Annotated in this window: 50 protein-coding genes and 1 tRNA gene; 15 read left to right on the top strand and 36 right to left on the bottom strand. The window is 53.5% G+C overall.

Annotated features, from left to right (window positions below; translation table 11 throughout):
• Positions 1–689 precede the first annotated feature (689 nt).
• Together FKG95_RS28505 and FKG95_RS28500 are read right to left on the bottom strand one after the other, a co-directional pair.
• Positions 690–836, bottom strand: coding sequence for an entericidin A/B family lipoprotein (locus FKG95_RS28505; RefSeq protein ID WP_142899871.1), 147 nt, complete (start codon positions 834–836; stop codon positions 690–692).
• Between the two features lie 125 nt (positions 837–961).
• Positions 962–1,420, bottom strand: a complete 459-nt coding sequence (locus tag FKG95_RS28500; protein ID WP_179954326.1) for a response regulator — start codon at positions 1,418–1,420, stop codon at positions 962–964.
• Between the two features lie 276 nt (positions 1,421–1,696).
• On the opposite strand from FKG95_RS28500, the gene FKG95_RS28495 reads away from it, so the two are divergent.
• On the top strand, positions 1,697–2,446 hold the full coding sequence (locus FKG95_RS28495; protein ID WP_218940402.1) for a Crp/Fnr family transcriptional regulator: 750 nt from the start codon (positions 1,697–1,699) through the stop codon (positions 2,444–2,446).
• Positions 2,447–2,542: 96 nt separating this feature from the next.
• On the opposite strand, the gene FKG95_RS28490 is transcribed toward FKG95_RS28495, so the two are convergent.
• From FKG95_RS28490 to FKG95_RS28480, 3 genes are read right to left on the bottom strand one after another with little or no spacing between them, the layout of a single operon-like run.
• Positions 2,543–4,177: a sensor histidine kinase gene (locus tag FKG95_RS28490; RefSeq protein ID WP_142899868.1), complete on the bottom strand. Its 1,635-nt coding sequence runs from the start codon at positions 4,175–4,177 to the stop codon at positions 2,543–2,545.
• A gap of 21 nt (positions 4,178–4,198) precedes the next feature.
• On the bottom strand, positions 4,199–4,765 hold the full coding sequence (locus FKG95_RS28485; protein ID WP_246116932.1) for a sigma-70 family RNA polymerase sigma factor: 567 nt from the start codon (positions 4,763–4,765) through the stop codon (positions 4,199–4,201).
• A complete protein-coding gene (locus FKG95_RS28480) occupies positions 4,762–4,971 on the bottom strand; it encodes a NepR family anti-sigma factor (RefSeq protein WP_142899867.1) in 210 nt (69 codons plus the stop codon). Before FKG95_RS28480 ends, FKG95_RS28485 begins: the two co-directional genes overlap by 4 nt.
• Before the next feature lie 232 nt (positions 4,972–5,203).
• Between FKG95_RS28480 and FKG95_RS28475 the strand changes: the two genes are divergently transcribed.
• The gene (locus tag FKG95_RS28475; protein WP_142899866.1) at positions 5,204–6,010 is read left to right on the top strand and encodes a response regulator; all 807 of its coding nucleotides are present in this window, start codon (positions 5,204–5,206) and stop codon (positions 6,008–6,010) included.
• A 130-nt stretch (positions 6,011–6,140) separates the two neighbouring features.
• Here the strand turns inward: FKG95_RS28475 and FKG95_RS28470 are convergent, their stop codons facing one another.
• Both FKG95_RS28470 and FKG95_RS28465 read right to left on the bottom strand, forming a co-directional pair.
• The gene (locus FKG95_RS28470; RefSeq protein WP_142899865.1) at positions 6,141–6,839 is read right to left on the bottom strand and encodes a PRC-barrel domain-containing protein; all 699 of its coding nucleotides are present in this window, start codon (positions 6,837–6,839) and stop codon (positions 6,141–6,143) included.
• A 50-nt stretch (positions 6,840–6,889) separates the two neighbouring features.
• On the bottom strand, positions 6,890–7,096 hold the full coding sequence (locus tag FKG95_RS28465) for a CsbD family protein (protein ID WP_142899864.1): 207 nt from the start codon (positions 7,094–7,096) through the stop codon (positions 6,890–6,892).
• A 439-nt stretch (positions 7,097–7,535) separates the two neighbouring features.
• On the opposite strand from FKG95_RS28465, the gene FKG95_RS28460 reads away from it, so the two are divergent.
• Together FKG95_RS28460 and FKG95_RS28455 are read left to right on the top strand one after the other, a co-directional pair.
• Entirely contained in the window at positions 7,536–8,894 is a 1,359-nt protein-coding gene (locus tag FKG95_RS28460) for a sensor histidine kinase (RefSeq protein ID WP_246116933.1), read from the top strand.
• Between the two features lie 168 nt (positions 8,895–9,062).
• Entirely contained in the window at positions 9,063–9,665 is a 603-nt protein-coding gene (locus FKG95_RS28455) for a chalcone isomerase family protein (RefSeq protein ID WP_142899862.1), read from the top strand.
• A gap of 10 nt (positions 9,666–9,675) precedes the next feature.
• Here the strand turns inward: FKG95_RS28455 and FKG95_RS28450 are convergent, their stop codons facing one another.
• The gene (locus tag FKG95_RS28450; protein ID WP_142899861.1) at positions 9,676–9,843 is read right to left on the bottom strand and encodes a DUF1328 domain-containing protein; all 168 of its coding nucleotides are present in this window, start codon (positions 9,841–9,843) and stop codon (positions 9,676–9,678) included.
• Between the two features lie 255 nt (positions 9,844–10,098).
• On the opposite strand from FKG95_RS28450, the gene FKG95_RS28445 reads away from it, so the two are divergent.
• Together FKG95_RS28445 and FKG95_RS28440 are read left to right on the top strand one after the other, a co-directional pair.
• Positions 10,099–10,935, top strand: a complete 837-nt coding sequence (locus FKG95_RS28445) for a formate/nitrite transporter family protein (RefSeq protein WP_142899860.1) — start codon at positions 10,099–10,101, stop codon at positions 10,933–10,935.
• 168 nt (positions 10,936–11,103) lie between these two features.
• Entirely contained in the window at positions 11,104–11,262 is a 159-nt protein-coding gene (locus FKG95_RS28440; protein ID WP_142899859.1) for a YqaE/Pmp3 family membrane protein, read from the top strand.
• A gap of 39 nt (positions 11,263–11,301) precedes the next feature.
• Here FKG95_RS28440 and FKG95_RS28435 read toward each other — a convergent pair whose 3' ends face one another.
• The 8 genes from FKG95_RS28435 to FKG95_RS28410 form a co-directional block, all read right to left on the bottom strand.
• Positions 11,302–12,570: a DUF2254 domain-containing protein gene (locus tag FKG95_RS28435; RefSeq protein WP_179954324.1), complete on the bottom strand. Its 1,269-nt coding sequence runs from the start codon at positions 12,568–12,570 to the stop codon at positions 11,302–11,304.
• 130 nt (positions 12,571–12,700) lie between these two features.
• The gene (locus tag FKG95_RS29840) at positions 12,701–12,865 is read right to left on the bottom strand and encodes a hypothetical protein (protein WP_179954323.1); all 165 of its coding nucleotides are present in this window, start codon (positions 12,863–12,865) and stop codon (positions 12,701–12,703) included.
• Positions 12,866–12,961: 96 nt separating this feature from the next.
• Positions 12,962–13,921 (bottom strand): OmpA family protein, encoded by a 960-nt coding sequence (locus FKG95_RS28430; protein WP_142899857.1) that lies wholly within the window; start codon positions 13,919–13,921, stop codon positions 12,962–12,964.
• 255 nt (positions 13,922–14,176) lie between these two features.
• Positions 14,177–14,626 (bottom strand): hypothetical protein, encoded by a 450-nt coding sequence (locus tag FKG95_RS28425; RefSeq protein ID WP_142899856.1) that lies wholly within the window; start codon positions 14,624–14,626, stop codon positions 14,177–14,179.
• A 241-nt stretch (positions 14,627–14,867) separates the two neighbouring features.
• Entirely contained in the window at positions 14,868–15,041 is a 174-nt protein-coding gene (locus tag FKG95_RS29835) for a hypothetical protein (protein WP_179954322.1), read from the bottom strand.
• A gap of 225 nt (positions 15,042–15,266) precedes the next feature.
• Complete coding sequence (locus FKG95_RS28420) at positions 15,267–16,145, bottom strand: YihY/virulence factor BrkB family protein (protein ID WP_179954321.1); 879 nt, start codon at positions 16,143–16,145, stop codon at positions 15,267–15,269.
• 97 nt (positions 16,146–16,242) lie between these two features.
• The gene (locus FKG95_RS28415) at positions 16,243–17,202 is read right to left on the bottom strand and encodes a DUF3618 domain-containing protein (RefSeq protein ID WP_142899854.1); all 960 of its coding nucleotides are present in this window, start codon (positions 17,200–17,202) and stop codon (positions 16,243–16,245) included.
• Positions 17,199–17,585, bottom strand: coding sequence for a phage holin family protein (locus FKG95_RS28410; protein ID WP_142899853.1), 387 nt, complete (start codon positions 17,583–17,585; stop codon positions 17,199–17,201). Before FKG95_RS28410 ends, FKG95_RS28415 begins: the two co-directional genes overlap by 4 nt.
• A gap of 110 nt (positions 17,586–17,695) precedes the next feature.
• Between FKG95_RS28410 and FKG95_RS29830 the strand changes: the two genes are divergently transcribed.
• Complete coding sequence (locus FKG95_RS29830) at positions 17,696–18,229, top strand: hypothetical protein (RefSeq protein WP_179954320.1); 534 nt, start codon at positions 17,696–17,698, stop codon at positions 18,227–18,229.
• Positions 18,230–18,353: 124 nt separating this feature from the next.
• Here the strand turns inward: FKG95_RS29830 and FKG95_RS28400 are convergent, their stop codons facing one another.
• A complete protein-coding gene (locus FKG95_RS28400; RefSeq protein WP_142899851.1) occupies positions 18,354–18,647 on the bottom strand; it encodes a ferritin family protein in 294 nt (97 codons plus the stop codon).
• A 471-nt stretch (positions 18,648–19,118) separates the two neighbouring features.
• On the opposite strand from FKG95_RS28400, the gene FKG95_RS28395 reads away from it, so the two are divergent.
• Both FKG95_RS28395 and FKG95_RS28390 read left to right on the top strand, forming a co-directional pair.
• The gene (locus tag FKG95_RS28395) at positions 19,119–20,006 is read left to right on the top strand and encodes a lipid kinase (protein WP_142899850.1); all 888 of its coding nucleotides are present in this window, start codon (positions 19,119–19,121) and stop codon (positions 20,004–20,006) included.
• A 48-nt stretch (positions 20,007–20,054) separates the two neighbouring features.
• Positions 20,055–20,468, top strand: a complete 414-nt coding sequence (locus tag FKG95_RS28390) for a DUF2383 domain-containing protein (RefSeq protein WP_179954319.1) — start codon at positions 20,055–20,057, stop codon at positions 20,466–20,468.
• A gap of 8 nt (positions 20,469–20,476) precedes the next feature.
• On the opposite strand, the gene FKG95_RS28385 is transcribed toward FKG95_RS28390, so the two are convergent.
• Positions 20,477–21,445 (bottom strand): ABC transporter transmembrane domain-containing protein, encoded by a 969-nt coding sequence (locus FKG95_RS28385; protein WP_142899848.1) that lies wholly within the window; start codon positions 21,443–21,445, stop codon positions 20,477–20,479.
• 231 nt (positions 21,446–21,676) lie between these two features.
• A complete protein-coding gene (locus tag FKG95_RS28380; RefSeq protein ID WP_142899847.1) occupies positions 21,677–21,874 on the bottom strand; it encodes a PLDc N-terminal domain-containing protein in 198 nt (65 codons plus the stop codon).
• 102 nt (positions 21,875–21,976) lie between these two features.
• Between FKG95_RS28380 and FKG95_RS28375 the strand changes: the two genes are divergently transcribed.
• The gene (locus tag FKG95_RS28375) at positions 21,977–22,939 is read left to right on the top strand and encodes a mechanosensitive ion channel family protein (protein ID WP_142899846.1); all 963 of its coding nucleotides are present in this window, start codon (positions 21,977–21,979) and stop codon (positions 22,937–22,939) included.
• Positions 22,940–23,085: 146 nt separating this feature from the next.
• Complete coding sequence (locus FKG95_RS28370) at positions 23,086–23,499, top strand: hypothetical protein (RefSeq protein ID WP_142899845.1); 414 nt, start codon at positions 23,086–23,088, stop codon at positions 23,497–23,499.
• 61 nt (positions 23,500–23,560) lie between these two features.
• Here FKG95_RS28370 and FKG95_RS28365 read toward each other — a convergent pair whose 3' ends face one another.
• From FKG95_RS28365 to FKG95_RS28355, 3 genes are all read right to left on the bottom strand, one after another.
• A complete protein-coding gene (locus tag FKG95_RS28365; RefSeq protein WP_142899844.1) occupies positions 23,561–26,125 on the bottom strand; it encodes an HWE histidine kinase domain-containing protein in 2,565 nt (854 codons plus the stop codon).
• Positions 26,125–26,727 carry a biliverdin-producing heme oxygenase gene (locus FKG95_RS28360; protein ID WP_142899843.1) on the bottom strand — a complete coding sequence of 201 codons (603 nt, stop codon included), beginning with the start codon at positions 26,725–26,727 and terminating at the stop codon, positions 26,125–26,127. Before FKG95_RS28360 ends, FKG95_RS28365 begins: the two co-directional genes overlap by 1 nt.
• Before the next feature lie 429 nt (positions 26,728–27,156).
• Positions 27,157–27,576, bottom strand: a complete 420-nt coding sequence (locus FKG95_RS28355; protein ID WP_142899842.1) for a hypothetical protein — start codon at positions 27,574–27,576, stop codon at positions 27,157–27,159.
• A 94-nt stretch (positions 27,577–27,670) separates the two neighbouring features.
• On the opposite strand from FKG95_RS28355, the gene FKG95_RS28350 reads away from it, so the two are divergent.
• Entirely contained in the window at positions 27,671–28,777 is a 1,107-nt protein-coding gene (locus tag FKG95_RS28350; RefSeq protein ID WP_218940401.1) for an AI-2E family transporter, read from the top strand.
• A 126-nt stretch (positions 28,778–28,903) separates the two neighbouring features.
• Here FKG95_RS28350 and FKG95_RS28345 read toward each other — a convergent pair whose 3' ends face one another.
• Positions 28,904–29,521 (bottom strand): hypothetical protein, encoded by a 618-nt coding sequence (locus FKG95_RS28345; protein ID WP_142899841.1) that lies wholly within the window; start codon positions 29,519–29,521, stop codon positions 28,904–28,906.
• 659 nt (positions 29,522–30,180) lie between these two features.
• Between FKG95_RS28345 and FKG95_RS28340 the strand changes: the two genes are divergently transcribed.
• Positions 30,181–30,858: a type 1 glutamine amidotransferase domain-containing protein gene (locus FKG95_RS28340; protein ID WP_142899840.1), complete on the top strand. Its 678-nt coding sequence runs from the start codon at positions 30,181–30,183 to the stop codon at positions 30,856–30,858.
• Between the two features lie 990 nt (positions 30,859–31,848).
• Here the strand turns inward: FKG95_RS28340 and FKG95_RS28335 are convergent.
• From FKG95_RS28335 to FKG95_RS28310, 6 genes are all read right to left on the bottom strand, one after another.
• Positions 31,849–33,378 carry an ATP-binding response regulator gene (locus FKG95_RS28335; RefSeq protein ID WP_142899839.1) on the bottom strand — a complete coding sequence of 510 codons (1,530 nt, stop codon included), beginning with the start codon at positions 33,376–33,378 and terminating at the stop codon, positions 31,849–31,851.
• A 136-nt stretch (positions 33,379–33,514) separates the two neighbouring features.
• Positions 33,515–35,029 (bottom strand): circadian clock protein KaiC, encoded by a 1,515-nt coding sequence (kaiC, locus tag FKG95_RS28330; protein ID WP_142899838.1) that lies wholly within the window; start codon positions 35,027–35,029, stop codon positions 33,515–33,517.
• Between the two features lie 7 nt (positions 35,030–35,036).
• A complete protein-coding gene (gene kaiB / locus FKG95_RS28325) occupies positions 35,037–35,354 on the bottom strand; it encodes a circadian clock protein KaiB (protein ID WP_142899837.1) in 318 nt (105 codons plus the stop codon).
• A gap of 8 nt (positions 35,355–35,362) precedes the next feature.
• Positions 35,363–36,229: a response regulator gene (locus FKG95_RS28320; RefSeq protein ID WP_142899836.1), complete on the bottom strand. Its 867-nt coding sequence runs from the start codon at positions 36,227–36,229 to the stop codon at positions 35,363–35,365.
• Positions 36,230–36,293: 64 nt separating this feature from the next.
• Positions 36,294–36,722, bottom strand: coding sequence for a response regulator (locus tag FKG95_RS28315; protein ID WP_142899835.1), 429 nt, complete (start codon positions 36,720–36,722; stop codon positions 36,294–36,296).
• Positions 36,723–36,748: 26 nt separating this feature from the next.
• Positions 36,749–39,109: an ATP-binding protein gene (locus FKG95_RS28310; protein ID WP_142899834.1), complete on the bottom strand. Its 2,361-nt coding sequence runs from the start codon at positions 39,107–39,109 to the stop codon at positions 36,749–36,751.
• 181 nt (positions 39,110–39,290) lie between these two features.
• On the opposite strand from FKG95_RS28310, the gene FKG95_RS28305 reads away from it, so the two are divergent.
• On the top strand, positions 39,291–40,712 hold the full coding sequence (locus tag FKG95_RS28305; RefSeq protein ID WP_179954318.1) for an ABC transporter substrate-binding protein: 1,422 nt from the start codon (positions 39,291–39,293) through the stop codon (positions 40,710–40,712).
• 65 nt (positions 40,713–40,777) lie between these two features.
• Here FKG95_RS28305 and FKG95_RS28300 read toward each other — a convergent pair whose 3' ends face one another.
• From FKG95_RS28300 to FKG95_RS28275, 6 genes are all read right to left on the bottom strand, one after another.
• Entirely contained in the window at positions 40,778–43,072 is a 2,295-nt protein-coding gene (locus tag FKG95_RS28300) for a two-component system response regulator (protein WP_179954317.1), read from the bottom strand.
• Positions 43,073–43,713: 641 nt separating this feature from the next.
• Positions 43,714–45,732: an ATP-binding protein gene (locus FKG95_RS28295; RefSeq protein WP_142899831.1), complete on the bottom strand. Its 2,019-nt coding sequence runs from the start codon at positions 45,730–45,732 to the stop codon at positions 43,714–43,716.
• Positions 45,733–46,146: 414 nt separating this feature from the next.
• Entirely contained in the window at positions 46,147–46,851 is a 705-nt protein-coding gene (locus FKG95_RS28290; RefSeq protein ID WP_179954316.1) for a PEP-CTERM/exosortase system-associated acyltransferase, read from the bottom strand.
• Positions 46,852–47,023: 172 nt separating this feature from the next.
• Positions 47,024–47,476 carry a helix-turn-helix domain-containing protein gene (locus FKG95_RS28285; RefSeq protein WP_142899829.1) on the bottom strand — a complete coding sequence of 151 codons (453 nt, stop codon included), beginning with the start codon at positions 47,474–47,476 and terminating at the stop codon, positions 47,024–47,026.
• Positions 47,477–48,350: 874 nt separating this feature from the next.
• Positions 48,351–48,629, bottom strand: coding sequence for a type II toxin-antitoxin system RelE/ParE family toxin (locus FKG95_RS28280; protein ID WP_142899828.1), 279 nt, complete (start codon positions 48,627–48,629; stop codon positions 48,351–48,353).
• 17 nt (positions 48,630–48,646) lie between these two features.
• Complete coding sequence (locus FKG95_RS28275; RefSeq protein ID WP_142899827.1) at positions 48,647–48,919, bottom strand: type II toxin-antitoxin system ParD family antitoxin; 273 nt, start codon at positions 48,917–48,919, stop codon at positions 48,647–48,649.
• Between FKG95_RS28275 and FKG95_RS30285 the strand changes: the two genes are divergently transcribed.
• Positions 48,815–49,195, top strand: a complete 381-nt coding sequence (locus tag FKG95_RS30285) for a hypothetical protein (protein WP_246116934.1) — start codon at positions 48,815–48,817, stop codon at positions 49,193–49,195. The two genes, FKG95_RS28275 and FKG95_RS30285, sit on opposite strands and share 105 nt — an antisense overlap.
• A 44-nt stretch (positions 49,196–49,239) precedes the next feature.
• Here the strand turns inward: FKG95_RS30285 and FKG95_RS28265 are convergent.
• A tRNA-Met gene (locus tag FKG95_RS28265) sits at positions 49,240–49,316 on the bottom strand.
• Positions 49,317–49,364: the final 48 nt, after the last annotated feature.

Raw genomic sequence — 49,364 nt, 5'->3', positions numbered from 1 at the left:
ATGAACTATGATTTGGGATACATAGACCTGGAGCAGAAAACTCTGCAAACCATCGACACACCGTTCGGCTCCAGTGTGTTACCCATGTCATAGGTACAAGCTGTTACCTATGTCTCCAGGTCGGACACTTTGGTGTTTGGTTGCGGGGGCACGCAACCAACTTTGTGCAGTCTTTTCGGCCATCGGACTATCACGTAAATAGCAAAATCGCTGCAGCTTTTTTCTCGATCGGTCGCACAGATTGCAATAGACCGCTGTCCCACCGCAGAGCTGCGGGCTTGGCATAGCGTGTCGCGGTTAGCCTGCCACTTTAAAACTGAGATTAAACAGCATGACGAAGCATTGAGTCCTCTCGCGCTGAGCAACTTCTCAAAGTGTCGGCAAACGGGAGGCAGTTGATGAAGAGAGTGGAAAACCACCGGACAGCCTATCGCTGAAACCTGCGGCTGCGTAGTACACCCATAAGATGAAACGCGTACGGCCGTGTCAGAAAAGTGCGATCTATTGCGATACTGGCCATCCCGCTTTAAACGAAAGCGCCACCGAACATCTGACATTGTTCAGCAGCGCTTTTTTTGTTGCGGGCATCATCGCCGACCGGGTTGCTCGAGCGGCAGATTTTCCCGTGCGCCTTTGGCCGACGGCGCGTTCCCGTAGGGATCTGACCGCGAGCCTAAACGCACTTTCGGCTAAAGTTTCTCTTTCGTGTCCTCAGCCGTCTCGCTGATCGCTTCGCCACCTGCTTCGACATCTTCACCAATGCCTTCGATGGTGTTACAGGCACTCAGGCCGAGTGCGACAACGACGGCAGCGCCAATGTGTTTGAGGTAGTCCATTTTCTCAGCTCCTATCATCTGTTTGTTCTCTTTTTCAGGAGATTGGCCCTGGGCAACCTCGCCGCACGCCGGGTGCAGCAAAGCTGAAGCGCGATGGCCTTTAACCTTGAAAGAACGCGTGTTCGCTAGGAGCAACGTGCAGATTGAACTTTGGTTCCAACTAAATTTGCAAATAAATTCGGTACCGTCAGCGAAACCTTGCGCGTATGGCCGCTCGCCGTGTCAAAGCTGTGGACAATGTCAGTGAGATCCCTTGAAGAGACAGGTTTCTCATAGACGGGGATGCTGCGCAAGCTGGCCGGGCGTAGAAAGTCGGTGTCGTATCCTGTTACGAAAACGACCGGAATGTCCCTTACAAGCAGTGCGTCAGCGAGTGCGAGGCTGTTTTCCGAGCCAAGTTTAACGTCCAGGACCACGCCATCGTAGTCGCAATGTAACAATGCATCCTGAGCCTCGCTTAGCTTTAACGCGATCGTTACGGCACTTGCACCGGCATCCTGCAAACGATCTTTAAAGTCGATCGCGATGATCACGGTGTCTTCTACCAGGAGCAACTCGGGACCGTCTGCCGCAGCACTCGTCATGGCGATCTCCGGACACCCGCCGGCTTTCGATTGCGCGACAGGCGGCGGAGGGACTGGTTCGTGATAGACGCTAGCCATCCTGCCCGCCTGTCAAGGAGGCGCGATAACAAAGCCCGCCGCAATCACGGGAACCAACACTGGACCACGACGTTGTCATTAGGGCACCTCATAGGATCCAGATTAACTCAAGCTTGCAACGTAGCGGTCCGGGGGTGTCGCTGAAATAAACTATGACATAGTCTCGATGAAAGTTTTCAGGACACAGAGGAGCGGCCCGTGCAACAAACCCGTAGCAATTTCAATGTTCGCTGCGTCACCTGTCCTTTGCGGAAACAACCCGCATTTCGTCCCATGGCGGACAAGGAAGTCGATTTCGTCTCGGGCTTCAAGGTTGGTGAAAAACTGTATCGGGCCGGAACGGATATCGTCGAGGAGGGCCTGGCCGATCATCATATCTACACGCTCTATAAAGGTTGGGCGTGCCGCTATCACATGATGGAAGACGGTCGGCGGCAAATTCTCTCGGTTTTACTTCCTGGAGACCTAATTGGCCTGCAATCGGCAATGTTCACCGAACCTGAGCACTCGGTGAGCGCGCTCACGAACGTGACACTCTGCGTGTTTGAGCGGAATCGCTTCTTCGAGCTCTATGAAAAACAACCTTCTCTGGGTTTTGATGTCACCTGGATCGCGGCGCACGAGGAAGCATTGGTCGATGATAATCTGCTGACCGTCGGCCGGCGTTCAGCCGCTGAACGCATCGCGTACCTGCTGGTCAGCCTTCACGACCGCCTGGAACCCCTAGGTCTTGTCGTGGATGACTCTTTTGATTTCCCGCTCACTCAGTATCACATCTCGGACGCTCTGGGGTTATCTCTCGTCCACACGAATAAAACGCTGAAGAAACTGATGCAGCGGCAGCTGATCGCAATCTCCGATCGCCGCGTCAGAATCGGGGATCAGCTACAGTTGCGGGAACTCGCGAAATATGAGGGAAACAAGCGCCGGCCGCGCCCGCTCATATAGCGGAGCAAACGAGAACACGCAGAGGAATGGCCGGACGCCGGTAAAACTCTTTAAATCGCTCCTTCGTGACCATCCGCAACAGCCGTCACGATAGGTTCATCCCTCAGCAACACACCCGTCATCTCTTACAAAATCGATCGCCCAACGGACCCGGCCGTCGGTATCACGACGGGTCAAGGTCGCATCCAGTTGTAACTCGAATGCCTTGCACAGCCGCTGATGAAGCTTCTCTTCGTCAGCGGATTTACTGTTGGCCTGAGGCACCGTTACCGTCAGTTCGCACGATTTATCCCCGCTCTCCCTCAAGACAATTTCCGAGTCCAGCAAAGGAGTCTGAGCGGGTGTTCGGAGTGCCGGGCTCAACATCTCAGTGAGCAGAAATGCGAGAGGGATTGCCTGGTCGAGCGAGATATCCAGCGGTTTTCCGGAATGGTCCTCGAAGTTCACGCAATCCACGGGGCGCCCAGCATGCCGGCAGATGTACCCACTCACCTCGTCAATCAGCGTGGCGACCGGGACAGACCCTATTTCACCGTTGGCATAAGACACGCGATAAGCTGTCGCCATCGCCTGGATGCGCTCTTCCGAGAACAAAAGAACGCTTTGTTGGGAAGGATTGAGCGATTTTTTCTGTAGTGCAAGAAGGCTGCCCATAACCTGGAAATTGTTTTTTACCCTGTGATGCAGCTCCCGAAGGAGATGAGACTGCTGGCGCACCGATTCTTCGAGGTCTGACGAGCGCTCGTGGATGGCGTCCGCCATTCTGTTAAAGGTCGTCGCAAACTCGGCAATCCCCAAGGGCATTTTGTCGACGTCTGCGACCCGGACCGAGAGGTCACCGTCGGCGTAAGACGCGGCGACCGTCCGCAATTTCGATATCCAGCGGACGACGAGCTTGTTTACGCCGATCCACGCGGTTCCGATCACAATCAACAGGGTGCCAAGCGACGTCGTCAGACTAGACCACAGCCGCCAGCGCTCGCTCCCGAAGACCTGCTCGCGCACCCCACCAACCAAGACACCGGCTCCCCCTGCAGTGATGGGCGCGAACGCATAGAGACGCTCACCATCGCCCTCCTCAAAACCGCTATCCACCTTGTTCCAGGCCGCTAGTGCTTGGTCAGATGCGGATATATTGCCGATAACGTCACCGTCTGCCGTAACCAAGGCAACCTCTAAGCCCCGGTTTGAGAACTCTGGGTCAACCAGAAGGTTGGGCAGGCGGTTTTTTACCCACCCGAATATGATGAGCGGGTCACTCGAGGCAGGCGTATACTCGATCGAAATAAGTGTTTCGTCGCGCCCGAACGTAAAGCTTCGCGATCCTTCTGACTCAAGATCGCGGGAAAACACCGCGGGCTGCGGGTTGGTGTTTGCAGTGGTCGCAATGCTGCGGGTCGAGCAGACAACCTCATTGCTCTGCCGCAGGATCGCGAGATCTTCAATATCGTTGTTGATCGCATGGGCGGTTTCGGCAAGCGCATGACAGGCGTTCTGAGCTCCAACCAGCGGACGGTTCACCAGGGCCTCGATGACCTCGGACGCTTTCTCGAGCCGCATACGCTCACGCTCTGATACCAGCGTTGCAATTTGCTCGATCGCGGTGGTCTTGAAGGCGCGCGTGTTGGAGTTGATTGTCAGAGAGGATATGACTGCGAAAACCGCGGCGGGTGCCACGGCGATCGACAAGAGGACCGCGAGACGAAACTGTAGTGATCGCGAATACCACATGGCAACCAGTCCCCTCTGGCTTCAAACTGCTTTCGCGTCGGACAGGTTGGTTGAAAGTATTGCCTGCGCGGTCGGGTCCGGTCCAAAGTCATCCCCTGACTCCACATCGAGAATCTGTGTGAGTTTAGCCCGTGCCCGGTTTACCCGGCTCTTGATCGTTCCCACCGCGCAGCCGCAAATAACCGACGCCTCCTCGCAGGTAAAGCCAGAAGCGCCAACCAGGATCAGGGCCTCGCGCTGGTCAGGGGGAAGTTGTGTCAGCGCGGCTTTGAAGTCCACGAGATCCATTTTGCCGGTCTGCTCGGCGTGAGATGAAAGCTTGGCAACAATGCTGCCGTCGGTGTCCTCAACTTCGCGCTTACGCTTCCTGAACTCGGAGTAGAAGGTGTTACGCAGGATCGTAAAGAGCCAGGCATGCAGGTGCGTGCCCTCCTCGTAGGAGTCGGATTTCGACCAGGCTTTGACGAGCGTTTCCTGAACCAGATCGTCGGCACGGTCGACATTCCCCGTGAGCGTAACCGCAAAGGCCCGCAGATTCGGAATCGCACCGACCAAGCTCTCCTTGAATGAAGCTTTCACCTGCATCATTCATCATCCCTTTTCTGACCCTGCTCCGCCTCTTCCAGAGACTTCAAGAGGTCCAGAAACTTTTCGGGGATTGGCTCGGTTGCAACCGTTTCATACATGCCTCGCAACTTCTCGCCAATTTTGTCCTGCGCATCAGTGCTCAGCTTGCCGCGGACCGCTCCTCGACCTTTGTCACCGCCGGCTTGCTCGTCGCTGGTCATTTCCATTCCTTACTCGCCTCAGTTCCGATCAGCGCCATCCTAAACGCACAATTTGGTACCGACAATCTTGCCGGTCTTGGCGCTGCAATGCCGCGGAATTTTGCCGTTAATGATGGGGAAATGCGCGAAAGCAAAAAAAGTTCCGCTTGCAGGGAACTTTTTTTCGCCCACGGGGTTATCTATCGGCTGAGCCGATGACAGTCTCAGCAAAAGACCTTCCGAACCTAGGGGATATCAAATGTCAATTTCGAGTGCGATCGCACCCCATTTACCCTACCTCCGCCGCTATGCGCGCGCGCTGACTGGGAGTCAGGCAAGTGGAGATGCGTACGTTGCCGCTGTCCTTGAAGCGCTTATTGCGGATCCCGCCTCATTCCCTGCGGACATGGCGCCGAAAACGGCTCTTTTCCACGTCTTTACCAAGATCTGGAATTCGGCGGGATCAAGGACCGAATACCCGACCGTTGACAGCATAATGCCCGATCAGAAAGTCGACAGCATCACGCCCAGGCCGCGTCAGGCCTTTCTGCTGACCGCCGTCGAGCAGTTTGAGCCAACGGATGTCGCCCAAATACTTGACGTCACGCTGGAAGAGGTAACTGAATTGGCCGACAAAGCAGCACTCGAAATCGCGCAACAGCTCGCGACCGAAGTCATGATCATCGAAGACGAGCCGATCATTGCCATGGATCTAGAATCCCTGGTGGAGGACTTGGGGCACAGCGTCACCGGCACGGCCAGAACGCACAAGGAAGCCGTGGCGTTGGCCGTGCGCACCAAACCCGGCCTCATCTTGGCCGATATCCAGCTTGCCGATGGCAGCTCCGGCCTGGACGCGATCAACGAAATCCTGGGCAGCTTCGAGGTTCCGGTCATCTTCATCACGGCATATCCGGAGCGCTTGCTGACAGGCGAACGCCCCGAACCGACCTTTCTCATCACCAAACCCTTCCAGCCCGAAACCATCAGGGCGGTGGTCAGCCAGGCGCTTTTCTTTGGTCAAAAAGCAACTCATGCCCAGGCACCAAGTTTGACCGGTGCGTGATTTAGATTAGCTTCGCTATAAGGCTAGGCATAAAATTGGAAATCAGCGGCGACCTACCCGGTCTGCCGCTGATTTTTATGCCCTATCGGTGGGAATGGACCATCGCGCCCATCTGCCGGCCAGGTACCAGTTAATTCTTAGGCGCGAAGTATTGCTCGTTCTTCGTGCGCCAGGCTTCGTCTTCGATCCAGTCATACCGCCCCGTCTCGAACCTCGGCGCTTTCTCAAGCTCCTCCTCGGTCATATCTACGAAGAAAGCTTCTTTGTCCGATGACACTTTCAGCAGTTTGAAGGGAATCGCGGCCTGGTCTTCGGCAACGCCCAAAAATCCGCCGTACGAAACGACCGCGTAGGTCGGTTGGCCGTTTGCGCCGAACACGATATCCGCGACCTCGCCGACGGTATCGCCCTTCGCACCGAACACGTCTGTTCCAATTATTTCTTCCGCCCGGATCCTCGATGTCATTTTCGAGACGGAAACTGCAGATGCGCGACGATCGTCGGCACTTTTCGTCGCGACCACGACCTCCTCACCCGTTACTCCGGCCTTCGCCGCTGCTGCAGCCTTCGGGTTCTCCACCATTTCTCTGATCGCCTCGGACACCGCCGCGCAGGCATCTTCCTTGCCGTAGGCGGTGAGGGTTCCCGCGGCATCACGCAACGACCGCGCATCCCGGAGCAGACTGGCATTGTATTCGGCCCGAAGCTGCTGGTTTTCCGAGATTTTCTTGTCCAGATCTGCGTCGATGATTTCGCAGTTCGCGAACGATGAGGCCGAGCCAGCTGCTATCAGGAATGCCGTGCTCGTCGACAAAAGGACCTTATTCATGTTTAACCTCGTAGTGTGTTTCGGTTTCAAGAAGACGATTACAAGCCGCTTCAGTTACTTTGGCTCTGCTTCAACCACTGATCGATTTCGCGTTCGGCTTCCTCCCGGGCAATTCCGTAACGCTCCTGGAGCTTGCCAGCCAATTCGGTCCGCCGGCCCTCCACCACGTCGAGATCATCATCGGAGAGCTTGCCCCACTGTTGCTGGACGTTGCCCTTGAATTGCTTCCAGTTTCCTTCGACCTGATCCCAGTTCATCGTTTTGCTCCTTTTGTCTGTTGATGGCCGCTCTATATCTCTTCGATAAACCGCCGGGATCGGGGCTTGGTTCCAAAGAAAAAATTACTTTTTTTCGATCAAAAAAGAAGGTGATCGAATAAATTCGATCACCCAAGAGTAATAGTCGTCAAGAAACGAGAAGTCGCAACCAGTTGAGGGGGATGGCTACGACGGTCCCGCCCACTGTGCAAACGGAAATTAGACGGAATAGTTCCAGTAAAAATAAAAAATCTATTTCGGCGCGATAAAATTCATCAGACTATGTCGTGCGACATAACGCTCTCGTTGCAACTGCTGTATATGCCCCCTTCCCTACCGAAATTGGACCACTCACGGGGTGCGGCTTCTTCGCCGTGCCCCGGTATTGAAACGCTGATTTGAGATAACAATGAGTTTTTGGATCGGCGGTTTGAGCGCCGTGCTTGTTTTTGGAAGTCTATTGGTCCTGATACGAATGTCCCGCTTCACAGATATACAGGGATTTGCCCTGCGTCATCGCGTTTGGATCTACGGATTTTCAATTGCCACGACAACGTTCGGCGTCGCACAAATCCTGAGTGCGGCCAAGGAAGACGTGTTTTCTATTCAAGAACTGATCATGACGGCCGCACTCGTGGCGATCGTCTGTTTGATCGTTTTGCTGCCCGTCGTGCTGTTATGGCCCTCTCGCAAGTTCTCTCCGGCCGGAGGCTCCCAATCCCTGTTGCGCGCTCCTGGATTCAACAAACGGGCGACCTCCACCGAACAGCAGGGTGGTGCCGGCGGTGGGCAGCTTGACACCGAGGGCCCTGAGCTTAACCTCCTGCTGGAACTGCCCACGATGATCCGACGTTTCGAACGTGCTCTGCTCGGATCTAAAATTACGATTTTCGCTCAGGACCAGGATCTGAGCTACACATGGATTCACAACGCGCCTGCCGGGTTCGGTGCGGCAGCGGTGATCGGCAGGAAGGATCACGAGTTACTTCCATTGGAGACTGCCTTACCTCTGATCGAAGCAAAGCGCCGTTCGCTGGAGGAGGAAAAGCCGCAGCGTATCGAGACGACAGTGGAAATAGAGGGCGTCGAGCATTGCTTCGACGTCAGCATCGAGCCGATGTACGACGAGGGAGGTGTGCTCGACGGCATCATCTCGATTGCCGTCGACATAACCGAACAGAAGGAATCGGAATCGCATCTTCGTCTGATTACGCGTGAGGTGAACCATCGGTTAAAAAACCTCTTGGCTGTCACCCAGGCAATGGCCCGGCAGTCGGCGGCCTATGCAAAGAGCCCTGATGAGTTCGTCGAGTCTTTTGTCGGCCGGCTGCAGGGTTTGGCCCAATCTCACGACCTCCTGGTTCAGGAGGCTTGGCGCGGCGGTTCACTGGTCGAACTGATTAATGGCCAGATCGGACATCTGTTGCCCGCAGCAAAGACCCAGATCATACTTGTAGGCAGCGATCTGCGTTTAAGCGTTGACGCAACCCAGAATATAGGCATGGCGTTGCACGAGCTTGCAACGAACGCAGCAAAGTATGGGGCTCTGTCAGATCCCCAGGGAAAGGTGAAGATCTCCTGGCGTAAGGTTGAGGACTCCGGGGACCAGGCGCATCTCCACCTTCAATGGTCGGAGAACGGAGGGCCACCGGTAAAGCCCCAAAGCAAAAAAGGCTTCGGCTATGCCATCCTGCAGAAAGTGACCGCGCGGACCTTGGGCGCTGAAGTCGAAACTGATTTTGCGCACGAGGGTTTGCGATGGGAAATTCGCGTGCCTTGGGAGCATGTCGTGGAATGAGCCGTCGATTGCAACTTTAGCAATGGCGTACTCCCCATAGTGGATAGCGAAAGCGGCATTTACCTTCGCGAGGCACTCGGTCAAACTGCCAATGAAGGATTTCGCGAAACCAGGGAGTTAACCCGGTACCAAGGTCCCTGGAAGAACACGACAGAGAGGACGATCCAGATGCTCGGCGACGCAAACCTGCGGCACCTCCAAATTCGAGAGGCCTTTGAGCGGACAGCGAGATGGCTTGCGGTCACAACGGCTCTCCTCCTCAGTCTCAGTGTTCACGCAGAAGCAGCGGATTTCGAGGGCATTCCTCTGCCTGACCGTCTGGATGCAGTCGACAGGAGCTTTTATCTGACCAGCTGCGGCATGCGCGAGGTGCTGTGGTATGACCTCTACCTCGTATCGCTGTACACGGAAGACAGGTCCAACGACCTGTACAGGTACCGTAGCACCGCGACCCCGAAGGCCGTCCGCCTGGAAATCCTCTATGACGGCAATGTGCCTGATCAGATTCCAAGCGAATGGCGTTCACATTTGCGGGAGGAGATTTCACGCGAGATGTTCATGGTGCTGCAGGATCTGTTTCAGGAGATTGAAACCAACGACGTCGTCGTCATCGCCTATGAGCCTCAGGAAGGGAATGCTCTCTATGTCAACGGCGAGAGACAGGCCTTCAAGCCGAACGGCGATCTCATTCATGCGTTGTTGGATCTGTGGCTGGGCCAAGAGCCCGTCTCAAAAAACCTCCGGCGATTGTTGCTGTCTGAGAGCTGCTGAATCGGACTGCTTAACGCCTCCCGCGCGCAATGTGCGAAACGAGAGAGACGACCAGCAGAATGAGGAAGATGAAAAAGAGGATTTGCGCAACGCCCGCCGACGCAGATGCCAGCCCACCGAACCCGAATACACCCGCAATTAATGCGATGACAAAAAAAACCGCGGCCCAGTAAAGCATAGCTATTCCTTTCTCTCACAACACAAGGAGTGGATGCCTCCAAAGCAAACCGCTCTAGCGGCCACACCCGATGTATTGACAACCTCTTCGGCAAGGCGGGGTTCCATAGTTTTTAGTCTTTGACGGGCTTTGTCCGGAAACGCCCAAAAAAAATATTCCTGTTAAAAAATTGGAACCAATTCTGACCTGGCAGTGTTTCTTAGCGGGTGCCGGAGCGTGGTGGACGGAGCGCGGCGTCCAGACACGTGAGGAAACATGGTAGACGATAGCCAAAGCCCTACCTTCTCGGAATCGGATCACCAGGACGTCGAGGATAAGCGCCGATTGAGAGCGGCGGTCGTCTACGAGGTGGTGCGACAGGAAGGCGAGGAAGAGCTTGAGCGGGAAGCCTCGGCACTCTGGTGGTCAGGGGTCGCAGCAGGCCTGACGATCAGCTTTTCCGTTATTACCCAAGCTCTATTGAAGAGTTTTCTGCCGGACACGGATTGGACGCCGCTCGTAGCGGACATGGGCTACAGCGTTGGCTTCCTGATCGTGATCCTTGCGCGGCAACAGCTCTTCACCGAGAACACGATCACGGTGGTCCTGCCATTAATGGCAGCGCCTTCGTTTCAATGTCTGGCGCTCATCGCGCGGCTTTGGGGCATCGTTCTACTGGCGAACTTTGCGGGGGCGGCGGTTGTCGCGGCGTTCCTGGCCTACGGAGAGCCACTTCCCGCCGCAACCATGGCCGCGATCACATCGATCGGCGAGCATCTCTTTGTGAACTCGCCTGGCGAGATGTTCATCAAAGGAATCGGTGCGGGCTGGCTGATTGCGGCTCTTGTCTGGTTGCTCCCGTCCGCGGAGCATATGGCGTTCTGGATGATTGGCCTTATCACCTACGTCATTGCGTTGGCGGATTTCACCCACATTGTTGCTGGCTCCGTTGAAGCCTTCTTCTTGCTGATGACCGGAAGAATCGATGTTCTGGAAACACTGTTCGGGTTCGCACTTCCGACCTTGGCCGGCAACGTTGTCGGCGGCACAGTCCTTTTCGCGATGATCAGTTATGCACAGGTCCGCAGAGAAATCGAAGCGGACGGCGACTGACTGTCAATCTTCGGCTTTCTTCGCACATCCCTCAGTCGAGACTTTCAACATCATGGCGCTTTTGTGGAACGATTTTCGAAATCATGAGTTAGCTCTGTACGAACTCGATGCCCAGAGCACCCCTGGCCATCCGTGCATATTTACAGTTACTTAGAAAGAGAACCTCTCATGGACCTGATCCGCATTCTGATCGCTATTCTTTTGCCCCCGTTGGGAGTTTTTCTTCAAGTCGGTATTGGCCCCCAGTTTTGGATTAATATCATCCTCACGATACTAGGCTATATCCCCGGGATCATACACGCAGTCTGGATTATTGCACGACGTTAACCGCCGGCCGACCAGCTATATCTGCTGCAAAATGCCGGATCACTGATCTTCTCGCTTTGAGTTGGCGCCTTTTATACGTTCGGCTATTTCTGTCAACACCTGCTTATCCAAGCCGAGTTGAAGGGATTCCAAACCCAGAGTTTCAGCTCGGCGAACCTCTTCCAAGATCAAGCCCTCGTATTCGGGCTCAACGCTCGCCGACAGCTCTTCCAAGATCGACATAATTGCGCAGATGATCTCAGCCACCCCTGCTCCGTCGCGAACGATAGGCCGGACGGAACGCACCAGCAGAGCCGCGAAGTCGGCCCTGGCAAATATGACACGGCCATCTTTAGAGTGTTTCGCTGGATAATGCTGCGACGGGCAACTACCCGCAAATGCAAGCAGACCACCCAAGTACTCGATGCATGCAAGTGCGGATTGCGGGTCGTTCACACCCGGTGACAGCGCCCGGCAGGCAATCTCCGTCAACAACTCGAAACCGAGCCGGGGATCAGCCTCCGGACTGCGTTCAAACCCAATAACGATCGCCATGCGCAACGCCCGAATCGTCGCGCCGTCAAGCTCCGGACCCTCATGCCGCAGCAGAAGGCGCTTCGGATGAACGAAGTCGCCTTCCTGAACCGTGACCTCGATCGAGATATCCTGCTCCTCGGCCACGGAGCGTATCTTCTCTTCATCAATAAGCTGGATGTAGCCGGTTCGGTTGGGATGAAGCGTCATGAGGGGCTCGCGCAAGCTCCGCCTCTCTCCTGCTTCGGATGCGTGGCGCTTGTCCAAATAGTATTTCAGAACCTCTTCCGCCTGAGAATGAATGCGGGATACGACGCGGTTCAGCTTTAAGGTCTCGGCCACATGGTGGATCCACTGCACCAGATAGCGCACCGAGGTCATGATTAAAATCAGGGCACAGAAGAGTGTGAGCGTGATGCCGGGACCGGCGACTGCACCAAAGCCCAACAGCAGCAAAGACGTCAGGGCAAAGACGAAGGTCGCAAGAAAGGTTCCCAAAGCGTTTTGCGTGACGGTATCTGCCATAATCTCGGGCACCGCACGCGGTGACGCTTGCCCGGCCGCGAGGCTAAGGACCAGCATCAAGACAGAAAGAGTGACGGTCGCGACCGTCAACATGGTGCCGGCCATGAGATTCAGAAGATCACGGAGCGTCGAGATCTCAACCTCAGGGAACCAGGCGAAGGCTTTGACCGGTAGGTAACCATCGACCAAAGCAACCGACATCGCAATCAACGCAGCCAGGACCGAAAAGGCCGTGGGCCGGAACCACAGAGCGCTGCGGATAGTTCTCACCTCGTTCTTCACGATCGGTAACATCGACTTCAGTGATGCAGCCTGCACGACACTTGCCCTTGCTCAAAAAAAGGAAACAGCGCTGCGGCATTAATGCCATCAGCGCTGTTTCATTGCGAAGTTTCATTGATTAATCGGTTGCATCTTCTACCGCACGACCCGCATCGTTTACGGCCTCGTCTGCGGACTCGCCGAGTTCTTCAAGCGGCCCTTGTTCCTCGCAACCGGCCACAAGCAGACCTCCGGCAAATACGAGCGGCAAAAGGAAAAGACGGTTCATACCGGCGAAAGTCATGGGTAAGCTCCTAATGATATCGTGTACTACATTCAAAGTGAAAGGCCGCCGACCATCAAGCTCGTATCGATGGTCGGCGACGTTGGCAACCCTGGGCTATTGATCCTGGGTGATTGTCGTCGTAGTCGTCTGCACCATCTCAGCCGATACGCCGCGGGCAACGATTTCGACCCGGCGATTTTCCGGCTCGCGCACACCGTCGGCAGTCACGACAGCCGGCTCGGATTCTCCCTCTGCTTCAATCTTGAGGTCCTCAATTTCGCCCACGTTCAAACCTTGCTTGATCAGCTGACTGCGCACTTCCTCGGCACGTTCTTTCGAAAGGCTGAGATTGTAGTCTGCGGGGCCGGAGCGGTCCGCATGGCCTTCGACATATAGCACGATGTTTTGCATCTCGCGCATCTCGTCGACGAACCGGTTCAGTTTAGCTTGCGCGTCCGGCTTTAGTTCCGCCTCATTCCAGTCGAAGTACACCACCTCGCGGGCGACTTCATCGTCGACCACGAGGGTCTCCGTCTGTGTGGTCGTCACCTCTGCTTCAGCGAGCTTTGGCTGCATTGCAGCATCGAGGTTTGCCATCGCGGCATCGAATTCGATACGGCAGGCCGCAATATGTGCCGGCTGATGGCCTTCCTCCTGCTGCTCGACCCAGCAATCGTAGCGGGCCTGTGCGATCGCCGCCTCACGGGGCGCCAGGTCGCGGCCGCCTTCGTCGAGTGCTGACACCAGTTTGTCGCGCGCGGCGTTCAGCTCACCCATGTGAACGCTATCGATGCTCCAGTCTTTCGGCTTCTCCGGCATGACACGCTGACCGCTGTTGGCGATCAGGGCCTTCTCGGCAAAATGGTCCGCGTCGGGCCAGTCGTACATCTTGTCGGCTTCGTAGATAAAGAAGTCCTTGTACTCACGTGCCAGTTCGCCCTCGAACGTAGAACCGGCAGGGGTCATGTTGCGTGCCTCGGACATGTCATCATCGTAAATGATTGCGCTCGCGGTCGTCGCCGACGCGAAAAGGACACTCGTTGCAACACCGGAAAACAGGAATTTCTTCAGCATTCTATCGCTCCTACAGTTTGACTATGAAGCACGAACCAAGGTTGTCAGTCATGCCTGGCGAAATTGAAAATCGCCGTCTAATTCGTACGCTGCGCAAATTCAGTAGTTATAAGCCCAAGAAGGCCAATAATCGCTGTGTAGATGCAGCACGCTCTGTAGTGGAAATGCACTAGTAATATTTTGGTTCCTATTTTTTTTAGGAACCGGACAAGATTTTTTTTTGAAAGAGTTTCTGGAGATTAAAGTCGCACGCGGTCAAATAATCGCAGGTTTATCTCTCTGTTCTGCGTACGACCGCGCGACGACAGCATAGGTCGCCTTGCATTCCGGGCATTCCATTCGGAACTCGTCGCGCTCCGACTCGGTGAGGCGCATCATAACGCCATCTTTCTGATGACATCTCGGACAGTAGGGTGCCCCCTCCGGCGACCCGTCGGATGCCTGGTCATAGAGGAAGCCCTCTCGCTCGATCGTGGTCTTTTGACGCTCCAGGTTTTGTTGCAGGGTCAGGATTGTCTCGTCCTTGCTGGCAATCTCTTGCTGAGTGGTTGCAAGAATCACTTGAACGGAGGCCAGGGCGGTCGTCAATTCGGCAATCTTTAGTTTTACCGATGGCAGATCGGACTCCTGATCGATCTCGTTCATCTCCTTCAAAACCTCCAGAGAAGCCGCAATCGCCGCAATTCCGTCAACGAGCGTATCCATCAGCAGTATCCCCAGCATGTGAAAGCAGTGACCGTGAACCGCAAACTCACGAACAATCAGCTGCCTGGCGAGAAGTCAAATGCGATTCTGCCATGGATGCGACGTCTGTACAACTTGGGATAAACTTGGGGTGATTTGCGCCAGCCGGTCGCGTGGCAAGCCTAGGATTGTGAGGGTTTCATAGGCAACGCGGTGACCTTGAATATAACGAAAGCACCTAGAGTTGCTGCGAGATGTGATATCACCGCGGCGATTTCACCGTGACTTCCCGCTGCATCTCCAGAGGAGTCGAGGTATTGCCGATCTGCTCGCAGGCAAGCGTATTCTGCTGTGGCGTAGAACCCCTTGAGAGATCCTTTAGCGCCTCGTCGTAACTGCGGAGTTTCTGATTGAGGTAGGGGCTGACATCACTCATCGCGCAGTCTCGTCGTACGTATTGCTTCTCCGGCTCAGCCCTCAGCCTTCTTCAGTGCCGAGTCGCAGCGCCTGTTTGGTAAACGGAGAACAAACAAAAAAGTTCCTGCTTTTCTGAAAGATACCCTGCCTTGGCTGAAACTCACGTGACTCCAAGAAAACCGAGAATTGCCAGAACGATGACGACAGCGCCAATGACGTAAAAGAGATTGTACATTTTACCCAATTACCTGCCCGAAGCCCCGGCTGCCGGCGCCGACGCAACGTTGTCCGCGACATAGGCGCCGCGCGAACCTTTTGGTTGCACCGGCCCGATGGTTGAATCGCGGCTGGTCTGCAGCTCAAGCTCCGCGTTGAGCCGTGCTCCCAGGCAAATGACGGAGGAGGTTAAATAGAACCAGATAAGCAGGACAACGACAGCGCCAAGTGAGCCGAACGTCTCATTGTAGCTGCCGAAATTGGCGGCATAGAAGGAGAAGCCTACCGATCCGAGCATCCATAGACCTGTGGCAAGAACGGCACCTGGCGTGATCCATTGGAAACGCGCCTCGCGCCGATTCGGACCGTAGCGGTATAAGAGACCCAGGGTCAGCATGACAATACAGGTCAGGATAACCCATCGTAACCACATCAACCCCGCTTCAAACAGCGGCCCTGCATCCATGATTGAAACCATGCCGGGCACAAAGGCCAAGGCGGCCAATGAGAAGATCGCCATAAAGATAGCGCCGACCGTAAAAAGCGCGGCAACGATGTTCTGCCGCACAAATCCGCGCGCCTCCTGTTCACTGTAGGCAATGTTCATGGCTGTCATCAGCGCTTTGCTGCCGTTGGTCTCGCTCCACAATGCCGCTAAGAAGCCGAAAAGGAGCCCCACACTGAGCTTCGTGTCCGTCGTCGACGTGATCTTTTCGAGTTGATCAGCCAGGATCGAGTAGGCTTCGACCGGAATAAAGTCACGCAGGGGGCGCAATTGCGGCTCCACCTGCCCCGGATCTGCAACGAGCCCGTACAGCGTCACAAATGCGAAAAGCGCCGGGAAAATCGCAAGAAAACCGTAGAACGCAACAGCCGCGGCGACTAACAGCAGATGATCCTCCAGCATTGAACGCCGGACCCTGAGCAGAGCCTGCCACCAACCCCTTACGGAAAATCCAAGCGGGCTGGCGACAGGTTCAGAGACGGAATCATCCGGCACGGTCTTAACCGGCGCTGGAGCGCGCACGCTGGCGTGACGACGTCGTCTTTTTCGCAGCAGCGCCTGAGGAAGCCTTTGACTTCTTGCTCTTCGACTGCGCTGTCTCCTGCTCATCCAGGTATTGGCTTGTCGCCGCGGAACCAGCAGCGCCGGCAATTTCGCGCCCTTCCTGAAGAAGGTCGTTGGCCTTCTCCTTTGCCTGTTTCTCGGTAAAGCCCCGCTCTACCGCCTCTTCCTTTGCACGGCGGGCTGCCGCTTCTGCGGCAAGCTTGACCTTTTCACTCTGTTCTTTGGCGGATTCCTTCACGATTTCCTTGACCCGATCGCTCTTCCCGCCAAGAAGTTCGTTCTCCTTGTTGCTTGAGCGCACCAGCGCTGCAACGCCTGCGCCGGCGGCCAGGCCGAGTGCGGCGAGTACGAAGGGATGCTCACCGGCAAAGCGCCCGGATGCCGAAGCTACCTCGCGGGCTTTGTCCCGGCTGCGGTCAACATAATCGACCGTGCGATCCCGTACCGCAGTGATCTTTGTTTTTGCAGTGTCAGCAATCTCCGATGTCTTCTCATCGAGGCTTTCCGCCGCGGCTGAGGCCGAGTCCACGACACGGTCACGCATGTCGGATGCGCGTCCGGGCAGCGAAGTCTCATGATCCGAACGGTCTGCGCTTTTTGCACCGGAAGAGCTCACACTCTCCGCTGCGTTGCGGGACGCGTTCGACGCCCTCGACAGCAGAAACAGACCGATGCCGGCGCCGATCAGTGTCGCAGGAATCGGATTTTCCCGGATTGTCCGAGTGATTCCTTCCGCGATATCCCCGCCAGACTCTCTAACGTAGCCCACGGCCTCGTCAATCAACTCACCCGGCGACACCTTGTTCTGCAAAGCATCAAGGTTTTGATCGATTTTCGAGCGGGTATCCTCGATCTCGCGTTCGATCTGATCTGGGGTCTGTTTATGAGTGGTCATTTCGTTTTCTCCATTACCAGTTCTTTGTCCCGGCGCACGGCAGCGATCGTGCGCTCGGGAACAAGGTTGGTGACTTTGAGTTTGCGTTGCCCCTGCTTGATTAAGGCAAACGCAACTGCGGCTGTCGTTAGGCTCACCAGGATCGCGGCCACTGTCGGCGGCATGATGTTGGATAGCGCCAGTACAAGTGCCTGAAGCAGGATCAGTAGGGCGCAGAAAGCGAGTAGCATCCCCGCAAAAACCGCAAGACCTCCGGCTTGTGCCTGCGCGATTTTCTGGGAGACCTCTGCCTGCGCCAGCCGCAATTCCTGCCGAACGAGTTGACTGATCTGGTCAACCAGGCCGGATAGCAGCGACTTTATGCTTAGATCCTGATTGCTCATTCAGCAGCCTCACTGCCGGTGCTGCCGGAATGCCCGCCTGACGCAGACTGTTCAGATGTCCTCCGATCTGGGTCCGCATTCAGGGACGCACTCCTTTTATCTGAATGTCGATGGGCACGGCCGCCTTGAGAACTCTTCAGGAAGCGAGTAGCGCCGAAACCCAAGAGGAAGGCAGCACCAAAGAGTGCAATCGGACGCTCTTGAGCGAAATCGTTTACCTCCTGCCAGAGATCCGGTGGAGAGGTGCGTTTCAGATGAGCTGTGGCGGCGCCGCACCTGTCCAGCGTCTCGTTTACGAAGGCGGCCGTTCGCGCGTGTCCCTTTTTGTCCAGCTCAGCGGTGCCTTGCTTCGCAGCACCGATGACGTCATCGAGGTAATCGGTGGCATCGTTTTTGCGGTCCTCGGCGAAGTCGGCACCTGCACCCTTGACCTCCGAGAGAATCCGCTGAGCTCCTTTCTGCACTTCCCCGCTCACCTGAGCCGCCGCTTCACGCGCAGCTTGCTTTACATCGCGGGCAGTTGTTGTCTCTTGGCGCATATTCGTCTCCTGCTTGTTCAGCGAAAGTCATTTGAAGAACCTTCACAAAGCGAAATGGTTCCGGAAGTCGCCTCGATTTGTTTTCCAGCCTTTGAATTCACTTAACCGCGGGCCATGCACATCCTGAGTGAGACGCAAAAAAGCCAGCAAGCTGCCGGTGGGGCTGCCTGCTGGCTTCGCTGCAGCTGTGCACAATGCGCTTAGGTCGCTGAGATGACCAAGCGATGCTCTAGTGGTCTGCTATCTGGCCATCCTTGAACAAAAACTCCTTCAGGTAGCCATCGAAATCGCTGTTGTTGCGCCTTAACCACTCCAGAACCATAGCAGCGTGCTCCATCTCTTCACGCATGTTGTGCAACAAGATCTTCTTCAGCGCCTCATCTTCACAATCGTCTGCGCGCTGACGGTACCAGTCGATCGCTTCAAGCTCTTCCATCAACGAGACGATTGCGTGGTGCATATGCATCGTCTCCTTCGACAATCGTTCACGAGGCGCATGAAGAGATCCGCTCGAATCACCCATGAAATTTCTCCCGGAATAGTGTTTGGTCAGAGATTGAAATGCGCATGGCCAACGCGTAAAACGTCAACTGGTTCCAAAACAGATTTTTGGAATTCTTGAGCACTCAGCGATCCAGACCCACTGGTTTTCAAGACTAATATCAGTTGGCTATCCAAGGGCGAAAGGTACACCTGTCTACCATCGCACGACCCGCTTTGGCGTCGACACGCAACCTCCGCTCGTCACCGTAGTGTTTGACGCGAAGTTCGAACACACAGCCGCTGCGCTTGATATTCTCAGTATCCGTATAGCCCCTGGCTCCCAGAGCAGTCGCTGAAACTCCCTCGCCTTTGCGTGAGCTTGCGGAAACCGGGTAAAAGAATTTTATTGGAACTCGAGGAACATCAGGCGCAACAGTTGCCGTCGACGAGACACCCGAGACACTGCAAGACTGAGTGGGAATTGAAAACGAATCAGAAGGATTGATCTGCGTTGAGACGAAAACAAGCACTCTTGGTCATAAACCCCCACAGTGGCAGCGCAGAAGCAGGATCTAACGGGATCGACGAAGAATTGCATCGTGCCGGAATTGAAACGAAAAGCTTCTTTCCGGAAGATCCGCAAAGACTGTCTGATGTTATTTCGGCGGAGTCTGACGGCGTCGATATGATCATTGTCGGAGGCGGCGACGGCAGCCTGAGTGGATCTCTGGACGCGGTTCTGAGCGCAAAGCTCCCACTGGGTGTTCTGCCGATGGGCACGGCAAACGACTTCGCCAGATCACTCGGAATTCCCCAGGACCTGACTCAGGCCGTTAGCATTATCGCCCGGGGGCAGACACGGCATGTCGATGTGGGCTTGGTAAACGACCGCCCCTTTTTGAACGTCGCGAGCATCGGGTTTAGTGTCGAAGTGGCGAAATTCCATAGGGGCGAACGCAAGCGAAGACTCCGTATCCTGAGTTACCCGCTCAGTTGGATCGACGCCTTCAAGAGCCATCGCCCCTTCGCGGTCCGCATCAGCCACGATGAGAGAGAGATGACGCGCCGCTGCGTTCAGCTTGCGGTGGGCAGCGGCCGTCACTACGGTGGCGGCTTGACGATTAGCGAGGCAGCGGAGGTCGATGACGGCTGGCTGCACGTCTACAGTATCGAACCTCTCACCCCTCTGGGCTGGTTGCGCCTCCTGCCGTCGCTTAAGTTCGGCACTCTCGACAAACACAGCGAAGTGGAACTCTTGCGCGCCCAGAGCGTTCGCGTTACGACAAAAAGGCCCAAATCCGTCAACGTCGATGGCGAGCTGGTTTGCTACACACCTGCCCGCTTCAGCATTCGGCCTAAAGCTTTGTCGTTGTTCGCACCGAACCAACAGTCGGAATGAGTAAACGGGTATGCAATGAGTGTTATACGAACCGAAGCGCTTGCAGGTTTGAACGACCTGATCGCCGCTTGCCGTGAGGCGGCTGGTACATACCGTCTCGCAGCGGAGAAACTTCAGGGTACCTCCATTGGTCGAGACTGCCAGGATCATGCCGCCCGAAGAGACTTTTCTGCGGATAAGCTCACCGAATTCGTCATTGCACAAGACGACGTGCCGAATTCTGCAAGTGGCGAAAAAGCTCTGGTCGAATCAGCGGTAATAACACTCAAATCCGCTGTTGGCTTTGATGAAGCCGCCGTGGTGCTGGAAAACTGTGCAGCCAAGGAAAAGCAACTGGATGACACCGCAAATGTGGTTTTGAGCGTGCTTGCTGCCCCAGAACTGCGCAACGTCGTCCTGACTCTGCGGACGGACGTGGCCAAGGCGCTGGAAAGCCTGGAACAGGCCAAACCTGAAGCTTGACACCAGGCTCAAGTGATCCACTTCGCGATCATCTTATGCTGCACGTTCGCCTGCGCCGCCACACGATAGTAGCTAATCATTTCCCGTAGCGGATTCGAGAGGCGATCGAACCCCGACACAAAGGCGACAATGGTGCCGATCGTGGTCTCGCCTTGAATGACCATGACACCGCCAAAGACCAAAACGCACAGCGGACCAAGGGCATTTAGAAAGTTTGTTATCCCCTTGGTCCCGAACTTAACGAAAAGAAGCTTAATCCGGTTTCGGTAGATATCATCGACCTGCTTTGGCAGCTGAGTGTCCCCGATCTCGCTCCCGTCGCTGCTCAACTCCGAGATGGTGTCGCTGAGATCACGCATCAGCCCGAGGCGGCGCTCCAGCAACCTGTTGATCCAGGATTGGAACCAGGGAACCAGGATCACTTGCGGAACCAGGAAGACGAGGCTTACGGCGGCGATGAAGGGTTCGACAACGAGCATAAAGCCGCCGACGCTCAGGAGTATGCCTATATTCACGACCGGCTGCGAAAAACCTTCACCGACGAAGCCGCCCAGCCTGTCGATCTCTGCGCCAATGATCGAAACAGCACGACCACCACTCTCTTCATCGTTTTCGGCCGTTCGTCTCTCATAGACACGGGATAGGTGGAGCCGGTTGTATCGGATCGCGCTCTCGCTCAGCCATGACTGGTAAAGTCTCAGGGCCACCTTCATCAGGCCCTGGACGACAAGCACGGCGAGATACAAAGAGCCCAGTAAAAGCAGCAGCTCCATGTCGCCAGCGACAATGACGTCGTTCACCAGACGGCGCTGCAGTTCGAGCGGCGCCATGGTTAACAGAGCCACGCAAGCCGCAACCAAGCAAACCCATACCTGATGATTTCCGCTCATGCGGATGACGTAACGAAAGAGGGTCGCGACGGGACGGTCGTCCCCGGTCTTCGGAATGTTATGCGGATCAATCGATAACAGCTGCATGCCTCCCCCGGAACAATGAGCTTTTGATGAGGTGAAGTTTCGCGCACCGATCTTGAACCGGTACGCAAGCATTGGAGCGTCTGGTTCAATGGGTGCCAGCGCGATAGCGCCGAGGCGCAGAAGCCATTTACTCAAAAAAGCATTGGCATCGGCACACTCGGCGCCCGGAACCCATCGGTCTTTTGCGCTACTTGAACAGTCGCAGCCGCGGGGATCACATCGAAGGGAGCACTAGACTTTCGCAGCCGCTGACCCTCGGGGGCCCGCCAAAAACCAGATAATCAGACCAACCACCGGCAGCAGCAGGACAAGCAATATCCAGAGGACCTTAGAACCCGTCGACGCGCCGGACCCGAAGATGTTGATAATCGCCCAGATATCCAAGGCCAGAATGATGATACCTAAAATGCCGCCAACTTCGATTCCCATGGGAACTTCTCCTCATTAAAAAAAACTGTTCGGCGCCTTTTGCCGCCTCTGCACAACGCGCGGACGAGATAAAGGTTCCAAAGCGCAATGGAACTTTTATGGATGCGACGCGTTGCTGTAGGTACGGTGTTGCAGTATTGGAGTTCTGGTGTGGAGGCTTTGCTTCCTGACGCGTTGCAGAGCCAACTGGGCGAGCTGACCAGGGCTTTCTGGCAAAGCCTGCCTCAGCTCGCACTGTCCTGCCTGTGCCTGATCGTAACCTGGGGCGTCTCCAGACTGGTGAGTTGGTCGATTGCGACCCTGCTGCGAAGAGCGCGGGCGAGACGGTCCTTGATCGAAGTCCTGCAGATGATCGCTTCGGTCGGCATATGGATCCTTGGCATCCTGATCGCCATGACGATCACCTTTCCAAGTATGACGCCGGCAAAAATACTCACAGCGCTCGGGCTCGGTTCAGTTGCCATCGGCTTTGCCTTTAAGGACGTCTTTGAGAATTTTCTCGCGGGTATCCTGATCCTGTTGAGAGAACCCTTCCGCCTCGGCGACTATGTGGAGAGCAACGGCATTGACGGGCAAATCGAGGAAATAACGGTCAGGGACACGCACATTCGCCAGACCGATGGGCAACTGGTCGTGATGCCCAACGCGCTGCTTTTTAAGAACCCGGTGACTGTTCGGACGAATAAGGATTTTCGCCGGACAACCATCATTTGCGGGGTTGCATATGGCGAGGACGTCGATGAAGCGCGGGATGTCATCGCACAAGCGGTGAAGAAGCTCGATAGCGTGCGGGACGACGTGAGGGATATCCAGATATTCGCCAGGGAGTTCAATTCTTCGTCGATAGACTTTGAAGTCACCTGGTGGACCGGATCCCGGCCTGTCGACATCCGGGCGTCGCGGGACCAGGTCGTTGCCGCCGTGAAACGGGCCCTCGATGATGCAGGCATAGAAATACCGTTTCCTTATCGGACTTTGACCTTCAAGGGATCCGGTTTAGATGGGGTTTTCGGCCAAACTCAACAATCCGACGGCGCGGGTGATCGCGTTTCCGAGACGTCATAGTCTCTCGTCGGAAGGCGGTGAACCGCCGTTCCTCTGGAGGACCTATACAAGCGGGAATCCGACGGGGAAGCCGGCGACGAGAAATCGAAAAGCCGCAGAATTCATCGGTGGCACAAACAGACACATATGATACGGATGAGAGAAATATGAGTTACCTGGACAAGCTGACAGTCTCAAAACGCATCATTCCCGCCCCACCGGCAAGGCGGAAGGCAGAGTCGGCTGACTACCGGCGTGAAAAACTTATCGCTCACGTTGAAGAACAAATCGAACTGGCGAAACTTGCGTTGGAGGGCCGTCCCCTTCAGTTACAACGTAAGCGGGGCCACAAAGTCGTAAACGTGAAACCTCGCTTGTGGTGGCAGGTCGACGCGGACGGCAACGTGATCACGCAAATTCGCTACAATAAAATACCCCTGATCATCAAAGGGCGGGGTAGCTCGATTGAGGTCGGCCAGCTCAAGAAGCTGCCGGCAACCTATCGAACGGTCATCAAGGCAATTAAGGCCGGGGAACTGGATCGGCAGATCCAAAGTGCGTATCGAAAATCGCGCCCCTAACCGGCAAGGGGCGGACGCCCCGCTGATCTTCGCCTGTCCCTATCTGACGGCGGCGATGTGATTACTCCTTATCGCCGGACAAGAGTTTCAGGATCGCGTCCTTGTCGTATGGTTTCGACATAAGGGGAATGTCTCGCAGATTGTGGGGGACAGCCGCAGTATCGCCGTAACCGCTCGCAAATGCACACTTCACCCCTTTGCTCACCAATTCTGCTGCCAACCCAAAGCTTGTGTTATGACCCAGGTTGATATCGAGCAATACGAAATCGAACGACTGTTCAGCCAGGGCGGTGTTCGCCTGATCAATGTTCGCAGCCATTTCGACTGTTCGTGAACCGATTTCCTCGAACAGGCTTTCAGCCTCCATGGCAATGATCAGGTTATCTTCGACGATAAGAACAGAGCCGGGCACGTCAATGTGACCGTTGGCGATGCCGCTTACCCTACCGCGGCCTTCCCGCTGGCTTCGCCCGGTTGGTTCGACAAACCTCGCGGGGATTAAAAAACGCGCTTCGACGCCGGCCGCATCAAAGCTGATACTCGCTTCACCGTTCAGCTCATGCGGAATTGAGCGTTCCACGATCGTTGACCCGAATCCACGTCGACTGGGCGTCTGGACTGCTGGGCCGCCTCGCTCCGCCCATTCGATAATGAGGTCACCCAACCCGTTCACGGAGGTCGAGATGGTTACCATGCCTCGCTGATCAGACAAGGCACCGTATTTCGCAGCATTTGTGACCATTTCATGCATGACCAGTGCTACGGACGAAAACGCCACTGGCTCGATCAGATAGTCGCGTCCAGTTAGGTCGACCCGCCCCGCCTTATCCAGCAAATAGCTCTCCAGCTCGGTGCGTACCATGTCGAAAAACGACGAAGCAGTCCAATTCTCCTGAGTGATTTGATCATGCGCGCGTGCAAGGGCTTGGACGCGATGGTCCAGGGCTCCGACATATTCAGCAATCGACTGCTTCTCCGATCTTGTTTGTGAAACCAGCCCTTTTACCAAACCCAGAATATTGCGGACACGGTGGTTCAGCTCGGCGATCAGCAATTCCTGACGCTCTTGTGCCGCCTTCCGCTCGCGCGCGGCCTCATCGGTCAGCCTTAAAAACACTTCCAGCAAAGCCCGCCGCAGTTGCTCGGCAGCGCGCAGATTTGATGGCGACCAGTGTTCGCTCTCGCCTTCCACAATCGAGCGCCACGCCTCGAAGCTTTTGCGCGGCGAGAGCCGCGAGCCGTTCAGCCCCGCACTCAAGGGTTTGTTAGGATTTCCCGCCCAGTTCACGGACTTTACGATCTCTCGGCGGAAGAACATGACATAATCCCGCGGCGAGCGCGAAATCGGTACCGCGATAACGCCGGAGACGCGTTGCGCAAACTGCTGTGCATCGGTCATCAAAGCGCCGAGCTGGTACGTCGAAAAGACCGTGTTCGCCGCGGCAGCGTTTAAAAACTTCACGAGTCGGCTAAACTCGTCTTCCTTTGGCGCACTTCCCTCGAGATGAACGATATTGTCCAGGATAACTCCAAATCCATCAGCGCCCAGCAGCGAGGAAAAGTCCTGCAACAATGGCACAAGCTGAGTAACAGGCGCGCCGCCCTCCTGCATCGATCGCGTGAAGGAACTTGTTATCTCCTGAACCTGATCGTCATTTTGAGCCTCAACATCTGAGAGTTTTCCCGCAAGCAAAAACGAAAACATCTGACCGAAGAGGTCTGCGGCATTCCGTTTGGCTTGCGACATCGCAATAGCTTGACGATGATGGCATGCGAACAACCCCCACAAAGCGCCGTTCACAATAATCGAAATGGACATCGAGGCTGCGACGCCCATATTCGACAGATATTCGAGATGTATGGGAGAAACGCTTCTCAACGTGCTCTGCGACAGGTCCAGGACATCTCCGCTTGGCGAGCGCGGGGGATGGATTTCGGCCCCTGCGTGACTTGAATCAGCAATGATACGTATCGGGTTACGGAGATAGAGTGCACGGGCTTGCTTGGGTATGTCAGAGGCAGGATATCGCAAGCCTAGAAACGATTCTTGGTCTGACGTCTTGGCTTCTGCAAAGACCTCGCCAGAGCCATCCGGTAAAAACCGGTAGACCATGACACGATCCAACCCGGTCAGCGCCCGCACGCTCTTCGCAGCGAAACCGCAGAAACGTGCGATATCAGAGATCTCGGCCAAACGCGCCACGGCAGATCTTACGAGCGTGAGGTCAGTTTCAAAGTCTGCCGACTGCGCGGCCGGCTCGAACTCCAGGACAATAGTCCCTTCAGACACATGAATTTGGGCGTCATAGAGCTCATCGCTGCCAACAAACAGCACTCCGCGTACGTATTCGGCACCGGATCTGCCGGTTAAGTGCTGGAGTCTGTTTCGAATGTTGTGAATTGACTGGCTGTTGAGCAGAGTCTCTAGCGGTTCACCCACCGCCTCCTCAGCCGACTTACATGCAAAATCCGCCAGGTTGACTGAGGCGTGCGAGATAAGCCAATCGGCAGATACACCAATCAAACAGCCAAAAGACTGAACACGTCCCAATTGATGAATAGCTTCGCGGTCACAATCCGTTAGATCCACGTTTTGCCGGTCAGATCCCGCATCGGGATTAATCATTACAGGGCCTCTTTCATCATCGCCCGAGTTTGATGTTCATAGAGTTCAAAGACTTTTCGCGCGGCCTGGGCCATTTCCTCCCAAAGGCGTGGATCGTGCGGAAGCTGCCCAAGCCGCTGCCGAAAACTCTGCCAAAGGCCCGTTTCACTGCCGTGTAACAGAAAGGATACAGGAAGAGGCTCGAGAGAACCTTCAACCGCCCGCGCCAAGACACGCCCCCCAAGCCGGGAGCCTTCCAGAACATACAGAATACCCATCTTTGCCGATAGGGATACGTCAAAAGACATAGCAACCGGCGGTAATGCAGATAAATTCAGAGTCGCAAGATCCTTTAGAAGTGCCGTCGAGCGTGCACGAAGCCGCCAATCAGGTAGGTCTGCCTCGACATCCCTACTCTCGAGCCAGGATTCGAGCGGAATCAGGACGGCTGACTGCATCAAGAGGAAGTTCGAATAGTCGAGCTTCTCGGCAAAATTCCAACGCGATACGAGCCTATCAAGACGAGCATGCTCAGCCTGGGTGGCACCGCGAAGCCACGCCCGGCAGTTGGTACGGTGTTTTGTCGATAGCCCGACAGCTGTGTTTTTATCTGGCGAATGCAAGCAACGAATCCTTCGATAACGCCGTAACGCTCTTCCTCAATCAGCGCGGACGCCGGCACCGCAATAGAGCAGACAAAGCGCTGATTGTAGTCTGGCACTCCCGCACCAGAAAGTAGCATAGGTCAAGTTTTTCGCTTTTCCAGCGGCGGTGACACAACTTTGGCGGCATCCGGGCCCACCTCGGATGACGCGATCGTGCGAGTGTGTAAATCCAGCAACGCCGGTGCATACAACACGCTGCAGATTGAACAGGCAGACTGTTGAGCAGCCATAAGGCAGAAACACTTAAGTCTCGAAACAGTCTAACCCGATCGAACAGCTTATAGAAGTAATCAGAAGCAGCGATTGCTTCGCCATCGGATGCGAGGCATGAGCCGTCAGCCATTCCGCCGTACGGCAGCTCTTTGCGTAGGCTGCAAAAGCAGGCCGCTAGCCGGAGGTCTTGCTGGTGGCCTTCAAGGCGTCGATACAGGACGCCTCGTCGCCGGACTGGAGGTGTGCGCGCGCGGCTGCTGAACGATTGGCTTTATCCTGCAGGTTTTTTTCCGAGACGAACCAGGCCTCGATCGGCTGAGATAGCTTTTCTTCGCCGTCAAGATAGACGAAAGACCCGTCTGCCATTTCAACAAGCAAAGGCATTTCCGCTGCCAATTTGGACATTTCCGACCTTTGGCCCGTGCGCTCTTCCTCTGCCCGGAAAAGATCTCCCTCCAGTTCCTCGAGCATCACTTGGCAGTTTGCCGGTGCTTCGGCATCTTTGCTGCCGGTTTCAGCCGAAACGGCCACGGATCCAACCAGAAATGGCGCGGCCACTGTCGCCGCGAGGAACTTTTTAGAGGCTGTTCGCATTATACATACTCCGGAAATTGACTTCCGGGGATAACGCCGCTCCGGGGAAATAGTTCCGGTTGACAAGGCCGCCGCGTGTTGAAGGGAGAAACTTGTGCAGGATAATCGAGGAACGGTAGCGCAGGAATTGACGGCGATTCGCTATCTGCTGACTGGTATCTTTGCTCTTCTGCTGATCGTATCCATGTTTTTTGCAAAGGACGTACTGCTGCCGATCGTCATGGGATTTCTCCTCTCCCTCACTCTGAGTCCGCTGGTGCGCGGTGCGTCAAGGGTCGGCTTCCCGGCTGCACTGACCGCACTCCTGCTGATCGGGGGACTGAGCCTGTCCATACTGGTGAGTTTTTACATGATGAGCGGCACCGTCACCGAGTGGGTCGAGGAAGCCCCATCATTCGGTGACAAAATCAGAGAACGCCTCACCCCGGTAAGCGAGTCCGTCGAAGCTGTAAAAGACGCATCGAAAGAGGTCGAGAAAATCACCGAAGCCTCTCCACGACCCGTCCAACGGGTGGTCGTCGAGCAACCTGGCCTGCTTGTTTCCGCAGTCAGCAACGTGGCCAGCGCCGGCACGTCGATCGCTGTCGCGTTGGTTTTGGCGCTCTTTTTGCTGGCCTCGGGAGATCTGTTTTACGCCAAGCTCATAGAGTCATTCTCTCTAATGAGTGAAAAGAAGAAGGCGTTGAAGTTGGTTTATGATATCGAGCGCCGTATCTCTCATTACCTTTTAACCATTACCTGCATAAATGCGGGTCTGGGCTTGACGATTGGGACCAGCCTGCATGTGGTGGGGCTGCCGGACGCTCACATATGGGGCACGGTTGCGTTTTTCCTGAACTTCCTTCCCTATGTCGGCGCCCTTGTCGGGACGCTGCTGGTCGCAGCCTTTGCCGTCGTTACTTACGACAGCCTGGCTTTCGCCGCTGTCGCGCCGGGGATATACCTGGGATTGGCAGTGCTTGAGGGACAGTTCGTCACACCCATGATCCTCGGGCGCCGACTTGAATTGAATACAGTATCGGTGTTGCTCACCGTCATTTTCTGGGGTTGGCTCTGGGGAATTGCCGGTGCCCTGATGGCTGTTCCCTTCCTCGTGCTGATCAAGGTCGTTTGCGATCATGTTCAGGAGCTGCAGCCTTTTGGAAACTTCTTAAGCGCTCGCGAAACATCAACCAGGGACACCGCTGTCGCAGCGCAATGAGCGCCCCGCATCCTATAGCCATGCCATACGGCAACGTCTCATCCATCCGGGTAGACGTTGGAGAGGCTGCTTCACCTCGTCCAACATCAACGCATGAAAACTAGTAAGAGGTAGTCAGTACACGCCTCACTTTTTGTAAAATGGGACAAGAGTATTGACGTCGACCTCTTGGTCGCGATGTTCTCCACCCAGCTTCGCCGCAAACCACGCTGCAGCAGCACCGATTGCCGCCGCTGCGGCTGTGGCGAAAGCAGTTATGATCGAGGCATTGCCCGCGATCCGCTCTGCAAGCTCGGATACGTCACCGGCGTTCCCGGCCGCCAAAGGCGCGTCGCTTAATGCTGCAAAGCCGGCCGCGATAAATAGCGAAAATCCTGCAACGAGGCTCGCGACAGCCCAAACTACAAGGCCGTGAATGCCGTCACGAAATTCCACTTCATGCTGGGGCGCGTGAACCCACCTGGATCTCATGCGTCCGGCGAGGTATCCGCCAGCGGCCGCACTGGCGAGCGCGACCCAGACGACCCATAAACCGGCGACCAAGACATTCCAGGACACGGTTCCGTCGTCCAGGAGGGGCGCGCCGGCAGACAAACCGACCGCCGTCCCGAATTGAAGAAGAAATGCCGAGATGGCCACGGCAACAACTGCCCCGCCCAACACCGCGCTCCAGGCAAGATGCGATTCACCGGCCCGCTCTGGCGCAGAGGCAAGCACGGTAACTTCCGACGTTTCTGTTGTCATGAGACTTACTCACCGTAAGCCAAGAAACGAAAGAATAAACAAGACAACGACAACGAGGCCGACGAGGTAAATTATGCTGTTCATCACTCTTCTCCAAAATTGCTGATGGCTACGCACTGCTAACGCGACCAGGTCCTGTTAGTTCCGCTTCATGCCGATCGTTTCCTTCCAGCGGTGATCGTGAAGCGTCAAAAAAAGTCAGCTTGAGGGGAACGCTTGAGTGACCTGCCCGTTAACTCTCCAACAGAGTGGTGGAGAAGCAGCACGCAGGCCGAACGAGGAGGCCGAGAAGGATCAAGGAGATGCAGAAAGGTTTAGGAATCGCCCTCTCGGGCGCGGCACTGATTGCGGCAAACACGGCCTGGGCGGCCTCCGCGATTGCCCAGACGAATGATATGACAACGCAGTCAGCCGAAACCTCCCGCATGTCAGACACCGCGTCAGCTCCGACAAAAAACTCGAACTCACTGATGACAGCCCGCTCGTTGTCAACATGACCAAGGACGACCTGAAAGCCATGCCCGAGTATGAGCAATCTGAGTCCTTCTGGGATGAGATCACGAAGTAGGTTGTGAACGATCGTCTGCCGAACGGCAAATTCGGGGAGGCGCTGGACCTGAGAAGCTTTTTAGAAGCTCATGATAACAAGAGGAAATCTGATGAATGTACTGATGATTCTGACGTCACATAGCGAGCTTGGCGATACGGGAAACAAGACGGGTTTTTGGCTGGAAGAGTTTGCTGCGCCCTACTACGTTCTGCGAGACGCCAGAGCCGAGGTTACCCTAGCCTCGCCGAAAGGCGGGCAACCGCCGCTTGATCCCAAAAGCGACGCAAGGGACGCCCAGACAAAGGCGACCGAACGATTCAAAGCGGATAAGGATGCACAAATCGAGCTCACCGCAACAAAGAAGCTCTCGGAAATCGTCCCCGAAGACTTCGACGCCGTCTTTTTTCCTGGCGGGCACGGACCGCTCTGGGACCTGACAGAAGACGAACACAGCCGGCGATTGATCGAGGCTTTCTGGGCGCGCGGCTTGCCGATTGGTGCAGTCTGTCACGCGCCAGCGGTCTTTCGGCACGCAAAAGGTTCCGACGGCAAGCCTCTGGTCGCTGATCGTCGAGTCACCGGCTTTTCGAACAGCGAAGAAGACGCCGTCGGGTTGACTGACGTCGTCCCCTTCCTGGTCGAAGACATGTTAAAGCAAAACGGTGGGCTTTATGAACGTGGGCAGGACTGGGAGTCCCATACCGTTGTGGATGGTATCCTTGTCACCGGGCAAAACCCGGCATCGTCCGAAGCCGCGGCGCGCGAACTTCTGGCACTGCTGGAATAGTTCTAATGACTTCAATTACCCCCAGGCTCTCGTCGTGCCGTATCCTCTTACGGCGTTTTGCGTTTCCTGATAATCCTGAACGCAAAAAAATCTCGCGCGAGGTGCATATGTCCCGATCGGCTGTACGCTGATTGCGAGGCAGCGGGTTTTTAAGTCGGTTTGAACGGGAATTGCGTCAGTTATGCGCGAGGTCTCATCACCCGGCGGAGCTCGCAGGTTCAGGGTCCGGTCTGATATCCAATAAAAAACCCGGCACGGGGCCGGGTACTTTTATTGGTTGCGGGGGCACGCAACCAACTTTGTGCAGTGTTCTCAGCGATGAGGCTACGCTCCCTGCGGTACTGAAGGAATACAGGTACTTAAACAAGACCTGGCCCTCCCGTGCTGTTGTTTACCCACCGCTGGCGCATAACGTTCGGAACGCCAACTTCTGCAAACCTCCGCCGGGTCTGAACCAACGCTATCTCACATGAACACCTTGATGAAATGGCGATCATGTCTCAGCGCAGCGCTATTGGCTGTCCTGGTCCGGTGCCGACAATGAGAGCGAAGCATTGGATTTCTTTGTCCATAGGAAGCGAGATATGTAGGGCGCGAAGAAGCTTATAACAAAACAGTTACTCAAGGAGCACGGCTTTGCGCACGGCACAGTCATGACAGGTGAATTTGAGTCCTACTTTGCGGCATTTCGAGCCGCAGGCCTCGTGGCAGAACACGACTTTAGTCTAAACGCTATCGACCCGGCTGAGAGCGTTCATCAGTCGCTCCGAGGACACGAGCGAAAGCTCAATGGTTTAGATCACCCGGCGCATCGCCGCGTATCTTCTTCATCCATGCGACGAAATGCAACAACACCACTGATCAACCGGGCCTCATACGACGCCCCTACTCTAAGGTGATCTGGAGGTAGAGTGTCAGAACCAAAATCGGACAAGCGGAAGGTTAGAATCTCCGCATGTGAATTCCCCAAAACTGGAAGCGTGCAATCGTTTATGCAACAACTTCGCGCCTGAACTCTTCTTCTTTCTGATGCGAAGGCACGACAGAGGTCACCCGATCCTCTGGGAACAAAATAGTCATTGTAGTTCCCTTGCCGAGAAAACTGTCGATAAAAATGTCGCCCCCATGCAGCAGTATAAGCTCTCGCGAAACGGCCAAACCGAGCCCTGTTCCTTCACTTTCCCGCGCGACCGTTGCATCCCCTGCCTGAACAAACGCTGAAAAGACCCGTTCCCGGTCGACTTTTGAAATTCCACAACCATGGTCTATGACTTTGATTTGAGGGTCACTTTTTCTGTGACTAATGATTCTCAGTTCGACCTTTGAGCTATCAGGCGAAAACTTGATCGCGTTCGATAGTAAGTTATAGAAGATCTGCGACAATCGAGTAGCATCCGCTTTGACAAACAAGCTCTTGCAATCGCAATGAAGCTCGATCGCCATGTTCTTTTGTGCTGCAATAGCTGCGGTCGTATCCATCGCATTTGAGAGGAGCTCTACTAAATCAAGATTCGTCTCGTTTAGAGTGAATTGGTCCGCCTCTATTTTTGACAGATCCAAAAGATCGTTCACGACATTAAGTAAATGAGTTCCAGCTTGTTGGATGCTCCCTACGTATTCAATATATCTTGGAACACCGATAGGACCCAAGATCTGCGACTCAATCATTTGCGAGTACCCTAAAATCGCATTTAGCGGCGTCCGGAGTTCATGGCTCATTTTTGCAAGAAAACTGGACTTGAGTTGACTCGCCCGCTCTGCTTGAGATTTCGCAATTCGAAGTTCTCGTACTTCTGAACGCTCTGCCGTGATGTCGCGCAGGGTCGCAATATAGCCAGGGCCTTTCTCCCAGGATGTCCGCATGATTCGCATATCGGCAACGGCGACGGTGCCGTCGGGGCGCACGAGATCAACAATCGTACGCTCCAAGCTCTCGAAAGGAATACCAAATGGCTGGCCAATCATGCGCTCGGCGGAGCGGCCAAACAAGGCTTCCGCGGACGGGTTTACGAACTGCACGACACCCTGCTCGTCGATAAGAACCAGGCTATCTGCGTTGTTTGTAATGATGCTCTGATATTGAGCCCGCTCCCGCGCTGTCTCTCTGACTTCGGCATTTGCTTCATGCATCACACGAAACCGCTGAACCTCCAGAAGAAGCTGCTGAATCAGATTTTTTCCTGTAAGCGAGCCTTTGACCAAGCAGTTTTGCGCCCCTAGGCGGACTGCATCTTCAGCAAAGGTCAGGTCTTCATGCCCGGTCAGAACCACGACCGGAATTGAATCTGCCACTTGTAGTATTTTGATGACAGTGGCGATACCGACAACATCCGGAAGATTTGCATCCAAGAGAACAAGGTCAGCGCTAGCTTGCTGCAGGTAGTCGACAGCTTCCGATGCACCTCGCACCTGAATGAGGTCAAAGGCCTCGCCCTGGAAGCCGTTAACATCCTCCCGCAGCAACCTTGCGTCACCGGGATTGTCTTCGACATGAAGGATTCGCAATAAAGATTTCGTCATTCTTTTACGAACTCGTTAACTCATTGCCTTGTTTAGGCATATTTAGTTAACAGTTCGTTACTAATGTCAATCTTTACGATAATATCTATTTAATTACTTACTTATTGGTGTGTAAATTTAACCGCAACAAGAAAATCTATTCAAATAATTGATTCAGTCTTCCCTGCTCTTCAACCGAAATACCTTGCGGCATTCCAGAAATGATTCCCGTCACATTTCTGAAAGGCTCCCCTAAGCTCATTCCGGTGGAGTCGATAGTGTACTCCCGGATATCTTTATCATGCCGGGAACCTCTCATCTTGATGACCGTCAATCCTCTGCGCATTTCACCCAGAAGCTCAACGTATCGCAAAAGAATTATGGAGTCTGTGATGGACGAGATGTGAGCTTCAGTCACGGAACTCCCCCCTAACAAGGAAGGTGTCGTCGCTGTCACCAGCATTGCGATATTCTGCTGTTTCACATGCGCGGTTATACTGATGACGAACTCGCGATAGGCCTTGACCGAAGAAACGCGTTCCAATGCCGACAGGCTGTCAATCGCGACCCGATCAGGCTGGAAAGCTTCAATCTCACGCCGTATACGGATGAGATGGTCCTCAAGAGTCGCTGATTCAGGGTAAAAGCAACTCAGCCGCAAACGGCCTCTGCGTTCAAACTCAGGGAAGTCCAACCCCCAGCCATCTGCATTTCGCGTCAGTTGCTCTCGGCTTTCTTCAAAAGCAAAAATCAAGCATTTTTCGCCTTTGTCGCAAGCCCCGGCAAACTCTGAGACCATAAGCGTTTTACCTGTACCGGTCGCGCCGGACACAAGAATAACAGAATCTCTGAAGAAGCCACCTCCACAGATGCTATCAAGATCTTCGTTGCCCGATGTGATCCGTGTGTTCGTCGAGCCTTGTTCCAGCTCGATAGCTGAGAGGGGAATAGCCTCCAAACCTGAGCCTGGCATGACGGTAAACGGGAATTCGCCCTTGTTGTGCACAGTACCCCGAAATTTCAAGATTTCGAGTGTTCTCCTGCGCTTCTCTCCTTCAAGAACATTTCGTAGAATTATGACGTTATCAGATACAAATTCTTCGACGTCATAACGTGCCACCGGTCCATATTCCGCTGTTCGTTCCGCGGTAAGTACCGCGGTCGTTTTGAGTTCCCGCAGTACGCTCACGATCCGTAGAAGCTCACGCCGCACAATGGCGGTATCGGCAAACTGCGCGAAGATCGCGCCGATCGAGTCAAAGGCGACCCGCCTCGCGCCGGTTTTTTCGATCGCAAATTCGATGCGCGCAAGAAGCCCGCCGAAGTCGTAATCGGCCATGACGATTTGTTCGTCGCCAATCTCCGGTGAAGCATCGACAAAAGTCCACCTTTTCTCAGCTTCCCATTTTTCGATGTCCCATCCGAAGCCAAGCATATTTTTCCGTATTTCCTTCGGCGTTTCCTCGAAGGTTATGAAGACGCAAGCCTCGTCGTACTGCAGGATACCTGCAGCCAGGAACTGACATGCGAACACGGTCTTGGCGCTGCCCGAGGTACCGGCAACCAAAGCCGTTCGGCCCAACGGAAGACCGCCCTGCGAAATGTGATCAAATCCAGGAATTCCTGTCGGAAGTTTTTCGATTGCATCAACGGGATCAACTGTTGTCGACATGTTTTCTTCATTCCTTCTCGGACTCTGCCCTTGAGCTATTGTATACGATCAGATCCAATCCTAGCAGCACTCGCTCCCGGTCCGACAGGTCTCCAATAATCCTGCGGACCGGTAGCGGTAATTCTTTGATGACAGCAGGTGTCGCGATAATTTTGTCGTCTTCAGCCAACTGCGGGTTTTCGACAACGTCGATTACCACCAACTGATACCGGCCTTCCAATTCGTTCATACAAATCGCGCGAAGATTCCGAATGGCGCGTTCGGATCTTGGTGTATGCCCTGTCACGTAGAGCTTTACTTGATAAAACTGTTCTGATTCTGTCATCAGCTCTCTCACTCTCTATCGGAACCATTGCCGGGGCCACCTGTCCACATTGCATAGGTTCGGTACCCTTCGGCCACAAAGCCCAGAACCTGCACGAGAACAACTCGCGCTTCCTGTGTTAAACTGAGTAACTGTCTTGGAGAGGGGTTCTCGTCGGTGACTTTCTTGTCGAGAACCGATAGATGGACATCGATAACGTCTTTGGGCCCTGCGCGATATTGGCAGAAGACATCAGCCAAACGTCTAAACTGATCCGTCGATGATGTTGCTACCCGATAAAGCTGTTCGGATATGGCAACATCAAATGTACTTTCATATTGTTTGACGAGCCCACTGAACGCGGTCGGAGCGGCCTCTTTAAGAGGTGGACTCTTAAAACGTTTGCGTGTTGCGCTCATCGAGGTTTCACCCACAATCGAATAGAGCGCATCCATCTCCCGCGTTCGGTTTTGAAGAATGCTCGCTTCTTCCAGTCGTTTCTTTAAGTCTGCGCGTTCGATCGCGTATCTCAAAGAACGTGACAACAGCTCGCTCGTCATCCGGTTTTTCACAAGATAATCCTGGGCACCCTCCGCGATTGCTTCCAACCCAAGGCTCTCATCATCGCGTCCCGTTAGAACAACAATTGCCAGCTCGGGGAACTCGGCAAGAAGCGCTTTCAAACCCTCGAACTCCCGGGCGTCCGGCAAGGTCAAATCCAGCAAGACTGCATCGAACCCGTTTGCTGCCAACTCAGCCAATGCACTGTCGAGACGAGCGACCGTCGAGATATGATAAGTCGCATTGTCAATGTCCGAGAGCATCTCCCTGGCAAGTACGGCATCCGCTGGATTGTCTTCGACAATCATGATCTGCAAGTCAGTACCCTGTTGCATGAGTCCCCGCCGGCGCTGGAATTGCGTTTACGCTGTTTGAAACACGCCCCTCCATTCAGTTGCCCTAAGGTAATCTGACGACAGTGAACCAGAAGTCCTCAATACCATTGACAACGTCGATGAAGCTACTCATGTCAACGGGTTTTCGGACGTAGCAGTTGGCGTGAAGATCGTAACTTCGAACAATATCCTCTTCGGCTTCAGACGATGTCAGTACGACCACGGGAATACGCCTGAGGTGTTCATGCTCTTTAATGCTCGCGAGCACCTCATGACCAGAAACACGCGGGAGGTTCAGATCCAGGATGATTAGATCGGGCCGTGGTGAATCGTTGAACTCTCCCTCCCGATGGAGAAACCGCAAGGCAGTCTCACCGTCCAGAACCGAGTTCATTTTTGTGAGGATCTTCGCGCTGGCGAGAGCTTCCTGTGTCAACCGCACGTCACCAGGATTGTCCTCGACCAGAAGTATCTCAATTGGAGTTGTGTCCATGATCCTTGCCTCTCGTCCTCCCACTCTCAAGCTACATTGATTTTCGGTAAAGTGAAAGCAAAGCACGAACCCGGCGAAGATTTTCGCTCCAGGGTTACATTCCCGCCATGCCGCTCGACGATCCGCTTGACGATCGCCAACCCAATGCCTGTGCCCGGATACTCCTCCCGGGTGTGCAAACGCTGGAAAACGTCGAAAATCCGCTCTGCATATTGATCGTTCACACCAATTCCGTTGTCGTCGACGCTAATCTTCCAAAACTGCCCGATATCCAATGCGCCGATTTCCACAATCGGGGCAGACTTGTCGTTAAACTTGATGGCGTTGTGCACCAGGTTTTGGAGCACCAGACGGATTTGTCCCCTATCACCCGTGACAACAGGCAAGTCGCTCGTCTTCACCTCAACGCTCTTTTCATCAATAAGCATCTTTAGATCGCTGCATACCGCTTCAACCTCATTGGCGATCTGCACCTCACTGAATTCAAGCTTCTGATTGCCTGCACGAGAGTACTTTAAGATATCATTTATCAAGTGTTGCATGCGCTTCGCGCCATCTACAGCGTAACCGATGAATTCCTTTCCATCCTCGCCCAGCAGTTCCGAATACCGGCGCTCCAAAAGGTCGCAGTAGCTGGCAACCATGCGAAGCGGCTCCTGCAAATCGTGCGAGGCAATGTATGCAAACTGCTGTAGTTGCTCGTTAGATTGCCTCAGTTCGTTTAAACCTCGCTCAAGCTCTTGTTCTGCCTTTTTTAACGGCGTGATGTCCGTGGCCGCGACAAGGATGTAACGCGCATCTGTCTCGGGGTCTGTGTAGGGCACTTTGTCGGTTCGAACCCACCCTTCTGAGCCGTGCTTAGGCGTAAACTTCTCCACGATACCAAGCATGGGCTTGCCGGATTTGATGACCCGCAGATCGTCTTCATGATATTTCGCAGCCATCGCTGGGAAAAGCTCGTAAGTATCAGCGCCCTCGACATCCTCGACGCTCATTCCCATTGCATCGGCAGCTTGCCGGTTCAGACGAAGGATCCGGTTTTTGTCGTCTTTGTACCAAATGCGCGCTGGTACGTTGTCAAAGATCAGACGCTGCTCTGCTTGCTGCATACGCAACTCTTCCCGGGATGCATTCAATTGAATGGCATTTTCACGAAATACCGAGATGGCGTGAGCCATCTCGCCGAGTTCGTCCTCAGCGTCGTCTTTCACTTCCACATCCAGTTCCCCTCGGGCAAGGCGCCGGGTGACAGCAGTCAAACGCTTCAAACGCTGGGTGATGCTGCGGGTTACAACGAACCAAGTAGCCGCTGTCGAAGCGGCAACAGATAAAACGGCGACAAAAATAAGCACGACCCGGCTTGAGCTGATGACCCCGCGAGCCTCGGTTGCTGCTGACTCGATAGATAGCTCTGCGCCTGACAGCAGTTGGTCGGTAAGGACGGAAATTCGAGCCGACTGGCGGACGCTCTCTTCCGACAGCCTTGCCAAGGTCTGACTACTCTCGATTTGCTCGAACTTTTTATCGAACAAACTATCCGGGCCAAGCGTAAATTTCGAGAGCTCGACAATACTTGTCGCAATTACATCTCTTGTCTGACTGTCGCGGCTGTCGATCGTCTCACGCAACACGCTCTCAAAATCTGGGTTAAACAGGGCGTGAAGCTTGCGTACGCTGTCCTGATCGCTGGCAGAATTAAGTTGATCCAAATATGACCCAAGGATCTCCGTTTTGAATTGCATCTCAGAGAGCTGCTGAAAAACAAAAATGTCAGCATTAACGAGTCTTTCGAGGCGCTCAGCAACAGCTTCCCTTGTTGAGCGTCTTTCCGTGTCCAGCATCGACAGGAGAGCTTTACCGTGTTCGATCAACGCTGCTGAATGTCCTATCGCCTCGGGATGCAGAGCCGATAAGATCTTATCGATCAAGTCACGCGTCTTCGTAAACTCAGTGCGAAGGGTGATATCGAGTGCAAGGCGTCGCATTGTCACTTCAAACTGCTCTTCCAGCGAAGCACGGAGTGTTTGAAGTGAATTCCGCAGTGCAGCACTGGTTGCAGTTGCGCCATTTGCGGACTCAATATCCGTGATCAGCACGCCTAACTGCTTTGCATCCTGGCGAATAGACCGGAATCGCTTCTCAACATCTGTAGCACTTTCAATTTGGGTCAGCCGCGATGTAGCAAAGACCAACTCAATTGCGCGGATTCGTATTTCCTGCGCATTCAAGGCCTCGGGAAGAGCATGTCCAACAACCTCTTCTTGCGCGGTTTCGATGACCGCAAAACTAATTAACGCGGCGACAACGGCAACAAGTGATAGGAATGCAATGCCGACGAATGCAATCCGCAGTTTGTTCGCGACTGTCAGGTTTCGGTTGAAACGCAAACCAAGTCCTTAAACTTGCACTCGTTGAACGGAGTTAAATGCTCGGGAATATTAAACTAATAAGAGTGGTTTATGGCGCACTTTAGGCGTATAGTTGTATTATCAACTGTTATTTGTCCAGCCTGGAATCAAGTTTGTGCTCCCTCATCTCCCACCAACACTCATGAATCGTCGACGAGCGATGTTCATCTCTCTCGCAGGTTTGATGTATCCTCCTGTTGCTGCAAAGGCTAAAGCTGATGACAGTCTGTCTCACTTGCACAGGCAAATCGTCCAACAAGCGAAGGCCCTGGCAGACAGCGGCACGTCGTCCCTGAGACTTCTACTTCCGAAAGGCTCGGAGAAGAATGTCCAACCCATTATCAGCCGTTTTGCAGCTGAAACTGGCATCGCTGTTCAGATCGATGTCGTTCCGGTCAACCAAGTCAGTGTCACTGTCTTAATCGACAAACTCTCCGGATCATCAAATTTCGATTTGGCGTTACCAGCAACGTTTGAACTTCCAGAGCTTATTGAAGCTGGTGCGATCCAACCGCTGGATCTCTTCGCAGCGCGGTATCAGCCAGAAGACTTCCAGACAACATCACTCTACTCCGTCGGCGACTACTACAATGGAAGGCTATACGGGTATCAGACGGACGGCGACGCCTACCTCATGTTTTTCCGCAAAGATTGGTTAAACGATAAGGACGAGCAAGCTCGCTTTGCTGATCGTCATGGCGTTGAACTTGCTCTTCCTCAAACCTGGGAGAGCCTTGACCTAATGATGGACTACTTTAATCGCCCAAATGAAGGCCGGTTCGGCGGCGCTCTTTTTCGCACCCCTGATTTTATTGTTTGGGAGTGGTGGATGCGCTTTCATTCAAAGGGCTATTGGCCAATAGACGATGACTTTCAGCCTCGGTTCGAAAGTGACGCGGGGGTTGCTGCCCTTGAAGATCTCATTCGCGCAACTCAGAGTTTGCATCCTCACGTATACACGGACAGTTTGTTTGAGAACTGGCGGCGGTTCTCGAAGGAGAATATTTTTTGCAACATTGGATGGGGTGGAACTCAAAAGTTTCTTAACAAACCGGGATCACTTGTAAGCAATAAGATCGTCCACGATGTCTTACCAGGCGGCATTATTGATGGCGAACTTATGCGCGTATCGCACTTTAACTGGGGCTGGAACTATACAGTTTCAAACCAATCGAATCATGCAGAACTGGCTTATTTGTTTAGTCTTTTTGCCGTAAGCCCTGCTATATCGACTTTCGCAGTTCGAGAAGCAGAGGGATTCTTTGATCCTTTCCGTTCAGAACACTATGACGATACGGCGGTGCAAAAGAGCTACTCGAAAGCGTTCCTCGATGTCCATCGCAGGAGCATGTTGCACGCGGTCCCTGATTTCTACGTCAAAGGCCAAGCGGAATACTTCGACGCTCTGCGCACGAACATAATTCAAGCAATACAGGGAGAAATCTCGTCTCGCGAAGCGATGCACAGGGCCTCTGACCATTGGCGCTACACGACCCAGCGACTGGGAGAAGCAAGACAAGCCAAGCAATGGGCATTCCTAAAGATGCAGTATCCCGAAATCTGCAAACGGCTTTTAAGATAGGACATGGCTACAGGCCCAACGGTTACATCAAAAACACAGTGTGACTTACCGAAAAACTCTGAGATTCAGGAGATTTGACTCGCTACAACTTCAGGAAAATAAGCTGGCTTGTTCGTGTCGCAGCCTTGCATCCATTCGACCAAATCGTCTGAGCACATGGGTTTACTAAACAAGTACCCTTGAGCTTCTTCGCAGTCCTCGTTACGCAAAAACTCGAGCTGCCGAGTTGTTTCGACTCCCTCACCTATAACTCGCAACCCAAGCTTATGACCTAACATGATCGTCGCAGAGACGATCGTAGCGGACTCAACATCGGTTTCCATATTAGAAACAAAAGATCGATCGATCTTTATTTGCTCGACAGGAAACTCCTTTAGCAACGTGAGTGAGGCAAATCCTGTACCAAAATCATCCAACGCAATCCCTATTCCCATTGAGCTCAACGCACCGAGAATTTGCGTTGCACGCTCCACATTATCCATGATCCCGCTCTCCGTTACTTCAAGTACGAGAGAGCGTGGCGAAACCCCCGTTTCGTTCAATATCGTCGTAACCGTCTCAATAAAACTCTCACGCTTGAGCTGAACGACAGAGACATTGACTGCCATTTTGAGCTCGGTCCAGCCTTCGTCGTGCCACTCACGCAACTGGGTGCAGGCTTCGCGAAGCACCCATTCACCGATAGGCACGATTAACCCGGTGCTCTCCGCAAGAGGAATAAACTCATTCGGGCTTAAGGCCCCCTTCTCTCTCGACTCCCATCGGATAAGGGCCTCGACACCTACAACCTCACCTCCGGAAATACACACCTGTGGTTGATACATAAGGTGTAGTTCATTGCGCGTTATGGCCTGCCGAAGCGCTGGTTCAAGCTCGCGAGTGCGTAGCAGGTTCTCGAGAATACTATGATCAAAAAACTCGTAACCGCCGCGGCTTACTTCCTTACTGCGATACAAAGCCATGTCCGCCTTCTTCAACAGATCCTCCGGCGTGTCGGAGTCGTCTGGAAATGTCGCGATCCCGATACTCGTCCCGGTAAAAACTGTTTCACCATTGATGCAAAATGGTTCCGACAATTTGTCAATGATGACCTGCGCAGGGATAGCTGCCGAGTCATTAGAGTCTAAGTGATTTAGGATCACGACAAACTCATCGCCCCCCAGGCGCGCGACGCAATCCGTTTCACGAACGGACGCCTTAAGACGCTTCGCAACGAGCTTCAAAAGCTCATCGCCGAAAGGATGACCCTGAGTGTCATTCACAATCTTGAAATGATCCAAATCCAAACAAAGCAATGCGACAGAATGCCCAGCCCGATTGGCATTGGCCTGGGCTTGGGATAGTTGTTCTTGGAGGGCGTTTCGATTGAGCAACCCCGTCAAAGGATCTTGTCTCGCCTGTTCCCTGGTCGAGGCTTCTATGCGCCGCCGTTCTGTGATGTCGACCGCGGTCACCAAGAGATCCAATGATGTTCCACCCTCTGCTGCCAGCGGCGAGCCAGAGAGGACTAAACGCTTTGTTTTGCCGCTGCGGGCACTAACAATTGCTGATTCGAAGGTCGACCCAATTCCTCTCTGCCATTTCGAGAACTCACACTCAGCTTCCGGTCTGCTGTCCACGGTAAAAAACGACAAGAAATCAGATGCTGAATGCGAGGCTGACAAATCGATTTCGAGGAGCGCTATCATCGCCGGATTTAGATATCTTGTTTTACCTTCGTTTGTGACATGCCAAACACAAATCTGGCAGTGTTCTGTCAGTTCCTGCAGGCGCTGATCCGTATCTTGCGGAATAATGTAGACAGTTTTCTCGCTTAGTTCTGACTGTGCCAAATGCTCTGTTAATTGCATCATATTGTTGGTTTGAGCTTCAAGCTGTGCCTTAGCCGTGTCCAACTGGAGATTTCGGCGCATCAGCTCCTCTTTGCTGCGCCGAAGCTCTTGCTCGATACTGTGCCTTTGGACAGAATATCGGATAGCCCTTTCAAGCTGTGTTGCCTGCAGGTTGTTTTTCGATAAGAAATCAGCGGCGCCGGCATTCATTGCATCGAGATCGATTGCTCTTTCAGAGTGACCGGTCAGAAGGATCGCAGGAACCGCGAGATCCTCTTTTGAAAAAAACCTGATTAACTCAATACCCAACCCGTCGGGTAGATTGTAGTCGATAAGTGCGACATCAAACTTCTCATTGTTTGCCAAGTGCAATGCCAGACTACAGGTGTTTGCTAAAGTAAGCTCGAATCCACTTCCATAAATTTCCTCAAGTAGTAACGAGATTAGACGCGCGTCGCCTTTGTTGTCCTCGACCAGAAGCACTTTAACATCCGGTCGCTTCGCCTTACTTAGATTCGTGGTGGGCATAGAAGTCATCCGATTTTTTCGGATATCAATGTCGAAATCCGAATAGCTGCAAATTCTGATCACCTGGTTGCAATGAGTATCGTATCTAACGGCTCTCAAAAAACCACCTGAAGGGGCACTTCTTTTAAACTTACGCGCAATAATATACTGAAAAAATAACTAATAAATTAATCAGGCGACGAGATTGGAAACTCAGGAAAAGTGAATTTGAAAACGTTTATAATATTTTGTAGGCATAATATTTAAGTATACACTTATACACCAATAAGTTAAAATCTCTCGTCAAGATTTTCACTCAAATTGCAAATTAATTACTGCAAATTTTCTATTTCCAGTCGTACATTTTGTGAAAATAAAATGCAATTTTGGAACCTGATGTCAGACAAAATTTTTCTTTTCTACTGTCTTCTTACAAGTTGATCCTCGATCGGGTGGGCTGAATTTTGCAATCGCTTGTAAGCCGGCATCGACGTTTCGCGCAGTTTCCACAGGAAACAAACTCGTTATGGAATAGCTTGGAGTTTCTTACGCAGGAGCGAGATAACGCCCCGCAAGAAGGGCATTTGAAGGACCGAAACACGTCAGGGAGTAATCATAAGACCGTTACAAGTCCGTAACGCGTTCAGCCTCAAAGATACGGGTTATTGCTCCCTGGGTAGGGTAAAGGTGAAACGGGTTCCTTTGCCAGCTTTCGTCGTCAAGGCAATTTGGCCGTTATGCCGCTCGATGACACGCTTTACGATTGCAAGGCCGATCCCTGTGCCCGAGTATTCCTCTCTCGTGTGCAGTCGATTGAAGACGTCAAAGATTCGATCAGCATGCTGCGGATCAATACCGATACCGTTATCGTCTATGCTGATTTTCCAGTGTCCTCCCTCCAGCTCTGCAGCGATATCAATTCTAGGGTCGGTGGCGTCGTTAAACTTTATCGCATTGTGGATCAAGTTTTGAAAAACCAGCCGTATCTGTCCACTGTCCCCCCATATCGTCGGCAAGTCCGAGCATTGGATTTCAACACCACGTTCATCGATGAGAGCACTCAGATCGCGCCGAACAGAATCCACCACTTCTTCAAGATCTACAGCGGTGGTCTGGTATTCATGATTACCGGCGCGTGAATACTTAAGCAGGTCATTGATGAGGCCCTGCATGCGCCGAGCACCGTCGACGGCAAAGTCGATAAACTCACGGCCATCATCGCCCAGCTTCTCGGCGAACCTTAACTTCAGAAGGTCACAATAACTGGCCACCATTCGCAGAGGCTCCTGCAAATCATGTGAGGCAACATACGCGAACTGCTGGAGGTCTCTGTTAGATCGCTCTAATTCCGATACAGTTTGTGCAAGCGCCGTTTCGGATTGTTTCTGTTTCGTAACGTCTGTGACAACAGCAAACGAACGCGAAGTTCCATCACCAACAGCAGGCTCCTGAATGGCAGACATAAGAGCATCGAAAACCTCGCCGTCCTTCTTGACGAATTGGTACTCCACGTCGGTGATTTCACCCTCCCGGATGAATCGCGGAATCACCTCGGCTTTCGCATACTCCCTCGATTGCTCCGTCAGAAAGTCCGTACTCGACCGCCCAAGCACCTCTTCCCGGGTATAGCCCATTTTTCGGAGCCAGAATTCGCTTACGGATATGAGTTTGCCATCCTTGCCGATGGAATGAAGCATCACGGGAGAGTTGTCATAGAGTTCACGATACCTCTTTTCACTCTCCATCAGCGCGGCCGCTAACCGGCGATGCCGCGACAGTACAATAGAAATCATCAACATCGGTACGGCGATTGCCACCAGAGTAATTTGAAGATTCTGCACACGTTCTGCGATCGACAAGCCCTCCAACGATCCAACAGGCCCAAGACCTTTGAGGGTTAAAAAAGTCAGCACAATACCCATCACCGAAACGGCAAGCGAGCAACCAGCGACGCTCGACTGAAACACAACCCACAGGAAAACCATCTGGAGCAATATGAAAACGACAAAGACGTTTTCCTGCAATAGAACCCAAGCGCTCCCAGCGACTACGATCACGAGAGCAACAGCCCTGGCCATTGTAGAGACTTGCCGTGACCAGCCTTCAGTGCGATGAACAACAAAGAAGGCAAGCGGGAAAAAGATGATCAGACCTGTTACATCAGCGATCCACCAGGTCTTAAACACATCGAAAAAAGAGGCTCCCATCATGTAAGAGATGGTGCATGCCCCGACAAAGGCACCGGCCGCTGGTGCTGAGACAGCGGACACCAGAAAAGACCTCGAGAAGTTAGTTACGTCGCCAAAAACCTCTCCCTCGCGCACGAGTTTACGCATGAGATAGAGGCCGACGGCGACTTCTACGATATTCGCAGTTGCGAGCAGCAAAGAGACGACGATAAGTGAACCGTAGACCAAATTGGCCGCCACGTTGGCGACAAAGCAAACGCTAAAAAAAACGATCCGGTGACCTGGCGTCGCATAAACCAAAACCGCAAGGAGTATTGCATTGGGCGGCCAGAGAGCGGCAACGTTCCCCGCCTCGCGCGTCCACTCGATACCAAGCAAAGCAGCTATGAAGTAGGCTAAAGCCAGAGCAAAAGCCCTTAAAGCCAGTCGTGCAGTTTCAGACAGTTTGTCAAAGACGCGCAGGTTTTCGTTCGCATTCGCTTCCTTCGTCATCTAACGCGCCTCTGTTTTGTACGGCTCAACCTTCGCTTGCCAGCCGATCATAACGTAGTGATGCACGGTTTGTTGAATAGTAATTTCAAGTAAGCGTACGGAGACGAAGCCCAGAAAAGAAATCCCATAGGTTTCATGCGTCATCAAAGTTGGTTTGAAGTCGCTCGTATCATCAATGTCACCGCAGCATGCCTGCGGCAGCCTTGCACACGAGTAGCCACTCTTACAACCATGGTGGATAGTATGCACCGACACGCCAAAACCACTAAACGGAGAGAGCTGGCGTTAACAGTCGGAGCAATAGCGAAGCTGCGGTTACGGGAGCAATGCGCTCGAGAGCACGAAGCACCAAACACCTCAACCTTCATCTCGAAATCAAAAGAAGTTGCGAAACGACAACTTCGCACGCTTACACTAGCAGGCGGCGACTAGCTTTCCATCGTTCGTGCCAACCTGCCAAAACTCCTGACGTTTCAGCCTTGAAGAAAGTAAAAGCTCGTCAAGTGACGCAAAACACGGTTGCCTCATTCCATGGTAGTTCACGATCGGTCCGAGCGAGTGAAAGTTAAGTCCGAAGCGGCTCAAAAGCCTGATCAACGCCGGCTCCATCACTGCACATAAATGAGAAACGCCGTGCTCAATAGCCATCCTCAGCACATTTTGCATGAGCCCTAATGTGATATGCGGCATGATCCGGCGGTTTGAGAATTGCTGTTTCGACTCTAACTCGTGCCAATTAATGTCAGCGTAACGTTCTTCTCCGGAACGGCGGCGGAATTCTCTCGAAATTGCGTACCGAGATATCTCGGCTGACGTTGCCACTGGAAAAGGCAAGGCTTCAGTTTCAACAAGATCATGAATTGGTAAGCAATGAGCCATTTCGCGGAGCGGCAAAACCAAGCGAACAGCGCCTACCGTTGTTTGAGAGGGACGATGGATGAGAAGACTGTGAACCGAATGTGCGTCGAAGGCGTCTATTTCCAATCCACTGGGATGTTCCTCCGGGTCTTCAAAATCGTTTTCGACGCAATAAACCTGGTACCGCAGCCGAAATGCTTGTTCGATTGCTTCAGATGTCTTGGCAGATTTCGCTTCAAACCAGTAATTGAAGAGTTCCACAAGTGGGGCACCTGCGGGCGGGGGAGAAGGTATCATATTTGAGCTGGTCACAAGCGGTCTCCGTTTTCCACGCTGGTGTCTGTGAAATTCCTTCCTCGGTGTTGATTGCAACCGAGCCCGCCTCCGGTGCTTTGCAAGCAGTTATCCAAAGCACCGGACTCCTTGCTTGAAGTTAACGTGCACGACTTTGAGATGCCCAAATGCCATGCAAATTCCTGAGTGCCTCGTTAGAGCGGTTCAAGCAATCCTCAGACACTTGGTTTCGAATTAGTTCGTTGCTGGCGTGCGCCTCGAAAAGACTGTCAAGAGCAAGGTGTATTTCAACCCCCGCAGGCGACGCCCTGACAAGTAGTAGTCGTCGGTCTTGTGTTGATCGGGCTTGCAACAAATAGCCATGTTTGATCATTTTTTTTATGTTGTATGAAACGTTTGACCCCAAATAGTAACCGCGCTGGGTCAAGTCACCGATCGAGAATTCATCGCGACCAATGTTGAATAAAATGACTGCTTGGACGCTCGTGAGATCGCGCACAGCGAGACGATCAAGTTCAGCCTTGACAACTTCCAAGCATTGTCGATGGAGACGCTCAATTAACTCAAGTGTTCTCGTGAATGATGTCCCCATGCGACAATCCTCATTATTTTAGAGAACCTAAAATACATCAATACAAATTTAAATTAAAAGCGTTACTAATTTGCTTAAAAATTAGAATTTGTCATTTTTTATGTAGGAAAAAAATAATATGCTTTAGAAATTGCATCCTCTAGATTGAATCAATACTAAAAGTATTTTTGATCAACGGTTGCCACAGAAAGTGCCACCTAGGTTGAGACGGCTGCAAGTTTTACAAGTCGACCCTGATTGTCGTTTTGATTTCAATGAACTCAAATTGAATGTCGACTCATTTGTGACTAACTAACCCCCTCTGCCACATTGATAGGCGGCAAAAGGCTCATTCAAACGTCGACGCGCGTTCCAATCAATCCGTTGCGAGGAGAATGAAACCGAAAATCGTCCCCATGATTGATGCAAGACTAGAGCGCGTCATGTTTTAACGGAAACACTCTGTGTTTTCGCTAAAACATGTGAACCCGCTCTAAATCATATAAGTAGAGCAGATTCACCGGTACGACGGATCGCCGAAGGCGATTCCATCTAAACCGGATCTGCTCTAGCACCTCGAAGTGATGCGCCCTTTACTTCGTGGGCAGATTCGGATTGCGGCAAGTTTGAGTAGGGTGAGATCGCTTGCCCCCTTCTTTTCGTATCGCTTGGCCATTCTCTGGAAATGCTTGATGCGATTGAAGAGCCACTCGATCTTGTTTCCGGTTTGGTAAGTAACGGGTAACCAATATGGGAAATGACTGTTCATCTTTTGCGCTCAGCGTTCCTGTCCATCTTCGGTGCAAAGTCCCGTGCCTTTTCCAAATGCTCACCCGGAATGTGGCGCGCAAGATCGCGGGAGTCATGCAAGACGCGGCTGATCGCCACTTCGTCATCATGGGGCAAAAAAATACAAGATGAAACGCCGGGGCGACTTAACGTCGGATGCAGACCGTTCCCGGCTCAGCGTGCTATGATAGCTCCTGATGTTTGGTCCAATTTCGGGGCGCTCCTTGCTGCCGGGACGAAACGGGTCTTGCCAGACATCACGGATGGCCTGTTTGAGGAGCGCATCATAGGCGCCGGCGCCAGAGCGGCCATAGTGATCGATGGTGTATTTACGAATATCGGTCAGATCGTAGCGAGCCGTAGCGGTGATCGAGAGTTTGCGCATGGATCACCGTCTACCTGTCATCTTTTGTCGGCTTCCTCGGCTACATCGCCAAAGAACGTATCCAGCGCAAGATCATCGGCAATGGGTGTGTAATCGCCCCGCTCGTATGCGTTAGCGCCTGTCTTGGCATCACGTCTGAGCGCTTCGAGCTTAGCCTCTTCCTCGCGCTCCTGACGTTCGAGCAGATGCAGGGCAGCGCGAACCACTTCGCTGGCATTCTTGAACCGTCCCCCTTCGATCTGGCGGGTCAGGAAGCTGTCAAAACGCTCGGTCAGGCCGAAGTCTATCAACCCTCGCTCAGACCCTATCAGCGCCTGCCGGAACTGACTTACCCCTTCCACGACAAGGAAGTCATCGTCACATCCTGCGGACGCATCTGCATGCACAGAAAGAAAATCAACCTCTCAACCGTCATGGCAGGACAACGTGTCGGCATAAAGGAAGTCGACGACGGTATTTGGCTCGTAAGCTTTATGAACTATGATTTGGGATACATAGACCTGGAGCAGAAAACTCTGCAAACCATCGACACACCGTTCGGCTCGAGTGTGTTACCCATGTCATAGGTACAAGCTGTTACCTATGTCTCCGGGTCGGACAGGATGTTTTTTGGTTGCGGGGGCAGGATTTGAACCTGCGACCTTCAGGTTATGAGCCTGACGAGCTACCGGGCTGCTCCACCCCGCGGGAATTTCTGTTGGCTGTTTGTTGATTTTGGGATGGTTTGTGTTTGTG

It is taken from the genome of Denitrobaculum tricleocarpae (assembly GCF_007004665.1).
Taxonomy (GTDB): Bacteria; Pseudomonadota; Alphaproteobacteria; order Kiloniellales; family Kiloniellaceae; genus Denitrobaculum; species Denitrobaculum tricleocarpae.
This window is presented reverse-complemented; position numbering and strand designations above follow the sequence as displayed.

What these genes read in the sequence shown, in the direction of transcription:
- FKG95_RS28505 (WP_142899871.1), bottom strand. Translation starts at nt 836, where the DNA reads ATGGACTACCTCAAACACATTGGCGCTGCCGTCGTTGTCGCACTCGGC.
- FKG95_RS28500 (WP_179954326.1), bottom strand. Translation starts at nt 1,420, where the DNA reads ATGACGAGTGCTGCGGCAGACGGTCCCGAGTTGCTCCTGGTAGAAGAC.
- FKG95_RS28490 (WP_142899868.1), bottom strand. Translation starts at nt 4,177, where the DNA reads ATGTGGTATTCGCGATCACTACAGTTTCGTCTCGCGGTCCTCTTGTCG.
- FKG95_RS28485 (WP_246116932.1), bottom strand. Translation starts at nt 4,765, where the DNA reads ATGATGCAGGTGAAAGCTTCATTCAAGGAGAGCTTGGTCGGTGCGATT.
- FKG95_RS28480 (WP_142899867.1), bottom strand. Translation starts at nt 4,971, where the DNA reads ATGGAAATGACCAGCGACGAGCAAGCCGGCGGTGACAAAGGTCGAGGA.
- FKG95_RS28475 (WP_142899866.1), top strand. Translation starts at nt 5,204, where the DNA reads ATGTCAATTTCGAGTGCGATCGCACCCCATTTACCCTACCTCCGCCGC.
- FKG95_RS28470 (WP_142899865.1), bottom strand. Translation starts at nt 6,839, where the DNA reads ATGAATAAGGTCCTTTTGTCGACGAGCACGGCATTCCTGATAGCAGCT.
- FKG95_RS28465 (WP_142899864.1), bottom strand. Translation starts at nt 7,096, where the DNA reads ATGAACTGGGATCAGGTCGAAGGAAACTGGAAGCAATTCAAGGGCAAC.
- FKG95_RS28455 (WP_142899862.1), top strand. Translation starts at nt 9,063, where the DNA reads ATGCTCGGCGACGCAAACCTGCGGCACCTCCAAATTCGAGAGGCCTTT.
- FKG95_RS28450 (WP_142899861.1), bottom strand. Translation starts at nt 9,843, where the DNA reads ATGCTTTACTGGGCCGCGGTTTTTTTTGTCATCGCATTAATTGCGGGT.
- FKG95_RS28445 (WP_142899860.1), top strand. Translation starts at nt 10,099, where the DNA reads ATGGTAGACGATAGCCAAAGCCCTACCTTCTCGGAATCGGATCACCAG.
- FKG95_RS28440 (WP_142899859.1), top strand. Translation starts at nt 11,104, where the DNA reads ATGGACCTGATCCGCATTCTGATCGCTATTCTTTTGCCCCCGTTGGGA.
- FKG95_RS29840 (WP_179954323.1), bottom strand. Translation starts at nt 12,865, where the DNA reads ATGACTTTCGCCGGTATGAACCGTCTTTTCCTTTTGCCGCTCGTATTT.
- FKG95_RS28430 (WP_142899857.1), bottom strand. Translation starts at nt 13,921, where the DNA reads ATGCTGAAGAAATTCCTGTTTTCCGGTGTTGCAACGAGTGTCCTTTTC.
- FKG95_RS28425 (WP_142899856.1), bottom strand. Translation starts at nt 14,626, where the DNA reads ATGGATACGCTCGTTGACGGAATTGCGGCGATTGCGGCTTCTCTGGAG.
- FKG95_RS29835 (WP_179954322.1), bottom strand. Translation starts at nt 15,041, where the DNA reads ATGAGTGATGTCAGCCCCTACCTCAATCAGAAACTCCGCAGTTACGAC.
- FKG95_RS28420 (WP_179954321.1), bottom strand. Translation starts at nt 16,145, where the DNA reads ATGCTGGAGGATCATCTGCTGTTAGTCGCCGCGGCTGTTGCGTTCTAC.
- FKG95_RS28415 (WP_142899854.1), bottom strand. Translation starts at nt 17,202, where the DNA reads ATGACCACTCATAAACAGACCCCAGATCAGATCGAACGCGAGATCGAG.
- FKG95_RS28410 (WP_142899853.1), bottom strand. Translation starts at nt 17,585, where the DNA reads ATGAGCAATCAGGATCTAAGCATAAAGTCGCTGCTATCCGGCCTGGTT.
- FKG95_RS29830 (WP_179954320.1), top strand. Translation starts at nt 17,696, where the DNA reads ATGGGCACGGCCGCCTTGAGAACTCTTCAGGAAGCGAGTAGCGCCGAA.
- FKG95_RS28400 (WP_142899851.1), bottom strand. Translation starts at nt 18,647, where the DNA reads ATGGGTGATTCGAGCGGATCTCTTCATGCGCCTCGTGAACGATTGTCG.
- FKG95_RS28385 (WP_142899848.1), bottom strand. Translation starts at nt 21,445, where the DNA reads ATGCAGCTGTTATCGATTGATCCGCATAACATTCCGAAGACCGGGGAC.
- FKG95_RS28380 (WP_142899847.1), bottom strand. Translation starts at nt 21,874, where the DNA reads ATGGGAATCGAAGTTGGCGGCATTTTAGGTATCATCATTCTGGCCTTG.
- FKG95_RS28375 (WP_142899846.1), top strand. Translation starts at nt 21,977, where the DNA reads ATGCGACGCGTTGCTGTAGGTACGGTGTTGCAGTATTGGAGTTCTGGT.
- FKG95_RS28370 (WP_142899845.1), top strand. Translation starts at nt 23,086, where the DNA reads ATGAGTTACCTGGACAAGCTGACAGTCTCAAAACGCATCATTCCCGCC.
- FKG95_RS28365 (WP_142899844.1), bottom strand. Translation starts at nt 26,125, where the DNA reads ATGATTAATCCCGATGCGGGATCTGACCGGCAAAACGTGGATCTAACG.
- FKG95_RS28355 (WP_142899842.1), bottom strand. Translation starts at nt 27,576, where the DNA reads ATGCGAACAGCCTCTAAAAAGTTCCTCGCGGCGACAGTGGCCGCGCCA.
- FKG95_RS28345 (WP_142899841.1), bottom strand. Translation starts at nt 29,521, where the DNA reads ATGACAACAGAAACGTCGGAAGTTACCGTGCTTGCCTCTGCGCCAGAG.
- FKG95_RS28340 (WP_142899840.1), top strand. Translation starts at nt 30,181, where the DNA reads ATGAATGTACTGATGATTCTGACGTCACATAGCGAGCTTGGCGATACG.
- FKG95_RS28335 (WP_142899839.1), bottom strand. Translation starts at nt 33,378, where the DNA reads ATGACGAAATCTTTATTGCGAATCCTTCATGTCGAAGACAATCCCGGT.
- kaiC (WP_142899838.1), bottom strand. Translation starts at nt 35,029, where the DNA reads ATGTCGACAACAGTTGATCCCGTTGATGCAATCGAAAAACTTCCGACA.
- kaiB (WP_142899837.1), bottom strand. Translation starts at nt 35,354, where the DNA reads ATGACAGAATCAGAACAGTTTTATCAAGTAAAGCTCTACGTGACAGGG.
- FKG95_RS28320 (WP_142899836.1), bottom strand. Translation starts at nt 36,229, where the DNA reads ATGCAACAGGGTACTGACTTGCAGATCATGATTGTCGAAGACAATCCA.
- FKG95_RS28315 (WP_142899835.1), bottom strand. Translation starts at nt 36,722, where the DNA reads ATGGACACAACTCCAATTGAGATACTTCTGGTCGAGGACAATCCTGGT.
- FKG95_RS28305 (WP_179954318.1), top strand. Translation starts at nt 39,291, where the DNA reads ATGTTCATCTCTCTCGCAGGTTTGATGTATCCTCCTGTTGCTGCAAAG.
- FKG95_RS28300 (WP_179954317.1), bottom strand. Translation starts at nt 43,072, where the DNA reads ATGCCCACCACGAATCTAAGTAAGGCGAAGCGACCGGATGTTAAAGTG.
- FKG95_RS28295 (WP_142899831.1), bottom strand. Translation starts at nt 45,732, where the DNA reads ATGACGAAGGAAGCGAATGCGAACGAAAACCTGCGCGTCTTTGACAAA.
- FKG95_RS28285 (WP_142899829.1), bottom strand. Translation starts at nt 47,476, where the DNA reads ATGGGGACATCATTCACGAGAACACTTGAGTTAATTGAGCGTCTCCAT.
- FKG95_RS28280 (WP_142899828.1), bottom strand. Translation starts at nt 48,629, where the DNA reads ATGCGCAAACTCTCGATCACCGCTACGGCTCGCTACGATCTGACCGAT.
- FKG95_RS30285 (WP_246116934.1), top strand. Translation starts at nt 48,815, where the DNA reads ATGCAGGGCAGCGCGAACCACTTCGCTGGCATTCTTGAACCGTCCCCC.